Raw genomic sequence first — 57,451 nt, forward strand, 5'->3', positions numbered from 1 at the left:
GCAACAAGATCGCCCTTGCGGGCACTGCGCTGTTCGCGATCGGCGCCCTGGCGCTCGCGGGCTGCGCGAGCGGTGGAAGCGGCAATGAAGGCGACGGCGGCTCCGGTGCGAACACCGACGCCGACGCCATCATCACCACGAACGGCTCGGAGCCCGAGAACCCGCTGATCCCCACCAACACCAACGAGGTGGGCGGCGGAAAGATCCTCGACGAGATCTTCGCCGGTCTGATCTACTACGACGCCGACGGCAAGCCCGTCAACGACGTGGCTGAGGAGATCACCACGGAGGACCCGCAGAACCTCACCGTCAAGATCAAGGAAGGCCTGACCTTCACCGACGGTGAAGAAGTCACCGCCGACAACTTCATCAAGGCGTGGAACGAGGGCGCCAAGGCGTCGAACGCTCACCTCTCCAGCTACTTCTTCGAGGACATCGAGGGCTTCAGCTACGACACCGACTCCGAGCTCACGGGTCTCAAGCAGGTCGATGACTACACCTTCACGATCGCGCTGAACAAGCCGGCATCCGACTTCGCTCTGCGTCTCGGCTACTCGGCCTTCTACCCGCTCCCCGACGTCGCGTTCGAGGACATGGAAGCGTTCGGTCAGAACCCGATCGGCAACGGTCCGTACATGATCGACGGCGAAGACGCGTGGCAGCACGACGTCCAGATCGACCTCGTCCGCAACGACGACTACGACGGTGGCCGTCAGGCCGCCAACGGCGGTCTGACCATCAAGTTCTACGCCACGCAGGAGGCCGCATACGCCGACCTGCTGTCGAACGAGGTCGACGTCATCGACGCGATCCCGACGAACTCGCTCCCGGTCTTCACCGACGAGCTCGGCGACCGTGCTGTGAACCAGCCCTCCGCTGTGTTCCAGTCCTTCACCATCGGCCAGTTCCTCCCGCACTTCAGCGGCGAAGAGGGCCAGCTGCGTCGTCAGGCGCTGTCGATGGCGATCAACCGCGAGGAGATCACCGAGACGATCTTCTCGGGCACCCGCACCCCGGCATCCGACTTCACCTCTCCGGTCATCGACGGCTGGTCCGACTCGGTTCCCGGCAGCGAGGTCCTCGACTTCGACCCCGAGAAGGCGAAGGAGCTGTGGGCTGAGGCCGACGCCATCGCACCGTGGGACGGCGAGTTCAAGATCGCGTACAACTCCGACGGCGGCCACGACGCCTGGGTCGACGCGGTGAGCAACAGCATCAAGAACACGCTCGGCATCGAGGCATCGGGTGACCCGTACCCGACCTTCCAGGACCTTCGCACGAAGATCAACGACCGCACCATCACCACGGCTGCGCGCTCGGGCTGGCAGGCCGACTACCCGGGTCTGTACAACTTCCTCGGACCGCTCTACGCCACCGGCGCAGGCTCCAACGACGGTGACTACACGAACCCCGAGTTCGACGAGCTCATCTCCGCCGGCATCAGCAACCCCGACGCCGAGGCTCAGATCGAGGACTTCACCAAGGCGCAGGAGGTCCTGTTCCAGGACCTTCCCGCGATCCCGCTGTGGTACTCGAACGTGACCGGTGGCTTCAGCGAGAACGTCGACAACGTCACGTTCGGCTGGAACTCGGTTCCGCTGTACTACGAGATCACGAAGGCCGGCGAGTAAGTCTGACGGCACTTCACCTGTGAGGCGGTGACGATTCTTCGTCACCGCCTCACAGGCTTGTGTTCACGTAGCTTTCTTTCCCCTCAAGAAGGGACAAGCGGATGCTCGGTTACATTCTGAGACGTCTCCTGCAGGTGATCCCGGTCTTCTTCGGAGCCACCCTGCTCATTTACTTCCTCGTGTTCGCCATGCCCGGCGACCCGATCCTCGCCCTGTTCGGCGACAAGACGCCCAACCCGGCGGTCGTCGAGCAGCTGCGCGCGCAGTACCACCTGGACCAGCCGTTCATCGTGCAGTACTGGTACTACATCACCGGCGTCTTCCAGGGCGACCTGGGCACGACCTACTCGGGCCGCCCGGTCTCGGCTGTGCTCGCCGCCACGCTTCCGGTCACCGGCCGACTCGCAGTCATGGCCATCGCCATCGAGTTCGTGCTCGCCATCGTCATCGGCACCATCTCGGCGCTGCGCAAGGGCAAGCTGTTCGACAACGTCTCGCTCGTCGTGGCGCTGGTCGCGATCGCGATCCCGATCTTCGTGGTGGCGTTCCTCGCGCAGTACTTCCTCGCGATCCAGCTCGGCTGGTTCAAACCCACGGTGGGTGCGGACAACGACTGGGGCGGGTTGTGGCTGCCGGCGATCGTGCTCGGTTTCAGCCTCTATGCGGTGAGCATGCGTCTCATGCGCAGCTCGGTCATCGAGACCCTGAACCAGGACTGGGTGCGCACGGCGTACAGCAAGGGCCTCTCGCGCAACCGCGTGCTGCCCGTGCACGTGCTGCGCAACTCCCTGATCCCGGTGATCACGAACTCCGCCACGAACTTCGGCGTGCTGCTCGTGGGCGCCACCGTCACCGAGGGCATCTTCAACGTCCCCGGTGTGGGAAACACGCTCTTCCAGGCGATCCAGCGCGGCGAGGGACCCACGGTCGTCTCGTTCGTGACCGTGTTCGTCATCCTGTACGTGTTGGTGAACCTTCTCATCGACCTGCTCTACGGTCTGCTCGACCCGAGGATTCGCTATGCCTGATCCCACATCTCAGAAGCACTACGTCGCTCCGATCGAGACGGAGTCGATCGCGGTCGACGCCGTTCGGATCTCGGACAAGCCCAGCAACCTCTGGCGTGACGCCTGGTTCGACCTGCGTCGTCGTCCGCTGTTCTGGTTCTCGGTCGTCCTCGCGCTGTTCTTCCTCGTGATGGCGCTGTGGCCGACTCTGTTCACCGCGACGCCGCCGAACAACGACTGCCAGCTGTCGAACAGCAACGGCGGTCCGACGGACGGACACCCGCTCGGGTTCACGTTCCAGGGCTGCGACATCTATGCGCGCATCGTCTGGGGCGCGCAGACGTCGCTGGCCGTCGGCCTCATCGCGACGCTGATCTCGTCCGTTCTCGGCCTGATCATGGGAGCTCTCGCGGGCTTCTACGGCGGATGGCTCGACTCGGTGCTCTCGCGCATCGGCGACATCTTCTTCGCCATCCCGTACATCCTCGCGGCCGTCGTCGTGATGACCGTGTTCCGGGATTCCCGTTCGGTGTGGACGCTCGCGTTCGCCATCGGAGCGTTCGCCTGGGCGTCCACGGCTCGCGTCGTGCGGGCCGAGGTGCTCCGTGTGCGGCAGGCGGACTTCGTGATGGCGTCGCAGGCGCTCGGTCAGTCGAAGTTCAAGATCCTCCTGAACCACGTGGTCCCGAACGCCATCGCTCCGCTGCTCGTCGTCTCGACGCTCGGCCTCGCCGCCGCGATCGTCGCGGAAGCGACGCTCTCGTTCCTCGGGGTGGGTCTCGGCAGCGACGTGATGTCGTGGGGAAATGACATCGCGAAGGCTCAGGCATCGCTGCGTGTCGCGCCGATGGCGCTCATCTATCCGTCGATCGCCCTCACCCTCGCGGTGCTGGCGTTCGTCACCCTGGGCGAGCTCATCCGAGACGCCCTCGACCCGAAGGCGAGGGCACGCCGATGAGCGAGCGAATCACCGAACAGGTCCCGCTGCTGAGCATCCGCGACCTGAGCGTCGCGTTCCGCACGCAGGAGGGTCTGCGCGAAGTGCTCCACGGAGTGAGCTTCGACGTCATGCCCGGAGAGACCGTCGCGATCGTGGGCGAGTCGGGCTCGGGCAAGTCCACGACGGCCACGGCCATCGTGAACCTGCTGCCCGGCACCGGCCAGGTCACCGCGGGATCGATCACCCTCGAGGGGCGCGAGCTCACGACGCTCAACCGTCGCGAGATCGAGGCCGTCCGAGGCCGGGACATCGGCTTCGTGCCGCAGGACCCGATGTCGAACCTCAACCCCGTCTGGAGCATCGGCTTCCAGGTGAAAGAGGCGATCCGTGCGAACGGCATCGCCCAGGGGCGCGATGCGGCCAAGGCGCGCACCGTCGAGGTGCTGCAGCAGGCCGGACTCGCCGACGCCGAGAAGCGTCTGCACCAGTTCCCGCACCAGTTCTCGGGAGGCATGCGCCAGCGCGCGCTCATCGGGATGGGCCTCGCGGCCGACCCCAAGCTGCTCATCGCCGACGAGCCGACCTCGGCTCTCGACGTCACCGTGCAGCGCGTGATCCTCGACCACATGGCGTCGCTCACCCGTGACAAGGGCACCTCGGTGCTCCTGATCACACACGATCTCGGTCTCGCAGCCGAGCGGGCGGACAAGATCATCGTGATGAACGGCGGCAACATCGTCGAGTCCGGTCCCAGCCGCGAGATCCTCGAGAACCCGCAGCACCCGTACACGAAGCGACTGGTCGCCGCGGCGCCCAGCGTCGCATCGCAGCGCATCCAGGCGGTGGTGGAGGACCGGGGGATCGAGACGCTCGACGACCTCGCCGACATCCCGCCGACGGTGCGCGTCGCCGGACTCACGAAGGACTACCGGATCCGCCAGGGGAACTTCCGCAGTGAAGCGTTCCGCGCTGTCGACGACGTGTCCTTCGAGATCCCTCGCGGCAAGACGCTCGCGCTCGTGGGCGAGTCGGGCTCTGGCAAGTCCACGGTCGCCAAGATGGTGCTGAAGCTCGAAGAGCCGACCAGCGGAACCATCGAGATCGACGGGCAGGATGTGTCGAGGCTGTCGAATGCGCAGGCGTTCGGTCTGCGTCGGCGCATGCAGCCGGTCTTCCAGGACCCGTACGGCTCGCTCGATCCACTGCGCAACATCGGCAACACCATCGCCGAGCCGATGCAGATCCACGGCGTCGGCGATCGCGCCTCGCAGCGCGAGCGGGTCGAGGAGCTGCTCGACCAGGTCTCGCTTCCGCGCGTCCTCGCGACCCGGTATCCGAACGAGCTCTCGGGCGGTCAGCGTCAGCGTGTCGCGATCGCACGCGCTCTCGCGCTCAAGCCCGACATCATCGTCCTCGACGAGGCGGTGTCGGCGCTCGACGTGCTGGTGCAGGATCAGGTGCTGCAGCTGCTGGCCGAGCTCCAGTCGGAGCTCGGGCTCACCTACCTGTTCATCACTCACGACCTCGCGGTCGTCCGAGTGTCGAGCGATCTGGTGTGCGTCATGGAGAAGGGCAAGATCGTCGAGCAGGGCACTGTCGACGAGATCTTCGCGAATCCCCAGCAGGAGTACACCGATCGTCTGCTCAAGGCGATCCCCGGGGCGACCATCACCCTCGGCGGTCACTGAGAGTGAGCATCGACCCTCGACCGGAGGCCGCACGGACTTTCCGTGCGGCCTCCGGGCCTGTCTCCCTCGTGCTGTGCTCGCTGCTCGCGATCTTCCTGCTCGGTGACGCCGTCGTACGCGCCGGCTGGGGCCAGATGCTCCTGCTCGCACCCTGGGTGCTGCTCGGACTCTGGGTGGTCTACGAGATCGCTTTCGTCTCGGTCGTCCGCATCGACGACCAGGGAGCGATGGTGCAGAACATGCTGCGTCGCACCTCGTTCGGCTGGAGCCGCGTGCGCGACGTCGACCTGCGCTGGCAGCTTGTCTTCTCGCTCGACGACGGCACCGACCTGTCGAGCTACGGAGGGCCGGCTCGAGCGCGGCCCGTGCGACGCGCGACCGGCGACGACGAGGCCAAGGCCCCCGTCGCGCTCCGCGACCTCACCGACGTCCGTGACCGCTGGCAGGCTGCTCTCTCCGGTGCGGAAGCGCCGATCCGCCGCACGTGGGACTATCGGGCGCTCATCGCCCTCGGTGTCATCGTGCTCTGGGCCGTGGCGTCGATCCTGATCGCGAACGGCTGACCCCGCCTCGGCTCTCAGCCGGGCAGCCCGAACAGCGCCGGCCAGGTCGCCGCAGCCCACGGGTAGCCGACGAACACGGTCGCGTCGATCAGGAAGTGCGCGACGAGGAACGGCATGAGCCGTCCGCTGCGCTGGAACAGCCATCCGAAGAGCAGCCCCATCGCCAGGTTCCCGATGAAGGCTCCCGGCCCCTGATAGAGGTGGTAGCTCGCGCGCAGCAGCGATGTGGCGACGATGATGGCCCACGGACCCCAGCCGAGCTGCCTGAGCCGGGCGAAGAGATATCCGAGCACGACGAACTCCTCCTGCAGCGATGCGCGCGCTGCAGCGAGGAGAAGCACCGGGATGGTCCACCAGTGGCTGTCGAGCCCCGCGGGATTCACCGCGACGAACAGCCCGAGTGCGCGGCCGGCGAGATACAGCCCGATGCCCGGGATGCCGATGGCTGCCACCAGGAGGATCCCGCGACCGACGTCCGGACCCACCCGGGTGCCGTCGAGACCCAGGCGCGCGAGGTGCGGCCTCGAGGATTGCCAGAGAAGGAAGCACACCAGCAGCACCGGGACGAGGGAGAAGCCGATCGACAGGATCTGGTAGATCAGGTCGAAGATCTCCCGATCGCTCCGGGAGGGGTTCAGGGTCGCGGTCTGGTCGGCGAGCGGCGTCTCGTCGGTGAGGCGGTACGCCAGCTGAACGACCGCATACACCGCTGACTGACCGAGGCCGAGCGCGAGGACGATCGCCACCTCCCACCACAGACGACTGCGTGAGGGAGCGGGGGAGAGGTCGGCGACGGTCACGATCACGATGCTACTTCGAGAGCGCTCAGGAACGACTCGCCCGAATACGATAGTCTGGAACGTCGGCTTCTCGGCAAAACCCCACACTCTTTAGGACATCTGCATGGCGCACGCCCTTCGCTCTGACCTCCGCAACGTCGCAATCGTCGCGCACGTCGACCACGGCAAGACCACTCTCGTCGACGCCATGCTGCGTCAGACCGGCTCGTTCGGCGAACACGCCCACGTCGATGAGCGCGCGATGGACTCGAACGACCTCGAGCGCGAGAAGGGCATCACGATCCTCGCCAAGAACACGGCGATCACCTACAAGGGCAAGCATGCTCAGGGCAAGGAGATCACGATCAACGTGATCGACACCCCCGGCCACGCCGACTTCGGTGGTGAGGTCGAGCGCGGCCTGTCGATGGTCGACGGCGTCGTGCTGCTCGTCGACGCCAGCGAGGGCCCGCTCCCGCAGACCCGTTTCGTGCTGCGCAAGGCTCTCGAGGCCAAGCTGCCCGTCATCCTCCTGGTCAACAAGACCGACCGTCCCGACGCTCGTATCGCCGAGGTCGAGGAAGAGGCCCACGACCTGCTGCTCGGCCTCGCGTCCGACCTCGTCGACGACGTGCCCGACCTCGATGTCGACGCCCTGCTCGACGTTCCCGTCGTCTACGCGTCCGGCCGTGCCGGCGCGGCCTCGCAGAACCGCCCCGCCGACGGATCGCTGCCCGACAACGACGACCTCGAGCCGCTGTTCGAGGCGATCCTCGAGCACGTCCCCGCTCCCGCCTACGACGACGAGCACCCGCTGCAGGCCTGGGTCACCAACCTCGACTCCAGCCCCTTCCTCGGTCGTCTCGCTCTGCTGCGCGTCTTCAACGGCACGCTGAAGAAGGGCCAGACGGTCGCCTGGGTCCGCGCTGACGGCACGCACCAGAACGCACGCATCACCGAGCTGCTCAAGACGCGGGCGCTCGAGCGCTACCCGGCCGATTCGGCGGGCCCGGGCGACATCGTCGCCATCGCCGGCTTCGAGAACATCACGATCGGCGAGACGATCGCCGACCCCGAGGATGTCCGGCCGCTTCCCGCGATCACCGTCGACGACCCGGCCATCTCGATGACGATCGGCACCAACACCTCGCCGCTCATGGGCAAGGTCAAGGGTCACAAGCTCACCGCTCGCATGGTCAAGGACCGTCTCGACAAGGAGCTGATCGGCAACGTCTCGCTCAAGGTCGTCGACATCGGACGCCCGGACGCCTGGGAGGTGCAGGGCCGCGGAGAGCTGGCGCTGGCCATCCTCGTCGAGAACATGCGCCGTGAGGGCTTCGAGCTCACCGTCGGCAAGCCGCAGGTGGTCACGAAGAAGATCGACGGCAAGACGTACGAGCCGTTCGAGCACCTCACGATCGACACGCCGGAGGAGCACCTCGGCGCGATCACGCAGCTCCTGGCGAACCGCAAGGGCCGCATGGAGAACATGACGAACCACGGCACCGGCTGGGTGCGCATGGAGTTCATCGTCCCGTCGCGCGGTCTCATCGGGTTCCGCAGCGAGTTCCTCACGACGACCCGAGGCACCGGCATCGCGAACGCGATCTCGCACGGCTACGAGCCGTGGGCCGGTTCCATCACGACCCGTCAGAACGGCTCGATCGTGGCCGACCGTCAGGGCGTCGTGACTCCGTTCGCGATGATCGCCCTGCAGGAGCGCATGTCGTTCTTCGTGCAGCCCACGCAGGAGGTCTACGAGGGCATGGTCATCGGCGAGAACTCCCGCGCCGACGACATGGACGTCAACATCACGAAGGAGAAGAAGCTCACCAACATGCGTGCGGCGAGCTCCGACACCTTCGAGTCGATGACGCCCCCGCGCCAGCTGACGCTCGAGGAGAGCCTCGAGTTCGCCCGTGACGACGAATGCGTCGAGGTCACGCCCGAGGTCGTCCGCATCCGCAAGGTGAACCTCGACGCGAACACTCGTGCGCGTGAGACCGCTCGCCTGAAGCGCCAGGACGCGAACGTCTGAGAATCGTCTGAGAGAAGGGGCCCTGTACCGCCGGAAACGGCGGTACAGGGCCCCTTTCTCACGAAACGTCCAGGAGTGCCGTTGCAGAATCGTTACCTTGCGCCTGGGGCGATCTCCCGATGAGTGTCCTGTGACGGGCGTACGACGACCCGAAAGTCGAACCCAATGCTTCACACCACCCGTGCGCTTCGGCGCGCCCACGCGGCGGCGACAGCTCGTAACGCCATCACGGCGCGTCGCCCGAAACTGATTCTCGGAACGATCACCGGAGGCGTGCTCGGCCTCGCTCTGACGGTCGGCATCGTGTCCGCCCCCGCGGCCGGCGCCGAGCTGCCGGACGCCGTCGCAGGCGTCACCTCGTTCGTCACCGGCGAGCCGGACGCCCCGGCCAAGAGCGCGGATGACTCGGCGCTCACGATGGTCGCCGCTCAGGATGCCGTCGCGGCAGCGGAGGCGCTGAACGCAGAGGTCGCGGCATCGGGCCTCGATCTGGGCGCCGCACCCTCGAGCGTCGACACCGCTGACGTGACCACGTGGGTCGATCAGCTGGCGGACCGTGATGACTTCTCGAACAGGGAGCTCTCGAGCCTGACCGCGTACGCAGTCACCGGAACGGACGAGATCGTCGCGGAGACCGCTGCGCTGCAGGCGTCCTATGTCGCAGCCCAGGAGGCGAAGGCCGCTGCGGACGCGGCTGCGGCCCAGGCGGCGGCTGAAGCCGCGGCGCTCGCTCAGACGAACACCGTCGACGGCGCGAAGGCCGCGGCTCGCGACATCGCGTCGAGCGAGTACGGCTGGGGCGAGGACCAGTTCTCCTGCCTGAACTCGCTGTGGACCAAGGAGTCCGGCTGGAACTACAAGGCGTACAACGCCTCGGGTGGCGCGACGGGGATCCCGCAGGCTCTGCCCGGAAGCAAGATGGCGTCAGCCGGTTCCGACTGGCAGACCAACGCGGCCACTCAGATCCGCTGGGGCCTCGGATACATCTCGTCGGTCTACGGCACCCCCTGCAGTGCGTGGGGCCACTCCCAGTCGGTGAACTGGTACTGAGTCGCAGCTCCGCACACCCTCCCTCCGAGACCCACCCCGCCTGCGTGCGGCGGTGGGTCTCGGTGTCTCCGGACATGTGTCGCAACAGGGCACTGCCTGCCCTAGGCAGCGCGACGCATTGGCACTACGGTGAGCGATGACGGCTGGGGGGTCGTGGACTCGAAGGAGAACGCATGGACGTCGCGGCGCTGGCAGGCATCCCGCAGCAGGTCTCGACGGGTGGGCTGCCCGGGTGGGACAGGGTCGACCAGCTCGTGCGTGAGGCTCATCGCCTGTATGCGCAGGACCACGGCGGCGCGGTCGCCGACTACATCCCGGTGCTCGCCGACGCCGACCCCGAGCTGTTCGGTCTCGCGGTCATCGAGGTCGACGGCGGCCTGCATGACGCCGGGGATGCGCAGCATCCGTTCTCGATCCAGTCGATCTCGAAGATGTTCGTCTACGCCCTGGCGATCCAGGAGCACGGCCATGAGCGGGTGCGCGACATCGTCGGCGTCAACAACACCGGCCTCGCCTTCAACTCCCTGATGGCGCTCGAGCTCAACGGCGGACACCCCATGAATCCGATGGTCAACGCCGGTGCGATCGCGACGACGGCACTGATGCCGGGGCAGACGGCTGTCGAGCAGTGGGAGCGCGTGCGCGAGGGGCTCTCTGCTTTCGCCGGCCGCGCGCTGAGCCTCGACGGCGTGGTGTACGCCTCGGAAGCCGCGACCAACGAGCGCAACCGGGCGATGGGCTGGCTGCTCCGCAGCTACGGACGGCTGGTCGGCGACCCCGACGAGGTCGTCGACGTCTACACGCGTCAGTGCGCTCTCAGCGTCACGGCCCACGACCTCGCGGTGATGGGGGCGACGCTCGCCGACGGCGGCGTGAATCCGATCACGGGCGAGCGGGTGGTCTCTGCGGACGTCTGCCGCGACACTCTCGCAGTGGTGGCATCCACGGGCCTCTACGAGGCCTCGGGTGAGTGGCTGTTCGAGATCGGGCTGCCCGCCAAGTCGGGTGTGGCAGGAGGGATCGTCGCCGTCGCGCCGGGCAAGGGTGCCGTCGCCGGATTCTCACCGCGCCTCGACGCGGCGGGAAACTCCGTGCGATCGCAGCTCGCCATCGGTCACCTCTCCCGCGCTCTCGGACTGAACCTGTTCGCCTCCGCGCCCGCGCCGACCGCTCGGTCGACGGACTGACCTCCTTCCCCGCTCAGAGGACCCTGCCATGACACTCACTGCTCCGGCATCCACGAAGACCTCCTGGATGCCGCTCGTCAGTCTCTTCCTCGCCCAGGTGCTCATGTCGTTCAACGTGGCAGCCCTGCCGATATCCCTCGGTGGCATGGTCAGTGAGTTCGGCGTGCCGCCGACGGTCGCCAGCACCACCATCGTGATGTACGGCCTCGCCGTGGCCGCCCTCGTGATGACCGGCGCGAAGCTCGGGCAGCGGGTCGGCTGGGTCCTCATCTTCCGGATCGTGATCGGCTTGTTCGCCGCGTCGTCGGTGCTGATGATCGTGTCCCCGAGTGTGGGCTGGGCCATCGCGGGGCAGGCGGTCGCCGGCGCCGCCGCAGCGATCATCGTCCCCTCGATCGTGGCGCTGATCGCCGAGAACTATCGGGGCGCGCAGCAGGCGACGGCGATCGGTGCGATCGGGTCCGCCCGAGCCATTTCGGGAGTCACCGCGTTCCTCATCGGCGGCACGCTCGGCACCCTGGTCGGATGGCGGCCGATGTTCTTCATCGTGTTCGGCATCGCCGTGGTCGTCTTCGCGTTCAGCTTCACGCTGCGAGGTGATGGGGGAGACGCGTCGATCCGCATCGACCTCGTGGCGTCGCTCCTCATCGGCGCGGCCATCGTGCTTCTGACCCTGGGTTTCAACAACCTCAACGGGTGGGGTGCCGTCGCTGCGACCGAGGCCGCACCGTTCAACATCCTCGGGCTCTCGCCTGCGCCCGCCTTCGTCGTCGTCGGGATCGTGCTCGGTCAATGCTTCTTCGTCTGGACTCGCCGTCGGATGGCCGAGGGCAAGGTGCCGCTGATCGACCTCAGCATCCTCGACTCGTCGAAGGAGCGCGCTGCCGTGTACGCGATGTTCATCGTCGTGGCGCTCGAGGCGTGCGTGAACTTCACCATCCCCCTGTACATCCAGATCGTGCAGGGAAGGACGCCCTTCGACACGTCGCTCGCGATGATGCCTTTCAACCTGACCGTGTTCATCACCGCCACACTCGTCGTCCGGTTCTACAAGCGCTACCCGCCGCGGGTCATCGGCGTCTTCGGCTTCATCCTCACCACGGTCGCGCTCGTCTGGCTGTCCTTCGTGGTGAACAACAACTGGGAGACGCTTCCGACGATCCTCGGGCTGGTCGTGTTCGGCATCGGTCAGGGTGCGCTCGTGACCCTCGTCTTCAACGTGCTCGTCACCGCGGCGCCGGCTGAGCTCGCGGGTGATGTCGGCTCGTTGCGCGGCACCACGCAGAATCTCGCCTCGGCGGTCGGGACCGCTCTGGCCGGCGCACTCCTCGTCTCGCTCCTCGGGGTGAGCATCGGCCGCGCGGTCGTCGAGCACCCCGAGCTGCCGCCGTCGCTCGTCGCGCAGGTCGACATGGACAACCTGAACTTCGTCAGCAACGACGACCTGCGCGCAGCACTCGAGCAGACGGATGCGACGCCCGAGCAGGTCGACGCGGCGGTGGCCGTCAACGAGGAGTCGCGTCTGGGGACGCTGCGACTCGGCCTGCTGCTGCTCGCGGGACTCAGTGCCGTGGCGATCCTGCCTGCATCCCGGCTGCCGAAGTACAAGCCGGACGAGATCCCGGACCCGTCACCGGTCTCGGGCTCCGCGCCGAAGTGATGCTCAGCGCAGCTCCGAGATGAGCACCGCACTGGTCGAGGCGACGGTCGCCTCGAACACGTGGGGCGCGTCTCCGGCGTACGAGAGATAGTCGCCCGGGTTCAGCAGCACGGGGGCGTCCGACGGACCGATCCGAGCCTGGCCGGAGAGGAGGATCACGTGTTCGGTCGTTCCCACGTGATGCGGATCGGAGCGGCGTGGATCCCCGGGATCCGCGTGGATCAGGTACACATCCCGCCTCGCACCCGGCGGGCTCGCTGAGAGCAGGGTCGCGCTGTACGCGGCGACCGACGACGGGACGCCCGTGAGGTCATCGGCGCGGATGAGCGTCGGCGCGTTGCTCTGCTGATCGACGAGGACGGCGAACGGCACCCCGAGCGCGACGCCGAGCGCCCAGAGCGTCTCGACGCTGGGGTTGCCGGCACCGGACTCCAGCTGGGAGACGGTCGCCTTCGAGATTCCCGCTCGACGCGCCAACTCCGACACGGACAGTCCGGCTCTCTCCCTCTCTCTGCGCAGAGTGCGGGCGATGCGCGTTCGGAGTTCCTCCATGTGTTCATCATGTCAAACGATCGTTCGCTTGACTATCCCGGACACCGCGTTCAGAATGATGGTCATGTGTTCACCGCAGCGAACGATCGTGCGATGAGCGCCGACCGCGAGGTCTGGCGTGAAGCGCTGGGAGTCGTGCTCGCCACCAGCGCCTATGGCATCTCGTTCGGCGCGCTGGCCGTGGCATCCGGACTCGACGTCTGGCAGGCGTGCGTGCTGAGCCTGCTGATGTTCACGGGCGGGTCGCAGTTCGCCTTCGTCGGAGTCTTCGCCGCCGGAGGAGTGTCCGCACTGCCGTCGGCGATCGCGTCGGCCGCGCTGCTGGGAGTGCGCAATGTCGCATACGGCATGCGGATGTCACCCGTCGTCGGCACGACCACCGGACGGCGGATAGCGGCGGCGCACTTCACGATCGACGAGTCGACCGCCGTGGCCATCTCGCAGACTGATCCGCGGCTGAGGCAGGTCGGCTTCTGGGTCACCGGGATCGGCATCTTCATCGGCTGGAACATCACGACCCTGATCGGGGCACTCGTCGGCGACGTGCTCGGTGACCCCAAGACCTGGGGGCTGGATGCTGCGGCGGCCGCGGCGTTCCTGGCTCTGCTCTGGCCGCGCCTGAAGGAACGTCAGGCCATAGCGGTCGGGGTGGCTGCGGCGGTGGTGGCGGCCGCCCTCACGCCGTTCATCATGCCCGGGCTGCCCGTGCTCGTGGCAGCCGTCGTCGCGATCATCGTGGGCTGGTTCAACTGGCTCGGTCGAGTCGATGCCTCCGCACTCGACGGTGGGGAGGCCGCCGCGTGAGCATCTGGAGTGCGATCCTTCTCGCTGCGGTGATCTGCCTCGCTCTGAAGGCCGCCGGGTACCTCGTGCCGCCCTCGGTGCTCGAGGCACCGCGACCGGCGCGCATCTCCGATCTGCTCACCGTGGCCCTGCTCGCCGCGCTCGTGGCCGTGCAGACCCTCGGAGCCGGGCAGGCCGTCGTCGTCGATGCACGGGTTCCCGCTGTGCTCGTCGCGGCCGGGCTTCTCTGGCTGCGTCAGTCGTTCCTCGTCGTGGTGGTCGCGGCCGCCCTCGTCGCGGCTCTCCTGCGCCTGTTCGGGCTCGCTGTCTGAGCGCCCCTTCGCGGCGGCGCGCGTAGGATCGACTCGTGCGTATCGGATGGATCTCCCGGGTGTTCTCCTGGATCGCCGCGGCTCTCGTCGGCGGCGTGTTCGGCGTCGCAGGGACGATCGGTCACAGCCTCATGTGGGGGCCCGTGCCCGTCGGACTCATCGTCGGAGCGATCGCGTGCGGCGCGATCCTCGTCGCGATCCGCGCGCTCACCCACGACCGAGGCGCGACTCTCGCCGCGGGGCTCGGCATGCTCGGCATGCTGGTGCTCATCTCCGGCGTCGGGCCCGGGGGATCGGTGGTGGTCGAAGACACGCTCAGCGGTCGCATCTGGACCTATCTCGTCGCGGGGCTCGTGCTCCTCGCTGTCGCATGGCCCTCGTTCTCGCGGCTTCCGACTCGCACCGAGGCGCAGGCGTCGACGGCCGCGGCATCCGGCACGGCGCCCGGCGCAGACGAGGCGACCGCCCCTCGTGCCCCCGTCCTGGGCGATCGGACCGGCGGCGAGTCGTAGACTGGAGGGGTGACGTATGTGATCGCCCTCCCGTGCGTCGATGTCAAGGATCGCGCCTGCATCGACGAGTGCCCTGTTGACTGTATCTATGAGGGCGAACGCTCGCTGTACATCCACCCCGACGAATGCGTCGACTGCGGCGCGTGCGAACCCGTCTGCCCCGTCGAGGCGATCTACTACGAAGACGACCTGCCCGACGAGTGGCAGGACTACTACAAGGCCAACGTCGAGTTCTTCGACGAGGTGGGCTCCCCGGGCGGTGCGGCCAAGGTCGGCGTCATCGCACACGATCACCCGATCATCGCCGCTCTCCCGCCGCAGGGCGAGTAGTCCGTGAGTGTTCGCGATCTCGCCGACTACCCGTGGGATGCGGTCGTTCCCTACCGCGAACGCGCCGCGCGTCATCCGGACGGAATCGTCGACCTGTCGGTCGGTTCGCCCGTCGACCCGACGCCCGAGCTGATCCGCCGGGCACTGTCGGAGGCGACCGATGCGCACGCCTACCCTCAGACCGTCGGCACTCCCGCCCTTCGTGGGGCGATCGTCGAGTGGTACGCGCGGCGCAGGGGAGTGAGCGACCTGACCGTCGACAACGTCCTGCCCACCATCGGCTCGAAGGAGCTGGTGGCTCTGCTGCCGACTCTTCTGGGTCTGGGGGAGAGCGACATCGTGGTGCATCCCCGAATCGCCTACCCGACCTATGAGGTGGGTGCTCGCGTCGTGGGAGCGACCCCGCTGCCGTCCGACGATCCGACGGAGTGGCCTGACGGCACCAAGCTCATCTGGATTAACACGCCCGGGAATCCGGACGGCCGTACCTGGACCGTGGAGGAACTGGCTGCTGCGGTCGAGCGGGCTCGAGAGCTGGGAGCCGTGCTCGCGAGCGACGAGTGCTACGCCGAGCTCGGCTGGGACGGCCGCTGGGCGACTGAGCCGATTCCGTCGATCCTCGATCCTCGCGTGACCGGTGGCAGCAGGGCGAATCTGCTCAGCGTCTACTCGCTCAGCAAGCAGTCGAATCTCGCCGGCTATCGTGCGGCATTCGTCGCAGGGTGTGCGCGCATCGTCGGCGAACTGCTCACCGCCCGCAAGCACCTGGGCCTGATGCCGCCAGAGCCGGTGCAGCACGCCATGGCAGTGGCGCTGGGCGATGACGAGCACGTCGCCGCTCAGAAGGCGCTCTACCGAGCGCGACGCGACATGCTGCGGCCTGCGCTCGAGGCGGCGGGGTTCCGGATCGACGGCTCGGAGGCCGGGCTCTACCTGTGGGCGACGGAGGGGCAGGACGCGTGGGCGAGCATCGAGCGGCTCGCCGATCTCGGCATCCTGGCGGGTCCCGGTCCGTTCTACGGTGAGTTCTCGACCCAGCACGTGCGACTGGCTCTGACGGCTCCCTCCGACAGGATCGCTGAGGGCGCGCGGCGTCTGCACGCACAGGCCGTGTAGGTTCTGGCCTCAGATCAGTGGTTCTTTTGTCGGTTGTCACAGTAGGCCTGTGTGCCTACTAGGCTGTAAAGGCGATTCGGTCGTGTATCGACGATCTCGAACTGACCTGGTGCACAGCGCCGTGACATCGCCACATCCGACTTGATGAAGATCCATGAGGAGGCCCGCGTGAGCGCAGCGGCAGAGCAGCAGGCGACGGCGAAGCTGACGATCGGCGAGACGACCGCTGAATTCCCACTCGTGCGCGGCACGGCCGGCAACGACAGCATCGACTTCTCGACGCTGACGCGGCAGACGGGTTACACGGGACTCGACTACGGGTTCGTCAACACGGCGTCGACGAAGTCCGCGATCACGTTCATCGACGGAGACAAGGGCATCCTGCGCTACCGCGGGTATCCGATCGAGCAGCTTGCCGGTTCGACGAGCTACCTCGAGGTCGCCTGGCTCCTCATCTACGGCGAGCTTCCCTCCGCCGCCGAGCTCGCCGAGTTCGACGAGAAGATCCGTCGGCACACACTGCTGCATGAAGACCTCAAGCGCTTCTTCTCGGCGCTTCCGCACACCGCGCACCCCATGTCGGTGCTGTCGTCTGCCGTCGCAGCCCTCTCGACCTACTACGAGGGTCAGACCGACCCGCACAACCCCGAGCACGTCGAGCTGAACATGATCCGGATGCTGGCCAAGCTGCCGGTCATCGCGGCGTATGCACACAAGAAGAGCATCGGCCAGGCGTTCCTGTACCCCGACAACTCGCTCGGCTTCGTCGAGAACTTCCTGAAGCTCAACTTCGGCGTGCATTCCGAGGAGTATCAGGTCAACCCCGTGATGTCGAAGGCCCTCGAGCTGCTGCTGATCCTGCACGAGGACCACGAGCAGAACGCGTCGACCTCGACTGTGCGTCTCGTCGGCTCGACGGGCGCGAACCAGTTCGCCTCGATCTCCGCCGGCATCCAGGCTCTCTCCGGCCCGCTGCACGGCGGTGCGAACGAAGCCGTGCTCACCATGCTCGGGCAGATCCGCGATTCCGGTCAGAGCGTCTCGCGCTTCGTCGAGCGGGTGAAGAACAAGGAAGAGGGCGTGAAGCTGATGGGCTTCGGGCACCGGGTCTACAAGAACTACGACCCGCGCGCCAAGCTCGTCAAGGAGGCGGCGGGCGAGGTGCTCGCCGAGCTCGGCGTCACGGATCCGCTGCTCGACCTCGCTCAGGAGCTCGAGGAGCTGGCTCTCGCCGACGATTACTTCAAGGAGCGTCGTCTCTACCCGAACGTCGACTTCTACACCGGCGTGATCTACAAGGCGATGGGCTTCCCGACGCGCATGTTCACCGTGCTGTTCGCGATCGGCCGTCTGCCCGGTTGGCTCGCACAGTGGCGCGAGCTGCAGCTCGACCCGCAGACCAAGATCGGTCGCCCGCAGCAGCTCTACACAGGATCTCCCGAGCGCACCTTCCAGACCCGCTGAATCGACTCGCGATGCCTGTCGTGAGCGCGGAGGCCGTCGTGCCGGTGGATCCGGCGACGGCCTTCGCCGTCTCACAGACGACGGGTGCGATCCGACGCCGGTGGGATCCGTTCATCAGTGAGCAGCACTTCCTCGATGGCGCCGATGTCGCGGCCAAGGATGTGCGGACGTTCACCAGGCAGCGCTTCGGCTTGTCGATGGTGAGCCGGTATGTGTCCTACGCCCCGCCGAGGAACGTCGGGATGGTCATGGAGACCGGGCCGTGGTTCTTCACGAAGCTCGGCGGAGGCTGGCGGTTCACCGAGGTGCCTGAGGGCACGCTCGCCGTCTGGAAGTACAACTTCTCGTGTCAGCCGACCTGGCTCGCGCCGATCGCCGAGTGGATCGGCGCGCGGGTGCTCGGGTTCGAGATCCGTCGGCGCATCGCCGGTTTCGCCCGAGGGTGCTCAGATCCGCAGGTGCTGGCCGCCGTTCGCGGCTGACCTCGCGCAGGCGGGACGAAGAAGGCGGGTGCCCCGACGCTGAGCGTCGGCGCACCCGCCTGTATGTCTCTCGGGTCAGCGGCCCTGCGAACCGCGACCACGGCCGCCCTGGCCGCCGGAGCGGGATCCGCCCTGGCCACCCTGACGGCTGCCGGCCGTGGCGCCCTGGCCGCCCTGGCCCGAGCGCGGACGACGGCTGCGGCGCGACGGCGGGTTGGCCGCTGAATTGCGCTCGCCACCGGCGGGGCGCTGCTTCGACGACTGACGCTGCTGCTGCTGGGGCTGAACCGGAGCCGGACGAACGTGCGGCGCACGCTCGGGGACGAGCTCGGTGACGGCGTTCGACGTGACGGGCTCGAGCGCGGCGGTGATCGACGCCTTGCGCAGGAGGTCCTTCACATCACGACGCTGCTCGGGGAGGACCACCGTGACGACGGTTCCCGCGGCTCCCGCACGGGCGGTGCGGCCGGAGCGGTGCAGGTATGCCTTGTGCTCCATGGGCGGGTCGACGTGGACGACGAGGTCGACGTTGTCGACGTGCACGCCACGGGCGGCGACGTCGGTCGCGACGAGGACGCGCACGCCTCCGTCGGCGGGATCTGACGAGAAGGCGCCGAGGTTGCGCTCACGCGCGTTCTGCGAGAGGTTTCCGTGCAGATCGACAGCGGGGATGCCCGCCGCGGTCAGCTGCTTCGCGAGCTTCTTCGCCTGGTGCTTCGTGCGGGTGAAGAGGATGCGGCGACCGGTGCCCGAGGCGAGCTCGCGCACGAGAGTGGTCTTGTTGTCGGTGGAATCGACGACGAGCACGCGGTGCGTCATCTCGCCGACGGGCACGCTCTCCTCGTCCACCTCGTGGCTCACGGCGTTCGAGAGGAACCGGCGGGCGAGGGTGTCGATGCCGCGGTCCAGCGTGGCGCTGAACAGCAGGCGCTGTCCGCCGGCGGGCGTGGCGGTGAGGATGCGGGTGACACCCGGCAGGAAGCCGAGGTCGGCCATGTGATCGGCCTCGTCGAGCACAGTCACCTCGACGGAGTCGAGCTGCACGACCCGCTGCTTCATCAGGTCTTCGAGGCGGCCGGGGCACGCGACGACGATGTCGACGCCGTTGCGCATGGCCTGTTCCTGGGGACGCTGGCTGACGCCGCCGAACACGGTGGTGACGCGCAGGCCCTTCGCCTCGGCGAGGGGCGCGATGGTCGCGGCGATCTGGGTCGCGAGCTCACGGGTCGGAGCGAGGACGAGTCCTCGGGGGTGCCCGGGGCGGCTCTTGCGCGACGAGGCGGCGAGGCGGGCGACGAGGGGGAGCGCGAAGGCGATCGTCTTGCCGCTGCCGGTGCGGCCGCGGCCGAGGAGGTCGCGTCCGCCGAGCGAGTCGGGAAGCGTGTCGCGCTGAATCGCGAACGCCTCGGTCTTGCCGTCCTTCGCGAGGACGGCGGCGAGGTCGGCGGGCACGCCGAGATCGAGGAAGGAAGTCATGAAGTATCTCCGAGAAATGCACGCACGAGCCGAGGGGCCGGGTGCGGAAGGTGGGCGACGGCGCGGGATCGCGCATCGTTTCGCCGTTCGAAATGGCCAGAACCAGGCAAGTGGCGCGGGAGCGTGTCGACGACGCAGACGTCTCGCAGTGCGAGTGGCGTCACCGCGACACTATCACGGCAGTCCCGGAGAAGGCTGAGACGGCCCGCTCTCAGCGAGTCGTGCGATCAGGCGTGGAGTGCGTCGTTGAGGGTCACACCGACGCCGGCGCGCTGCACGGCTTCGACCGCGCCGCTCAGCGAGTTGCGGCGGAACAGCAGTCCGTCGCGTCCGGACAGCTCGGAACCCTTGGCGGTCTTCCTGCCGCCGTCAGGCGTCGCCGGGCCGTCGACCAGCACGACCTTCGTGCCGGCCGTCACGTACAGTCCGGCCTCGACGACGCAGTCATCGCCGAGCGAGATGCCGATGCCCGCGTTGGCTCCCAGCAGCGTGCGTGCCCCGATGGAGACGCGGTGTGCGCCGCCGCCCGAGAGCGTGCCCATGATCGACGAGCCGCCGCCGATGTCGCTGCCGTCGCCCACCACGACGCCCTGGGAGATACGTCCTTCGACCATCGACGCACCGAGGGTGCCTGCGTTGAAGTTCACGAAGCCCTCGTGCATGACGGTCGTGCCGGGGGAGAGGTGCGCGCCCAGGCGGACGCGCGACGCATCTGCGATGCGCACACCGGCAGGCTGCACGTAGTCGGTGAGCCGGGGGAACTTGTCGAGCCCCTGAACCTGGATCCCTGAGCGCTGGAGCACGGGTCGAAGCCGCGCGGCATCCACGGGGTGCATGGGGCCGGCATTCGTCCACGCCACGTTCGGCAGATGCGCGAAGATGCCGTCGAGGTTGAGTTCGTTCGGTCGCACCAGGAGGTGCGACAGTGTGTGCAGCCGCAGATAGGCGTCAGCGGTCGAGGTCGGCGCCGCATCGAGATCGATCTGCAGCTGTACCGTCTGCACCGAGACGTTGCGACGTTCGTCCGGACCGGTGAACTCCTCGAGCGCCGCGAGCGCGGTGCCCGCGTCGTCGGCACCGGGCTCGACGGCCGTAACCTCGGGGAACCAGGCATCCAGTACGGTGCCGTCACCGGCGATCGTCGACAGTCCAGTACCCCACACGGTGCGCGCCTCAGTCATACCTCCACGGTATCGCGACAGGCGACGAGGGATGGTCCAGATGTCGGGGTAAGTAGGCTGGGGGCATGATGCTCGATCTGACCGCGTCCTCCGTCGACCTGACCCGTGCGATCTGCGACATCCCGAGCGTGTCGGGTGACGAGAAGGTGCTTGCGGATGCCATCGAGCAGGCGATCTCCGCGTACCCCCATCTCGAGGTGATCCGCCACGGCAACACGATCGTCGCGCGCACCGATCTCGGGCGAGCGCAGCGGGTCGCGATCGCCGGACACATAGACACCGTGCCGATCAACGGCAACGTGCCGACGAAGGACGTCGAGATCGACGGCGTCGAGTACATCTGGGGCCGGGGAACCGTCGACATGAAGAGCGGCACCGCTGTGCAGCTGAAGCTCGCCGCCGAGCTCACCGAGCCCTCGGTCGACATCACCTGGATGTGGTACGACAACGAAGAGGTGGAGGCCTCGAAGAACGGGCTGGCGCTCCTCGCCGCGGTGCGGCCGGATCTCTTCCAGGCCGACTTCGCGATCCTCGGCGAGCCGTCCAACGGCGAGGTCGAGGGTGGCTGCAACGGCACGATGCGCGCGATCGTGCGCACCACCGGCGTGCGTGCGCACGCGGCACGTGCGTGGATCGGTGAGAACGCCATCCATCGGGCAGCCCCGATCCTCGCGCGCCTGGCCGAGTACCGTGCACGAGAGATCGCGGTCGACGGACTCCTGTATCGGGAGAGCATGAGCGCCGTGCGCATCACAGGCGGGGTCGCAGGCAACGTGATCCCCGATGCCTGCGAGGTCGAGGTGAACTACCGGTTCGCTCCGAGCAAGTCGGCAGCAGATGCAGAAGCGCACATCCGCAACCTCCTCGCCGGCTTCGACGTGGAGATCACGGACGCCGCAGAAGGCGCGCGGCCGGGCCTCGACGCGCCGATCGCCCAAGACTTCGTGGCCGCCGTCGGCGCCGAGCCTCGCCCGAAGTACGGCTGGACCGATGTCGCTCGGTTCTCCGCCCTCGGCATCCCCGCCGTGAACTACGGACCGGGAGACCCGCACCTCGCGCACCATGACGAGGAGCGCGTGCCGCTCGCGCAGATCGACGCCGTCGAGCGAGGACTGCGCGCATGGCTCAGCTCGCGCTGACCGCGACCCGCCGGTGGGCCGCAGCGCCACTGGCGCTGCGCGTGGCCCTGATCTACCTCGCCGCTCGCGCGGTGACGACCGCGATGATGATCGCGGCGGCGACGCAGTCGACATCGCTGTCGAGGTTCGGCGCAGAACCGGGCCTCGCCGATTTCATCGTCGGGTGGGACGCGCAGTGGTACTGGCTCGTCGCCGAAGAGGGATACCCCTCGGATCTGCCGCTCACCGAATCGGGTGACGTCGCTGAGAACGCCTGGGCGTTCATGCCGGTGTTCGCCTTCGCCGCCAAGGCGATCGGCTTCGTGTTCGGGTCCTGGGGGATGGGCGCCTTCCTGCTGTCATTCGTGGCCGGCTACCTCGCCTGTCTCGCGCTGCACCGATTGCTGCGCGATCGGATCGGCGCGCGTGCGGCGATGTGGGCGGTGGTGTTCTTCGCCTCCGGACCGATCGCGGCGATGTTCCAGGTGGGGTACGCCGAGACCCTGTTCCTGCTGCTGCTCTTCCTGGCTCTCGATGCCACGGTGCGACGGAACTACGCATGGCTGTATCTCCTCATCCCCGTGATGGCGTTCACCAGACCGGGGATTCTCGCGTTCGCGCTGTACCTGGGTCTGCACGGCATCCTCCGCTGGTGGCATCGCAGGGATGATCCGCTCGCCCCGCGGGAGATCGTGCACATCGTGGCGCTCGGCGCACTCGCCACGGTCGCGGGCTTCTCGTGGCAGGTCATCGCCGGCGTCGTGACCGGCGATCCCGGTGCGTACCTGGCGACCGAGCTCTCCTGGCGTCGCAACTGGCTCGTGGGCGGTGTCGACGGGTTCGTGCCTTTCGAAGGGTGGGTCCAGGCATCCCAGTTCTGGTTCGGTCAGTGGGGACTCCCCGGCTCGTGGGGGCCGGTCGCCGTCGCGCTCCTGGTGGTGGCAGCGGGTGCCGCCCTGCTCTACGTGCCGCAGGTGCGTGCGATGGGTCCCGACCTGCGGCTGTGGAGCGCGAGTTACCTCCTCTACCTGCTCGCGGTGTTCTTCCCTCAGTCGAGCACCTTCCGGCTGCTGCTGCCCGTGAGCCCGATCTGGGGAGCACTCGCGGTGCCGCGCTCGCGCGTCTGGCGGCTCGGGGTCCTGGCCGTCTGCCTGCTGGGGCAGTGGCTGTGGATATTCCACATCTACGCCCTGGGGAACACCTTCTGGCAGGTGCCGTGAATGTTAAGGCTTGATGCATTTCTTCATAGGGGACATCCAGGTTCCGGTAACACCCGATAAACTGATCGCATACCACCGGAGGAAAAGGAGCCCACGATGGCAGCGATGAAGCCGAGGACCGGAGACGGACCCATGGAGGCCGTGAAAGAAGGGCGACTCATCATCGTGCGCGTCCCGCTCGAAGGCGGCGGCCGTTTGGTCGTCTCCGTGAACGACGCAGAGGCGAAGGAGCTTCACGACGTGCTGGCAGCCGTCGTGACGCCCGCCTGATCGAACTCGAATTCGCGCACGCGGATTCACGAAGAGGGCGACGGATCGATGATCCGTCGCCCTCTTCCGTCCGTTCACGACGGTGTTCGGCTCAGCTCTCGCCGACGCTGATCAGCTGCAGCAGCCCCTCGCCGGAGGCAGAGACGGTCGCGAGCACGGCTGATGACTCCTGAGTCTCCTGCACGAGCGAGCGGTAGGCGGAGGTCACCTCGTCGCGCTGCACCGGATCGGCGACACGGCCGCCTCCGAGAATGCGGGGGACGAGAACCATTCCGCCTCGACGCACCAGCCGCAGGCCATGCTCGACGTAGTCGATGACGTTCTCGGGGTCGGCATCGACCAGCACGATGTCGTATGACGCCTCGTTCATGCGGGGCAGCACGTCGGCCGCGCGACCTGTGATGAAACGCGCCTTCGTCGCGGGGACGCGTGCGTCGGAGAAGGCCTGACGGGCGGCGGCGAGGTGCTCGGGCTCGTTGTCGATCGAGGTCAGCACCGCCTGCGGCGCGCCGCGCAGCAGCCAGAGCCCCGAGACTCCGGCGCCCGTGCCGATCTCGACGATCGATCTGGCACCGGTCGCGGCGGCCAGCACGGCGATCTGCGAGCCGACGGCCGCGCTGATCGGCGACGCGCCGAGTTCGATGGCGTGCGCACGCGCGCGGGCGATCGGCGACGGCTCCGCGATGGACTCGCGGATGAAACGTGCATTCGCATCGTTCTCGCTCATTGCCTGATTCTCCCGACTGAGATATGTGTTCTCCCAGGGTATGCGCTCGGTGCGCGGCACAACGGCAGGCGCGGCGGTAGCCTGGACAGATGCAGTTCGGGATCACCTTCGAGAAGCTGCTGCTCATCGGTCTGATCGCTGTGCTTCTCATCGGACCGGAGCGGCTGCCCCGCTACGCCGAGAGCGTCGCCAAGCTCGCTCGGCGCGCCGGCGAGTTCCTCCGCGACACCAAATCGCGTGTCCGCGACGAGATGGGGCCCGAGATCGACGACGTCGACTGGCGCAAACTCGATCCACGGCAGTACGACCCCCGGCGCATCATCCGCGACGCGCTCTTCGAAGACGACGCTGCGCCCGGTCCCGCCCGTGCGGAGGCAGTCGTTGCGGAGCCGACGGTGAAACCGGTGCGGACGGCGAGGGTGCGACCGGAGTTCTCGGTCGCGAGTCCTCCGCCGTACGATTCCGAAGCGACATAGCCCGAGTCTCCGCCCGGCGGAGCTCCGCTGCGAAGGCTCAGCCGATGCGCGCGCGCAGCGTGGCGAGGTCGTCGTCCGTCACCAGTGACCGGGGGATGGCGGTGATCGCCGATGCGCCACGCAGCTTGAGCAGTACCGCGTCAGCGCCTGCTCGCACGCTCTGGAAGGTGCTGTAGTCGATGTCGGACGAGCGATGCCCCGCGCCGATGTGCAGGGCAGTGTCGCCCAGTCGCACCCAGACGACGGTGCCTGGCGGGGTCGCCGAATGCACGGCACGCCGTGCTCCGACGATCGTCATCACGACGGCATAGACCATCAGACCGATGCTCGCGACGGGGAGCAGACCCGACAGCCCCGGGTTGCCTCCGGTCGCGCTCAGATTCAGGATGCTCAGCGCGAGCGCTGCAGCGAGGGCGATCCACATCACGATCGCCGCAGGACGAGTGAGCGCGTAGACCGCGGCATCTCGAGCCATTCCCCGAAGCAACCGCTCATCGACGGTGACAGTCATGGTCGGGCCTATCCGACATTCATGGGAAGCGACCGGCCGGCGAGTCCGCGCCCCTGTCCGGCGAGAGTGCGGGCCAGATCACGGATCGCCGTCGCCGCCGCATCGGCGCCGTCGCTCAGGACGACCGGCACACCGTCGTCGCCTCCGGAGCGCAGCGCGGGGCTGAGCGGGATCGACGCCAGCAGTGGGACGGACTGCGTCTCGGACAGCGCCTCTGCGACGGCGGCACCTCCACCCGAGCCGAACAGGTCTATCACGGTGCCGTCCGGCAGGGTGAGCGCGCCCATGTTCTCGACCACGCCGATCACCCGCTGACCGGTCTGACGCGCCACCAGCCCGCTGCGGATCGCCACGTCGGATGCGGCCGCCTGCGGGGTCGTCACGACGAGCACCTCGGCGTGCGGCAACAGCTGCCCGATCGAGATCGCGATGTCGCCGGTGCCGGGGGGCATGTCGATCAGCAGGATGTCGAGGTCGCCGAAGAACACGTCCGTCAGGAACTGCTGCACTGTGCGGTGCAGCATCGGACCGCGCCAGGCCACCACGGCCTCGCCGTCGCGCAGGAACATGCCGATGGAGATCGTCTTCACTCCGTGGGCGACGGGCGGGAGCATGAGGTCGTCGATGCGCGTGGGCTGTGTCCCCGCGGGGATGCCGAGGAGCCCGGGGATCGAGAAGCCGTGCACATCGGCGTCGACGAGACCGACTGCGAGACCCTGCGCGGCGAGTGCGACCGCGAGGTTCGCCGTCACCGTGGACTTGCCGACCCCGCCCTTGCCGCTGGAGACGAGGATCACCCGCGTGAGCGAGTCCGGGCCGAAGGGCATCTGGCGCGGCGGCCGGCCGTCGCGCAGCTTCTCGGTGAGCGCCTTGCGCTCGGTGGGCGTCATGACACCGACCTCGACGTCCACCTCGGTGATCCCGGGCACGGAGGCGGCGGCCGCGCGGACGTCCGATTCGATGCGGGCGGCAGCCGGGCAGCCGACGATCGTGAGGACGATCGCGACGTGCGCGCGCGGACCGTCGACGTCGATCTCCCTGACCATGTCGAGATCGCCGATGGGGCGTCGCAGCTCGGGATCTGTGACCGCGGCTACGGCCGCCCGCACGGAATCAGCGGTGCTCATGATGATGCGGCGCGGCCGCGGGGGCGTCGCTCGACCGGCTCGTCGTCATGGTCTCCGAGCTCGGCGAGCAGCGACTTGAGCTCCTGCCGCAGCACATCGCGGGTCACGACCTGGTTGTTGCGCTCCTCGAGCGACATCCGCAGCGCGACGATCTCACGGGCGAGGTACTCGGTGTCGGCGAGGTTGCGCTCGGCCCGCTGACGATCCTGTTCGATCTGCACCCGGTCACGGTCGTCCTGGCGGTTCTGCGCGAGAAGGATCAGAGGGGCCGCGTACGACGCCTGCAGCGAGAGCATGAGGGTGAGGGCCGTGAAACCGAGCGCCGCGTCATCGAAGCGCAGGTGGTCGGGCAGCAGTGTGTTCCAGCAGATCCAGAGCACACAGAACAGAGTGAGGATCAGCAGGAACGCGGGGGTGCCCATGGCGCGGGCGACCCACTCGGTGAAACGGCCGAAGCGATCACGAGACGTCGAGCGCTGGCGGGAGGTGCCGCGGCCCAGGGGGGCGTCGAGCCGAGGCGAGCGCGAGCGGGAGCGGGGCATCAGCGCACCTCCTTGGAGACCGTCGGCTCGTCGCTGTCGTGCGTGCGCCAGTCATCGGGCAGCAGGTAGTCGAGGACGTCGTCGATGCTGATCGCGCCGACCAGTCGGTGGGCGGCATCGATCACGGGGAGCGAGACGAGGTCGTAGCTCGCCAGCATCCTGGCGACCTCAGCGGCGGACGCGGTGACCCGCACCGGCTCGAGGCTGTCGTCCATGATGGCCCCGAGACGTTCGTGCGGCGGGTAGCGCAGCATCCGCTGGAAGTGCACCATGCCGAGCAGCCGACCGGTCGGCGTCTCGAACGGCGGCAGGGTCACGAAGACCGCGGCTGCAAGGGCGGGGTGCAGCTCGTGGCGCCGGATGAGGGCGAGCGCCTCGGCCACTGTCGCGTCGGCCGACAGGATGATCGGCTCGGGCGTCATGAGTCCACCGGCCGTGTCGGGGCCGTAACGGAGCAGCATCCTGACGTCCTCGGCCTCTTCGGGCTCCATCAGCTCGAGCAGCTGCTCGAGACGATTCGGCGGAAGCTGCGCGAGGAGGTCCGCGGCGTCGTCCGGTTCCATCTGGTCGAGGATGTCGGCGGCGCGCTCGTCGCCGAGTCGATCGAGGATATGCACCTGCTCGTCTTCGGGCATCTCCTCCAGGGCATCGGCCAGGCGGTCGTCCGAGAGCTCCTCGGCCACCTCGATCATGCGCTGCTGGGGGAGGTCGAGCAGGGTGTTCGCGAGGTCGGCTGCGTGGAGCTCCGAGTACGACGCGACGAGCTGCTCGGCCGACTGGGACTCGCCGGGGGAGTGCTGCTCGGCGACCTCGCTCCAGGCTGCGAACGTGGTCGGTCCCTTCGCGAACGGAGAGGCGCTGGTCTTCGGTCGACGCAGGAAGAGCTGACTGATCGCCCATTCCCCGATGCGGTTCGGCTCGATGGCGACGTCTTCGATCACGGCGGTGCCGCTGCCGTCGACGAGGCTCACCCGACGCCCGAGGAGCTCGGCGAGAACGCGCACCTCGCCGGCGCGCGGTGAGAATCGGCGCACATTGATGAGACCGGTGCTGATCACCTGGCCCGCGCGGATCGACGTCACCCGTCCGATGGAGAGGAAGACCTGTCTGCGCCCGGGGATCTCGACGACGAGGCCGATGACGCGGGGAGCACCCGTACTTCGGTACACGATGACGACATCACGGACTTTGCCGAGCCGGTCGCCCACGGGGTCGAAGACGGCGCAGCCAGCCAGGCGCGCGGCGAATACCCGTTGTGTGCTCACTCGTCCAGCGTAGTCGCCGGTGTCGCAGGGGTGGTCCCCGGCGGCACCGCTGCACGACACACTCCCGGCCCTGTCACCACAAGGCATGGAACAATGGCGGGATGAGCATGCTGAACCGTCCAGCCGACAGCCGCGATGAGGGCGAGATCGTCGCCTCCACACGCGATTACGAAGGCGCCCAGAAGACGGTGTCGAAACTGATCGCCCAGGAGGTGCCCGCCCGGGACATCGCGATCATCGGACAGAGCGTCCGGACGGTCGAGCGCATCACCGGGCGTCTGGGCTATGCAGCAGCCGCCCGATCGGGAGCGATCAACGGCGTGCTCATCGGTCTCTTCCTCTCTGCGATCCTCGTGATCGGCAACCCGGAGGTTCCGATCCAGTTGTTCGTCGGATTCGTCTTCATCGGCGTCGCACTCGGGATGCTTCTGAGCCTCGTCACGTATGCGATCGTGCGGCGACGCCGCGACTTCGCGAGCGTCACGCAGTTCGCGGCCGATCACTACGAGGTCCGCGTCCAGGCCGCTTCGCTCGCGAAGGCCCGTCTCGCCCTGGGTGCGGCCACGCCGGCACCGGCGCGGGCACCGGTGAACCTCGACGAGCCGCCGCGGTACGGCGAGCGCATCACCCCCGGCGCGCACGAACCGGCCGGACAGCCGACGACCACGACACAGCCGACGCCCGAAGAGCCGACGCCCGGAGCCGATCCGACTCCCGGCAGCGAGCCGACACCGCCGCTGGGCGGCGGTGAGACTCCGCCTGCAGAGCCGGCCGTCCCGCCGAGGCCCGCGGATCCGGAGCCGCCGTCTCCCGCGGCGCCCGGGACCGGTGGCGCGGGGGTTCCTCCGAAGTCTGCGGAGCCCGCCTGATGTCAGACGCACCCCGCGATCCGTCGACCCCGTCCGAGCGATCGGCGCAGCCCGCACCGCCGCCCGTGCCTCCCGTTCCGCCCTTCCCTGACGGGCAGCAGCCCGCGGCGCCGGCCCGTCCGGTGAACCCGTACGCCCCGCCGCCGGCGCCCGGCTCAGCCCCGCAGCAGTCGCACGGCTACGCACCGCCCCAGGGCTCCGCGTACGCACCGCCGCAGGCCCCGGGGTATGCGGCACCCCAGGCCCCGGGGTATGCGCCGCCTCAGGCGCCGGGCTACGCGCCGCAGCAATCGGCACCGGGCTACGCGCCGCCGGCCTACCCCGTACAGGGGTACCCCGTCGGCGCCTACCCTGCGGCCGTCCCCCCGCGGGGTCTGCTTCCGTGGGCACTGGGCCTGCTGATCCTCATCCCGTTCCCGTTCGTCGGCGGACTCGCGTCCGGACTCGCCATGGCCGTGAGCGGCGGGGCGTCCCGTCGATACGGCGGGGTCGCGCGTGAGAACGCTCGCGCTGCGCTGAACTGGGGGCTGACGTACCTTCTGGTCTCCACGGTGCTCCTGGTCACGCACTTCGTGCTGCTGTTCGCGCTGACCTCCGATTCGCCGACCACCGGCTTCTACCCGCTCGGCATCCCCATCACGCTCTATTTCGCGCTCTCGGTGCTGCACGTCGTGCTCGTGATCGTGGGCATGGTGCGTGCGTCGAGCGGCAAGGTCATGCGCGTGCCGTTCGCCATCCCGTACCTGCGGGCCTGATGCTCGAGATCCCTGTCGAGCTGCCCTCCGGGGTGACGACGGTCTCTGCCGACTGGGCGCCCGGCGACAACGGCGCGACAGTCCTGATCGCCCACGGCGCCGGTGCGGGCAAGGACCATCCATTCCTCGTGGGATTCTCGGATGCGCTCTCGGACCGGGGATTCTCCACCCTGCGGTTCAACTTCCCCTACGTGGAGCAGGGGCGCAGGATGCCGGGGCCTGCGGCGCACGCGATCGCGACGTGGAACGCGGCGGTGGCCTTCGCGCGCGATCTCGACGCGGAGGCCGCCATCTGGGCCACAGGCAAGTCCTACGGCGGACGCATGGCATCGATGGCCGTGGCCGAGGGACTGGCGGTCGACGGTCTCGTCTACCTCGGCTACCCGCTGCACGCTCCGGGCAGACCGGAGAAGCCGAGAGCTGAGCACCTGCCGGCGGTCGCTGCGCCGCAGCTGTTCGTCGAGGGCACGAACGACCCCTTCATCCAACCTCTGACACAGTTCGATGACGTCGTCTCCACGTGTCAGGACGCCCGCGTCGTCTGGATCGAGGGTGGCGGTCACACCTTCGAGGTGAAGGGGCGCAAGCGTGCGGCATCCGACATCGGCGCGTCGCTCGCGCCGATCGTCGCGGAGTTCGTCCGGCCCTGACAGCATGGCAGGGTGAGTCTCGAACGCGTCGCCCTGATCTCCGATGTCCACGGAAACCTGACCGCTCTCGAGGCGGTGCTCGCCGACATCCATCGCAGGGGCATCGCCCGCATCGTCAACCTCGGAGACACGGCGGGCAAGGGGCCACGAGGCGAGGACGCCGTGCGGCGCTGCCGCGACGTGTGCGAGGTGAACGTCCGCGGCAACTGGGACGACTTCCTGCCGACCATCCCCGACGACGGGCCGTCCGAGATGCTGTGGTGGCGAGATGAGCTGTCGGCGTCGAGCAGGGCGTGGCTCCGGTCGCTTCCGCTGAGTGTCGATCTGGTCCTCAGCGGTCATCGGATCCGCCTGTTCCACGCGTCGGCGCAGAGCCCGCACGTCCGCGTGCACTTCGCCCACACGCCCGAGCAGTTCTCCGCGATGTTCGAGGCGACGGAGATGACCGGCGACGGCCCGCTGCCCGATGTGGTGGGCTACGCCGACATCCACGACGCCTACATCGAATCGAACGACGGACGTACGCTGTTCAACGTCGGAAGCGTCGGGAACCCGCTCGACACACCCGTTCCGTCCTACGTGATCCTCGAAGGAGGACAGTCGGCGGACGATCCCTTCGGGATCCAGTTCGTGCGCGTGCCCTACGACGTCGAGGCTGAGATCGCCGTCGCCGAATCGCTCGACATGCCGACCGCCGATGTCTGGGCCGTCGAGCTCCGCACCGCCGTATATCGAGGGCGGCAGGCATCGCAGACGGCGACGCCATGATCGCTCAGAGGTTCGCGAGGTCCGGATCGTCGAGCAGACGCCTCATCGTCGACCGTCCCAGACCGCTCATGGCAGGGTTCGAGGACTCGTAGTACCAGACGAGGCCCATCGCCTGCTGCAGCGCCCAGGCTGCTCCTCGCTGCCACTCGCTGTCGGAGACGCGCAGACGGTCACGCACGACGGACCGCCCCCGAGCGTCGAACAGATGCCACGCGGCGACGAGATCGAGCGCAGGGTCGGCAGGGCCGAAGCCCCCGCCGTCGAGGACACCGACGAGACGACCGTCCGCCACCAGCAGGTTGAACGGCGTGAGGTCCCGGTGGCTCATGACGTCCGCACCCTCGCGGGGCGCGTCGCGCAGCGAGCTCCAGAGTCGATCCACGCGATCAGGATCGATCTGGTGCGCGCTGCGCTCGATGCAGAGCGCGACCCACTCGTCGTGGTCGCGGAGAACACCACCGCGGCCGCGCCCGTCGAACTTCCGTCCGCGGGTCTCGGTCGACCGCAGCGCAGTGATCAGCCCGGAGACGTCCGAGATGAGCGACTCCGACGATGCGTGGCCGGCGGGGGTCGCGGCGACACCCGCCAACCAGGTCTGGATCGACCAGGCAGACGGATGCTCCTCGGTCGCCGCGGCGAGTCCGACAGGCCGCGTCGCCGGCACGACGCAGACGTCGGCGAGCTCAGCCATCGCCGCGGCCTCGGCGCCGAGGACATCGCGCGATTCTGCGACGAGCGGGAACCGTGCCGCGAGGTCGTCGCCGATCCGGAAGATCGTGTTCACCGTGCCCGTCGAGCGGACGCGCTCGATCGGCAGGTGGGCGAGCTCGGGGAACGTCTGCGCGATCAGCCGCGCAGCGCGATCGTCCGTGAGTGCGAGCTCGCCCTCGTGCATCCGTGAGGTCAGTGCTGGACTCGTGCGATCCAGGCTTCGACCTCGTCCGCCGTGCGCGGGATGTCCGCCGAGAGGTTCACCGGGCCGTCCTCGGTCATCAGGATGTCGTCCTCGATTCGCACACCGATACCCCGGTACTCCTCGGGAACGGTGAGGTCGTCGATCTGGAAGTAGAGGCCGGGTTCGATCGTGAAGACCATTCCCGGGGCGAGGATGCCGTCGTAGTACATCTCCCGCCGGGCCTGCGCGCAGTCATGGACGTCGATGCCGAGGTGGTGCGATGTGCCGTGCACCATGTAGCGGCGGTGCTGCCCGCCGGTGTCGCCGTCCAGCGCCTCCTGCGCGGTCACGGGGAGCATTCCCCACTCGGCGACGCGCGCGGCGATGACGCGCATGGCCGCCTCGTGGACCTCGCGGAAGCGCACCCCGATGCGAGCCGCGGCGAACGCGGCATCAGCGGCCTCGCGCACCGTCTCGTACACCCGGCGCTGCACCTCGGTGAAGGTTCCGGAGACGGGGAGCGTGCGGGTGATGTCCGCGGTGTACAGGCTGTCCGCTTCGACGCCCGCGTCGACGAGGATGAGGTCTCCCGGCACAACCGTGCCGTCGTTGCGGGTCCAGTGCAGGTAGCAGGCATGGGGACCTGATGCGGCGATCGTGTCGTAGCCCTCGCCGTTGCCGTCCTCGCGCGCGCGGCGGTGGAAGACGCCCTCGACGACGCGCTCGCCGCGAGCATGAGCGATCGCGTCGGGAAGCGAACGGATGACGTCCTCGAATCCCTGCGCGGTGATGTCCACCGCTCGGCGCATCTCGGCGATCTCGTACTCGTCCTTCACGAGCCGCAGCTCCGAGACGAAGCGGGTGAGGTCGTCGTCCTCGTCGAGCACGAGCTCTCCCTCGGCGGCCGAGAACCTCTCGAGGTGGTCGGTCGCGATGTCGAGGTCTGCCGCGACGCCGGCGAGAGACGGGCGAGGGCCGATCCAGAATTCACCGACCGTGGCGTCCGCATAGAACTCCGTGGTGGTGCGATCGGCGCGCTCCCGGAAGTACAGCGTCACATCGTGGCCGGACTCGGCCGGCTCGAACACGAGGATCGAGTCGGGCTCGGCATCCGAAGCCCATCCCGTGAGGTGTGCGAAGGCCGAATGCGCACGGTACGGGTAGTCGGTGTCGTTGCTGCGCTGCTTGAGCGAACCGGCAGGGATGACGAGTCGCTTGCCGGGGAAGGCAGCGGACAGGGCGGCGCGACGCACGGCGGCGAACGGCGCCTGCGCTCGCGGCGCGGGGATCGACTCGGGGCGCTCCGCCCATCCGGTCGAGATCGTGTCGAGGAATCCGCGGGGGAAGGGCTGCTTCCGATTCGTGGTGGTCGTCTCGGCGGGAGTCTCGGTCGTGGGCTCTGCGATCGTGTCGCGCTCAGCGGTGCTCATCCCTCCAGTCTGTCACCTGAGCGACGGCCACGGCATGTCAGCCTGCGGGTTCGAGCTGCACCACGAGACCGCGGTGGTCGCTTCCCGAGCCGCCGATCACGACGGAACCCGTCGTGGACCAGCTCGGCGACGCCATGACGTGGTCGATCGGGGTGCTCAGCAGCGCAGGCAGCGAGCTCGGCCATGTGCCGCTGTATCCGTTGCCGGAGCGGCTCGCGCCGTCGCGGCAGTACCCCATGTCGCCGCCGTCGACGCCGAGCCCCGCCATGTGGTCGATCGTCGCGTTGAAGTCACCCGCGAGGATGAAGTTCCCCTCGGGGCACTGGTCGGCGATCCAGCGCAGGTCGCTCTGCCACTGCGCCATGTCCTCCATCCGGGGCGCGACGGCGTGCACCGCGACGATCGTCGGACCCTCGCCATCGACCGGCATCAGCACCGCGCTGGGCACCGAGCCGGTGTTGTTGGAGCCGTCCTCGGACGACTCGATCACGGAGTACTCGCCGAGGTCGGGGGAGACGAGGACGGTCGTGTGCCAGGACTTGGGGCCGTCGACGACGTCGGGCTTGAACTGCACATGGTGCACCCACATGGGGTGATCCTGATCGCGCAGCAGCACGGCGATCTGCTCGCCCACCTCTTCGGTGGTCTCGGGCAATGCGACGACGTCAGCGCCACGCTCGAGGATCTCCCGCGCGATCTCCTCGGCGGACACCTCGTCGCCGGCCGTGTTCCAGGTGAGCACCCGGATGCTCGAATCGGTGGCGGCGGGGAGCGTGTCCGCGCCGAACCCGCGCATGAAGCCGATGGCTCCCGTCGCACCGGCGCCGAGCAGGGCGACGATCAGCACGGATGCCGCGAAGCCGCGCAACGGCTTCGCGAACAGGAGCAGCATCGAAACGGCCGCGACGAGGAGGAATGCCGCCAGGACCACGCCGCGGGCGGCGACGATCTGCGCGAACGGATAGGTCTGCTCGAGATGGAAGAACTGCGGCCAGACGACGACGGCCGTCGCGATCGCGAGCAGCACGGTGACGAGGATCCCCAGTAGTCGAAACATCCTCTTCAGCCTAGAAGTCCTCTCTGTGAAGTCCCTAGAGCGACAGGCGTGCGCGGCCGACGTCCACGGTCGTCGGTACGCTCGGAGCATGGCCACCGCTCGATCCCGCCGTTTCGCCGGTCCGTCCGACCTGCACATGCACTCGAACCACTCGGACGGAACGGAGTCGCCCGGCGATGTCGTGCGCCAGGCACACCGGTTCGGGGTGCGCACGATGGCGCTGACCGATCACGATCGCACGACGGGGTGGGACGAGGCGGCAGCGGCGACGGCCGAGCTCGGGATGACGTTCATCCCCGGCATGGAACTCTCCGCGAAACACGAGTGGCGCAGTGTGCACGTGCTGGGCTACCTCTTCGATCCGCTCGACGAGGCGCTCGGATCCGAGACCGATCGCATCAGAGGCGACCGGATCGGTCGTGCCGAGCGGATCGTCCGCAGCATCGGTCGTGACTACGACCTCGACTGGGACGATGTCCTCGCCCAGACCACTCTCGACGCGACGGTCGGCCGTCCGCACATCGCCGATGCCCTTGTGGCCCGCGGAATCGTGCGCGACCGCACCGAGGCGTTCGACGGGATTCTGCACCCCAGAGAGGGTTACTACGAGCCCCACTACGCGCCCGACCCGCTCAAGGCAGTGCGTCTGATCACCGAGGCCGGAGGGGTGGCGATCATCGCGCACCCTGCCACGATCGGCCGCGACCACATGATGCCGGTGCCGTTCATCGAGCAGCTCATCGCCGCAGGCCTGGGCGGTTTCGAGATCGATCATCGGGAGAACACCGCGGCAGGCCGGAAGACGCTGCACGCGATCGCCGCGAAGCACGATCTCATCGTCACCGGCTCGAGCGACTATCACGGCACCGGGAAACCCAATCTGCCGGGCGAGAACACCACATCCGACGAGATGGTGGAGCGACTGATCGAGCGCGCGACCGGCTCCGCGCCCCGCTACGCGTGACGCCGGGACGGCAGAGGGGCGGGTGCCGCAGCTGCAGCATCCGCCCCTCTGTGAGTCCCTGAGGTGGAGTCGATCAGGCTCCGACGACCGGAGCCGCTCCCGCGCCGCCCGAACCCCCGCGGCGACGACGGCGACGACGGGCCGGGGCCGGCTTGCCGTCGTGGTGCTCCTTGCCTGCGCCGTCGTGGGTGCCGGCGCCCTCGGCGCCGCGGTCCGCTGACGGCGAGGACTGAGAGTCTCCGGGTGATGCGTCGGCAGCGCCCTCGGCGAACGTCGAGCCCACCGGGGTCGAGCCGCCCCGACGACGCCGACGACGGCGGGTGCCGCCCTCATCCGTGCCCTCGGCCGCGGCATCGGCCGCACGCTCGGGGCGCGGTGCGCGCTCGGTCTTCACCGACTGGGTCTTGGGAGCCGACACGAGACGGCCCTTGGTGCCTGCGGGGATGTCGAGGTCACTGAACAGGTGCGGGCTCGAGGAGTAGGTCTCGACCGGGTCGGGCTGCCCGAACTCGAGGGCGCGGTTGATCAGCGCCCACTTGTGCAGGTCCTCCCAGTCGACGAAGGTCACGGCGATGCCGGTCTTGCCCGCACGGCCGGTGCGACCGGCGCGGTGCAGGTACGTCTTGTCCTCGTCGGGGATGGTGTGGTTGATGACGTGCGTGACATCGTCGACGTCGATGCCGCGGGCGGCGACATCGGTCGCGACGAGGACGTCGCGCTTGCCGGCCTTGAACGCGGCCATCGACCGCTCGCGCTGGTCCTGTCCCATGTCGCCGTGCACGCCGCCGACGTTGAAGCCGCGGTCGCTGAGCTCGTCGACGAGGCGCTGCGCGGCGCGCTTGGTACGGGTGAAGATCACCGTCTTGCCGCGACCCTCCGCCTGGAGGATGCGGGCGATGATCTCGTCCTTGTCGAGCGAGTGGGCGCGGTACACCAGGTGCTTGATGTTCGCCTGCGTGAGACCCTCGTCGGGGTCGGTCGCGCGGATGTGGATCGGGTTCGTCATGAACCGACGAGCCAGCGCGACGATCGGTCCGGGCATGGTCGCGGAGAACAGCTGGGTGTGACGGACGGCCGGGACCTTCTGGAAGATCTTCTCGATGTCCGCGAGGAATCCGAGGTCGAGCATCTTGTCGGCCTCGTCGAGCACGACCTCGGTCGCGTTGGAGAGGTCGAGCAGACGCTGGCCGGCGAGGTCGATCAGGCGACCGGGCGTGCCGACGACGATCTGGGCGCCCGCCTTGAGCTGGTCGATCTGGCCCTCGTATGCCTTGCCGCCGTAGATCGCGACGACGCTGGTGGAGCGGTTGCTCGTCAGCAGGTCGATGTCCTCGTACACCTGCACCGCGAGCTCGCGCGTCGGCACCACGATGAGCGCCTTGACGCCGTGCTCGGGGTCGAGGCCGAGCCGCTGCACCACGGGGATGCCGAAGCCGAAGGTCTTGCCTGTTCCGGTCTTGGCCTGGCCGATGATGTCCTGGCCCGGAAGGCCGAGGGGGATGGTCTGCTCCTGGATCGGGAATGCGTCGACGATGCCCTTGGAGGCGAGAGCGTCGATGATGTCCTGATCGATTCCGAGATCAGCGAAGGTTGTCAATGTTCAGATGCCTGTCCGGCGACCTGCGAGGATCGCCATGTTCACGGATCCACGCCGTCTCTTGTGCCACAGGCGCGGGCCCCGCTCCGACGGCGGGGACAGGGACAGCCTACCCGAGGGGGTGGCGACGCCCGGGAATATCGCGTCCCCCGGGTAGTGTGAACCCCGTGGTGAACTGGTTCTGGAAGCGTAGGACGCCCCGGCGCACGATGACGTTGCGCAGTCGGGGCGATCAAGGAGCGGCGACGCGGGTCGACTTCGCCGAACTCGCGCCGGAGCTGCCGCGATTCCTGGGACAGGCGGCGTACCTCCAGCTGGGGTACTTCGAGACGCTCACGCGGCTGATCAGGGCGACTCCGGAGCTCTCCGAGAAGGAGGCGCTCTCCCGGGCAGCCGGTGCTGCGCTCACCAAGCATCGGGCGATCGTCGAACTCATCGCGGAGCGTGGAGACGATCCGACGCAGCTCATGCTCCCGTTCCGGGAGAACCTCGACGCCTTCCGGCGCAAGACCATCGGCGCGCGTCCGCGGGAGACTCTCCTCGCCGTCTACATCACGGCAGGGATGCTCGACGACTTCTACTTCGCACTCGCCTCGAGCTACGGCGACACGGGGGAGAGGGTCGCGGAGATCCTCTCCGAGGACGACGCGCGACACGAGATCGTCGCCATCATCCAGGAGACGATCGACGGCGACGGCGAGTGGCGGTCGCTGCTCTCGATGTGGGCGCGCCGGCTCGTGGGGGACACGATCCTGGTGTGCCGGTCCGCGCTGCGTCAGCCCGAGCTCGCCGCGATGAGCGAGGACCGCGTCGAATTGGTCTACACCGAGCTGATGGGCGCGCACGCACGCCGCATGGATGCGATGGGTCTCGCCTCCTAGCCGACGGACCCGGCCGACGGCATCAGATGCCGAGCGCCGCCTTGGCCGCGGCATCGCTGCGTCGGCGCGACGCAACGATCGCGACGGTGACGACTGCCGCGATGCCGACGGAGCCCACGACGCTCGCGAGCCATAGCCAGATGCTGTCCTCGCCGACGCCGAGCCACTGCAGGCCGGTGTAGATGACGGCCGCGAGGGCCGTGGCGACAGCGGGGGTGAGAGCGACCCCGCGCAACTCCCGCCCACCGATCATGTAGTGGGCCGCGATGCCGAGCGCGCACGCCCCGACGAGAGCGAGGAGGATGTACATCGTGGGGTCAGGCGAAGAAGCCGACGCGACGAGACTCCTCGGTGCCGAGCTCGATGTACGCGAGGTTCGCGGTCGGAACCAGGTAGGAGTTGCCCTTGACATCGGCGAAGCTCAGGTGAGAAGTGTTCTGCTCGAGAGCCGAGGAGACCTGCGTGCGGACCTCGTCCGCGCTCGATGCGGTCTCGAAGCTGAGCTCGCGGCCGGTGTTGATGATGCCGATGCGGATTTCCACGCGTACTCCTGTTTTCCAGTCGACGATGCTGTGGTCGAGTCGACCTCGGAGGTCGACGACTGAGCCCAACTCTACCGGGCGGCGAGGTGACGGGATCCGCGGATCGGGCCGGTTTCGCCCTGAGCGCACACCGTCGCGAGACGCCGACGCCCGGCGATGTCGGCGCGCCGCAGTAGCGTGGAGGACATGACAGAGGATGCCGCGCAGAACGCCGTGATCGGTGCAGACGCCTCGGCATCCGGCGTCATCATCGGGGCGCCCGGCACGGGCAAGACCCGCACTCTCACCGAGCGCGTCGTCCATCTGCTCGACACAGCGGGGATGCGTCCGGAGCAGGTCCTCGTCCTCACTCCCAGCAGGCAGGCGGCGACCGCGCTGCGGGACCGCATCGGGGTCAGGATCGGTCAGGCCACTCCCGGGCCGCTGGCCAGGTCGCTCGGGTCGTTCGCATTCCAGGTGGTGCGCGGAGCGATGGTTCGCGAAGGGGCGGAGCCACCGGCTCTGCTGACCGGCGCAGACCAGGACCGCCTGATCGCCGAGCTCCTCGCCGGCGATGCGGAGGACGAGCGCATCGACTGGCCGCAGGCGCTGAGCCCCGCCGTACGCGCCTCCAAGGGGTTCCGCTCCGAGCTCCGTGCCTTCCTCGCGGAATGCGTCGAACTGGGGGCGCAGCCCGACGAGCTGCGCACGTCCGATGTCCCCGCCTGGTCGTCCGTCGCCGAGTTCCTCGTCGAATACCGCGCCGTGCTCGACCTGGCACGGGCATCCCACCGCGACGCGGCAGACCTGCTCGCCGAGGCGTGCACGATCCTGCGCACCGCGGAGCCGAGTGCGCTCGGCCCTCTCGCCGACCTCAGGGTGGTGCTCATCGACGACGCGCAGGAGCTGACGCGCGGTGGCATCGCGGTGGTCGAGGCGCTCCGTGCGCGAGGCACGGCAGTGCTCGCCTTCGGCGATCCTGACATCTCCTCCGGAGCTTTCCGCGGCGCGAGCCCCGAGTTGTTCGCGCAGCTCGCCACGGCGCTGGGCGAGGTCCACGTGCTCGATGTCCCTCATCGTCAGGCGCCGGCGCTCACCGCGCTGACCCGCACCGTCACGCAGGCGATCGGCGTGTCGGGTCGCGTCGACCACAGGCGCGCGCCCGAGCCCGTCGCCGCGCACAGCCCGGGCGCCCCCGGCGACGTGAGCACCTTCATCGCCCCGTCACCGCATGAAGAGCTCGACCGCATCGCGGGTGTCATGCGCGAATGGCATCTCGTGGATGACGTCCCGTGGGATCGCATCGCGGTCATCGCACACGACACCAGGCAGGTCACGCAGCTCGACGCAGAGCTCGCCGCGCGGGAGATCCCGACGAGAGCCGCGGGCGTGCAACGTCCTCTCGGCTCCGAGCCGATCGTGCGCGACATCGTCGGCATCGTGCGCCTGGCCCTCACGCCGGCCGAGGCGCGGACTCCCCAGGACTGGGAGGAGGCGCTCCGCACGCCCTTCGGAGGCATGGATGCGATCGGGCTCCGACGCCTTCGCGCTCGTCTGCGCCATATCGAGCTCGACCTGGGGGGCTCGACGCCCGCACGGGAACTGCTGCGCCAGGCGCTGGCATCGCCCGACCACTTCACGCTCATCGACGCCCAGGAATCGCGCCTGGCCGCGCGCTTCGCCGCGACGATCGCAGATGTGGCCGCCGCGGCTGCCGACGGCGAGACGATCCACGATCTCCTGTGGCGGGTCTGGGACCAGGCCAGAGCGGTCGACGGGCGCAAGCTCCAGATCGCCTGGCGTGAGATGTCGTTGCAGACCAGCGGCGCGGAGACGGCGCGAGCCCTCGATGCGCTCGTCTCCCTGTTCGGTGCGGCCAAGCGATTCGTCGAGCGCACCCCGAACGAGAAGCCGGAGGTCTTCGTGCGCGACATCCTCGACAGCGAGGTGCCCGAAGACTCCCTCTCGAGTCCCGACCGGCCGGGCCGTGTGACCCTGCTCACACCGGCGACCGCACTCGGAACGGAGTTCGACGCGGTCGTGGTGGCCGGAGTGCAGGACGGAATCTGGCCGAATGTGCGGCTGCGCGGCGGGATGCTCCAGTCCTGGCGTCTCGCCGACGCACTGCTCGCATCCCGCACCGGAACCGCCGAGCACCCGCCCGAGGCACTCGACAGGCGCCGCGCCGCTCTGCACGATGAGCTGCGGCTGTTCGTCCGCGCCATCTCTCGTTCGCGGAGCAGACTCCTCATCACCGCGGTCGATGACGACGACATGACACCCAGTGCGTTCTTCGGCTTCCTCCCGCCGCCCGACCCGCCCGAGCTGCATGCCTCGGCCGAGCACCCGCTCACGCTGCGCGGTCTCGTCGCGCGTCATCGTCGGGTACTGACGACCTCGAGCGTCCGTGCCGCCCGAGACCACGCCTCCGCCCAGCTGGCGGTGCTCGCGCGGGAGGGAGTGCCGGGTGCCGATCCGGACGAGTGGTACGGAGTGACGCCGCCGACGACCGATGCACCGCTGCACGACCTCGCCGTCGACGCCGCCCGGGTCTCGCCGTCGCGGATGGAGTCCTTCGAGGAGTGCGAGCTGAACTGGGCGGTGTCCGCCCTGGGCGGCGACACCGTGATGCCGCCGTCGGCCGGAATCGGCACGATCATCCACGAGGCGATGGAGCAGGTGCCCGACGGCGAACTGGACCGTCTGCGTGACGTCCTGGCCGAGCATTGGCCGGAGCTCGATTTCGAGACGGCCTGGATAGGTCGCAAGGAGAGGCGCCGCGCCGATCTGTACATCGATCGACTGCACAGCTACCTGTCGGACGTGTCGGACGAAGGCGGTCGAGTGATCGCCGGCGAGGTGGAGTTCCGGTTCGCGGTCGAGGTGCCCGAGCAGGAGGGCATCGCGCCGGGCGTGCGTGTGGCGAGCGTCGACGGCGACCCCCATCCGCACCATGCGATCGTGCACGGCTTCATCGACCGGGTCGAGGCGTACACGGCGGGTGGTGGAGAGCATGCGAAGGCGCGGGGACAGAAGTGGACGCGCATGGCCGATGCGCAGAGCGGGGAGCGCGTCGTGGTCGTGGACTTGAAGACCGGCAAGTACGAGCCGGAGAGCGAGCAGAAGGTGGCGGACCACGCCCAGCTCGCCGCATACCAGGTGGCGGTGCAGGAAGGACTCGTGGCGGGAGCGGATCCTGCGGCCCTCGCCGGCGCGCGCCTGGTCCTGGTCGCCAAGACCCTGGCCGGCAGCGATTTCCGCGTCGCGCACCAGCACACGCTCGCCGGTGAAGAGCGTGTCCAGTTCCTCGGGCGGATCGCGGAAGCCGCCCGAGGGATGTCGGCGGCGAGCTTCACGGCCCATGTCGAGGCTCACTGCGCGGATACGCAATGGCGAGTCCAGCCGTGCCGCATCCACACCGTCGCCGCGGTGAGCGCGTGACGGCGTGGACGGGAGCGGGGAACGGGATCTCTGCTCTGGACGTCGCCGCCGCGCTCGGTCTCCCCGCACCGACGGAGGCCCAGCAGCGGGTGATCGAGTCGCCACCGGCACCGGCTTTGGTGGTCGCGGGCGCGGGCAGCGGAAAGACCGAGACGATGGCCGGCCGCGTCGTCTGGCTGGTCGCGAACGGGCATGTGCGACGCGATCAGATCCTCGGCCTGACCTTCACGCGCAAGGCCGCGGGTGAGCTCGCGGAACGCATCGGCGTCCGTCTGGCGCTCATCGACGAATACGGGAGACGAGGACTGCTGCCGCACCTGCCCGAGATCGTGGCGAGCGGTGCCCTCGATCGGGTGTCGAGAGCCGCGAACGCCAGACAGCGCGAGGTCGTCCGATCGCAGGTGCTCGACGAGCTCGCCGCACGTTTCGGCACCGGGGCGGTCTCGACCCCCCGTTCGGCCGAGGATCTGTTGATCCGTCCGAAGGTCTCGACCTACAACGCGTTCGCGGATGGCATCGTGCGCGAGCACGCGGCGCGCATCGGCCGCGACTCCGACGTCGCCATGCTCAGCCAGGCCGCATCCTGGATGCTCGTGCGCGACGTGGTGCTGCGCGCCGACCTGCCGGAGCTGGAGGAGATCGACCGGTCGGTGGCGGGGGTGGTCGACGCGGTTCAGAGATTGGCCGGCGACTCGCTCGATCACCGGGTCGATCTCGACCGCGCCGATCGCATCGCGCTGCGCCAGGCCGAGGCGTTCGAGCCGTACCTCAGCAACGCGGAGGTCGCGACCGCGGCTGCGAACCTGCGCGCTCTTCCCGCTCTGTCCGTCCTGGTGCGCGATTACATCGCCGAGAAGGAGCGCCGCGGAGTGCTGGACTTCGCCGACCAGGTCAGCGGCGCCTACGACATCGTGGAGTCGTCTCCCGACGTGCGCGAGGACCTGCGGCAGCAGCATCAGGTGGTGCTGCTGGACGAATACCAGGACACCTCGGTGATCCAGACGCAGTTCCTCGCCCGACTCTTCCGCGACACCGCGGTGATGGCGGTCGGGGATCCGCACCAGTCGATCTACGGATGGCGAGGCGCCAGCGCGGACAATCTGCACGCCTTCGCGCGCACCTTCTCCGAACACGAGAGCGTCGGCAACTACAGTCTGATGACGAGCTGGCGCAACGACCGGAGCATCCTCGGTGTCGCCAACCGCATCCTCGGTCCGCTGCGCAGGCCCGGATTGGATGTGCCACCGCTCGAGTCTCGTCCCGGCGCCGGCCCCGGAGCGGTCGAGATGAGCTTCCCGCTCACCGTCGATGACGAGGCTCGCGCGGTCGCCGAATGGTTCGCGGCGCGTCGCGCGGAGCACGACGACCTCGCGAAGCCGCATACCGGAGCGGTGCTGTTCCGGTCGAAGCGGCACATGCAGACGTTCGCGGCGGCCCTTGCCGCAGAAGGGATTCCGCACCGCATCCTGGGGCTCGGGGGACTCCTGGCGACCCCCGAGGTCGTCGATGTCGTGTCGACGCTGCGCGTGCTGCACGATCCGACGGCGGGCTCTGCGTTGATCAGGCTCCTCGTCGGTCCTCGATTCTCCGTCGGTGTCGCCGACATGGCGGCGTTGCAGCAGCTCGCGGCGGAGCTCTCCCGTCGGGACAGCGGGCTGCTGCCGCTGGACGACGAGCTCCGCAAACGCATCCGCGCGTCACGGGGGGCGGACGAGGCGCTGTCGATCATCGACGCCGTCGACGTGCTCCGCGGTCTCAGCGACGACTACCGCCTTCTCGCCGGGATCACGCCGGACGGGCGTTCTCGCATCCGTGCCGCGGGCGAGATGCTCGAACGCCTCCGACGGGCGTCGTCGCTTCCGCTTCCCGATCTGCTGAGGCTGATCGAGCTCGAGCTGCGTTTGGACATCGAGCTCGCAGCGAACGAGACCAGAGGGCCGGCGCGTATCGCGGCGACGCAGCTGCGCGCGTTCACTGACGAGGTCCGGTCGTTCCTCGCCGCAGACGAACGGGGGACCATCTCGAGTCTCCTCGCCTGGTTGGAGAAGGCCGAGAGCACGGACGAGCTGGTGCCGCGGCCCGAGCCGCCCGAACCCGGGGTCGTCCAGCTTCTGACGATCCACGGATCCAAGGGGCTGGAGTGGGATGCGGTCGCCGTCGTCCGCATGGTCGAGGGCGAACTGCCGTCGCGCCCGACGGACACCTCAGGATGGTTCGGCTTCGGAGTGCTGCCGTTCGCTCTGCGAGGCGACAGCGCGGCCCTGCCGACCTTCAGTTGGATAGCGCCCTCGGACGAAGAGCTCGATGCGGCGAAGCGGCAGAAGGCAGGTATCGCATCGCTGACCAGCAGGAGCAAGACAGCGCCGGGCGCGATCACGGTCTTCAAGGACGCCTACCGCGAGTATCAGCAGGAGGAGGAGCGTCGACTCGCCTACGTCGCCGTCACCAGGGCGCGCAGTCATCTGCTTCTGACCGGGGCCCACTGGGCGGGGCAGAAGCAGCCGAAGAAGCCGAGCCCCTATCTGACCGAGGCGATGGAGATTCTCGGAATCGCTCCGATCGAGCCCGTGGATCCGGACGAGAACCCCTACGACGGCCCCGGCGCAACGCTCACCTGGCCTCTCGACCCGCTCGGCGCTCGGCGTGGAGTCGTCGAGGCAGCCGCCGCTGCCGTGCGCGCGGCAGCCGACGGGGAGCCGGAGGCCGCTCCCGAACTGGCGCGTCTGCTCGCCGAGCGCGCCGCCCGATTGCGTGGCACCGACGCATCACCGCCCACCCGGGTGCCGGCCTCCCGCTTCAAGGACTACGTCACCGATTTCACCGGCACCGTGTCTTCCATCGTCCGTCCGATGCCTGAGCGGCCGTATCGGCAGACCCGGCTGGGCACGCTGTTCCACGCATGGGTCGAGCGGCGGAGCGAACTCGTCGGCGTCGGTCAGCGCGTCGACGAGGCGCTGTGGGAGGTCGACGAGGATGATCTCTCGTTCGTCGAGACCGTCGGCGGAGCGGAGGTCTCGTCCGCCGACGCCGCCGACCTCGAGACCCTGCAGTCGATCTTCGAGGCCAGCGAGTGGGGAGCGCTCAAGCCCATCGCGGTCGAGATCGAGATCGACTTCGCGCTGGGTGGCGCTGTGCCGGGTGACGAACGCCATATCGTCATCTGCAAACTCGACGCGGTCTATCGACGCGAAGATCGCGGCGGGCGCATCGAGATCGTCGACTGGAAGACGGGCAAGGCCCCACGCACACCTCGGGAACGGGAGGAGCGGATGCTGCAGCTCGCGCTCTACCGTCTCGCCTACCACCGTCGTTTCGGAGTGCCCCTGGAGGAGATCGACGTGGCGCTGTACTACGTCGCGGACGACCTCGTCATCCGCGGTGCTCGCGTCTACTCCGAGTCGGAGCTCTTCCAGCGCTGGAGCGCTGCTCGGGCAGCCCGCTGAGCCTCGTCCTCCGGCGATCCCTCGTCTGAGCCGTCCGCTCGCTCAGTCCGCGCCGGGTCATCGACCGGGCGTCGCTCCGCGGTGGGCTCCTGCGCGGTGTGCCTGCGCACGCCTGAAAGATCTTCCGTCTCGAGACCACCGACCTCGAGACGACGAGCGGCGTCCGCGGCGGCGTCGCTGAGATCGCTCGTCGCCTGATCGTCGGCATCGCCATCAGGACCGTCGGCGTCGTCGTCGCGCCACAGCTCGTTCGGGTTGTACGCGTCGGTCTGCATCGACGTGTCGGCCCCCGCCGAGGCGCGTGCCGGCACTCTGTCGAGCGCGTCCAGGGCGGACTCGACGCCCTCGTTGCGCGACGCGATCACGCCGAGATCGTCGCTGTGCAATCCTTCGGCGAGTGCCTCGAGAAGGGCGGCGGCGTCGTCGACGATGTCGGGTCGGTGCAAGGAGTCGCCGTGGACGAGCCATCGGGCGAATTCGAGCTCGGCGAGCAGGCGTGCGCGCACCTCGAGAGCGCCGTCCGGCCCGCGGTCGGCGGCCCGAGCGTACGCGGCATGGACGTCGTGCGCCGCATCAGGGGCGGTGGACAGCCACGACAGATCGATCGCCGGATCTCCGACGGAGAGCGAATGCCAGCCGATGAGTCCGGTGACCTCGGGACCGAGATCCGGGTCGTCCCGGAAGATGAAGGAGGTCGACTGCACGCCGCCCAGCACGACCGTCGATTCGAACCGCCAGAGATCGTCGTCGGCGACGGCGTCGCGCCATCGCACCGTGAGCCGCGCGGGGACGCGCCCGGTCGATGCCGCGGAGTCGATCAGTCGAGCGAGTTCGTCGCGGCTCTCCTGCGCAGACCGCGTCGTCAACCCGGCGCCTCTCACGACCGAGGTGGGCAGGGAGTGCACTGCCGCGATCGCCGCACCCATCGATTCGGCGGCGCCACGGCCGGCCGGCACCATCGCCGCCTCGATCTGGAATCCGGGCAGCAGCTCCGTCACGAGCGCGCGGGCGTCTGCGAGTCGCGTCTCGCCGATGTATTCCGGGGCTCGGAAGGGGAGCATTGCCCGCGCACCGGCCGTCAGAGCCCGCAGCGCGAGGGCCTCGGCGGCCAGCTCGCGTGAGGTCTCGTCGTCATCGGCGACACGGATCGCGAGCTCGCGCCCGTCTGCGAGAGTGGCGACCGCGGAGTCGAAGCGTCCGTCACCGTCGGCGCTGAGCGTGCGGGCCCCGATCACCTCGGCGCCGGGCAGTGCGGCAGTCACCGCCGCGGCTAGAGTGAATGGAGAGCGTCCCATGCCTCCAGGGTAGGTGGACGTGGGGGTGGTCCAGCTTCCGCCACGCCCGTGAGAGAGGGAGACCGATGATCGCCGGCAGCAGCACATCCCTCGATCGCGCAGCGGATCTGCGGGTCGAACCCGGAGTCCTCGATCGTCTGCGCGCCGACGAGGCGACGCGGGTCATCGCCGTACGAGACGGCCGCGTGCGCATTTCGGGCGCCGACCTCGAATCGGCCACGCTGCTGCGGGTTCCCGCCGGCGAGATCGTCGATGCGACCTGGGCGCTCCTCGGGCGCGAAGGTGACGGTACCGCCGTGCTTCTCGCCGTTCTGCAGCCCGAGGGCGACACCGTCGACACCGCACCCGACGAGGTGTGGCTGGGACTCCGCGACCTCGGCGCGCGTCTCGGCTCGGGTGACACGGAGCTGCTCATCGAGGCGCTCGCGCTGGGAGGCTGGCTGCGGGACGCACCGTTCTGCCCCCGATGCGGCGGAGGGACGGAGCTGCGCCAGGCCGGATGGTCGCGCCGCTGCCTCGTCTGCGGTCGCGAGCACTTCCCTCGGACGGACCCAGCCGTCATCGTCGCGGTGGAGAGCTCTGACGGCGAACGGCTCCTGCTCGGGGCGAACGCCAACTGGGGCGGCCGGATGTACTCCTGCTTCGCCGGATTCACCGAGGCGGGCGAGTCGTTGGAGTCGACCGTGCATCGTGAGCTCGAGGAGGAATCCGGCGTTCGGCTGGCCTCGCTGCGTTACGTCTCGTCTCAGCCGTGGCCCTTCCCTCGCTCGCTCATGCTCGGCTTCCGTGCCGTCGCTCTGGATGAGCACGAGCTGCGGCCCGACGGGGAGGAGATCATCGACGTCCGCTGGTTCACCCGTGACGAGATCAGGTCCGCTCTCGCCGGTGACGGACCCGTCGGCCTCCCGGGACCCGCGTCCATCGCCCGCGCACTGATCCTCGACTGGTTCGAGGAGCGCGCGTGAGCGCGCTCGAAGCCCTCGACGATCGACAGCGGGAGGCGGCATCCGTGCTGCGCGGTCCCGTCGCCGTGCTCGCAGGTGCGGGAACCGGGAAGACCCGAGTGATCACCCACCGGATCGCCCATGGCGTCGACACCGGTGCATACTCGCCGTCGCGCGTCATGGCGGTGACCTTCACGGCCAAGGCCGCGGGCGAGCTCAGGGGTCGTCTGCGCGCGCTCGGCGTCGAGGGCGTGGCCGCGCGGACGTTCCATGCCGCCGCCCTCGCCCAGCTGAACTTCTTCTGGCCCACACTGGCCGGATCACCCGCTCCGTCGATCATCGACAACAAGGTGAGGCTGCTCGGCCAGGCTGCCGACGCGATGCGACTGCGGCCGAGCACCGCGACGCTTCGCGACCTCGCCTCGGAGATCGAATGGCGCAAGGTGTCGATGTTGTCGATCGAACAGCACGCGTCGCTCGGCCGCACGTTGAGCGGCGTCGACTCCGCTCAGTTCGTCGAACTGCAGCAGCGCTATGAGGCGCTGAAGGACGAGCGGCGCCAACTCGATTTCGAGGACGTGCTGCTGGCCTGCGCCGGGATGCTCGAGGCCGAACCTCGCGTCGCAGCGTCCGTGCACGAGCAGTATCGGCATTTCACGGTCGACGAGTACCAGGACGTCTCTCCGCTCCAGAACCGCCTGCTCGAACTCTGGTTGGGCGATCGCAAGGACATCTGCGTCGTCGGTGACGCGAGTCAGACCATCTACTCGTTCGCCGGCGCCGAACAGCGATTCCTCCTCGAGTTCGAGCGGCGGCATCCCGATGCCACGGTCGTGCGTCTCGAGACCAACTACCGTTCGCAGGCCCCGATCCTCGAAGCGGCGAACGCCCTGATGAAGGGGCGGCCGGGCGCCCTCGAACTCGTCCCGGCGAGAGAGACGTTCAACGCGGATTCGCCCACGGTCACGGCGTACGACTCCGAGCGCGACGAGGCAGAGGGGATCGCCGCCGCCGTGGCGGCGCGGATCGAGTCAGGGGCGTCGCCCTCAGAGATCGCCGTGCTCTACCGGGCTCATGCGCAGTCCGCGGTGCTGCAGCAGGCGCTCGCCGCCGAGGGCATCGCGACATCGGTGCTGGGTGGAACCCGGTTCTTCGCGATGCCCGAGGTGCGACAGGCGATCCTGGCCCTGCGGGCCGCCGCGGTCGCGCCGACCGAGCACGGTTTCCTGCCCGGGGTCCAGAGGGTCCTCCGCGAGCTCGGTCTCTCCGACGAGCCACCGGCGGCCGGGGGAGCTCAGCGCGACGGCTGGGAGGCTCGGCGGGCGATTCTGCGTCTCGCCGAAGACGCCGGACCCGATGAGACCCTGCGCACCTTCAGTGACGCGCTCATGGCGCGCGCGAAGGACCAGCACGAGCCCACCATGCGCACCGTGACTCTGTCGACGTTGCACGCCGCCAAGGGTCTCGAATGGCCGCATGTCTACCTCGCGGGGTGGGCGGAGGGCGCACTTCCGATCTCCTACGCCACCGGCTTCGAGGCGATCGACGAAGAGCGCCGCCTCGCTTACGTCGGCGTCACGCGGGCCGCGCGTACTCTCTCGCTGTCGTGGTCGCGCTCAGCGGGACGCGGGGAACGCGCCCCGTCGCGGTTCCTGGCAGAGATGGGAACGACTGCTCGCGGCACCGGCATTCTTCGTGAAACGTCACCGAGCGCCAGTCGCGGCGCCCCTCGCCGCTGACCTCCACGAACGAGCCCGGGGCCGCGCTCTCTGCGAGCAGCCGCGCGACGAGCATCGCCGCCTCCGTGATCCGCGCGGCACTGATCGGACCCGCGCCGCGCCCGATGAGTTGGGCGTGCATGCGGGGCCAGGCATCGTCGCGCTCGCGTTCATGCTCGTCGCGGCAGGTCAGGCAGGCCGATTCGCCGGGCACCACCAGGGGTCCGACCGTGATCCGTCCTCGCTCGAGCGCGACCGGCAGGTGCGACGTGTCGTCGCGAAGGTAGCGTGCGAAGTGCAGCGCGGCCGCCGCACCTTCGACCAGCACGATGCCGATGTCGCGGGGATTCTCCCGCTCGCCGACGGCGATGCCCTCGTCGAGGAGCGCCTCGCGCATGCGGAACTCGCATCGCGCGTCGGCGACGTCGATACTCTCCACCCACGCAGCCGGGGGAGCGGGAGAATCGTCGACAAGCAGCGGCTCGAGCCGCGACAACAGCATCCGCGCCTCTGCGCGCGGGGCGCCGGCGGCATGTGCCACGACATCGAAGCCCCCGCGCCGGAATCCGGCGGCCATCCGAGCGATCAGACGCTCGACCCACGGTTCCGAGGCGGCGATGCGCAGCGTCCCCTCGATGCCGATCTGCAGTGTCTCACCGTCGCGCCAGAGCAGTGGAACCGCGGGGTCCAGGCGAGTGATGGTCTTGGGTGTCAGCGGAGACATCCCTCGATTCTGCGCAAAGCCGAGCTCCCGGTGGGGGAGTCGCGGGCATCCGTGGAAAAGTCCTCGCGCCTCTGCCGCCCCGTCGGTCACACGGGTCGGTCGCCTCCCGGGCCGTCGTCACCGTCGGTGTCCTGCTCGCCTTCGGGCGTCTCCGGCTGCTCTTGCGAGAAGTCGTCGCCATCCAGCAGACGTGCCAGCGCCTCGTCGAACTCATCGGCGACCGGCTGCTCTCCCCGCGCGCTCGCCTGCAGTCGCGCCACGAGCGCCGACGGGTCGTCGATGTCGTCCGACGTCGGCATGAGGTCGGGGTAGTCCCACAGCGAGTCGCGCCCGGCGATGCCCACGGCGTCTGTCACCGCCTGCCACATGGCCGACGCCTCGCGCAGACGACGGGGCCGCAGCTTGAGTCCGACGAGAGCGCCGAGTGCGTCCTCGGCGGGACCGCCCACCGCGCGGCGGCGGCGAGCGGCTTCGGCGATGCGGGCACCGTCGGGAAGACGGGAGGTGGCCTGCGCGGTCACGACGTCGACCCAGCCGTCGATCGTCGCGACGAGGTTCTCGAGTCGGGCCAGTGCCTCGCGCTGCGCGTCGGTCTGCGTGGGAAGCAGCGCACCGCCTTCGATGGCCGCGCGGAGCTCTTCGGGGTTGGACGGGTCGAGACGGCTTGCGACGTCCTCGAGTGCATCCACGTCGACCGTGACCCCGCGGGCGAAATCGGTGATCTGCGCCATGACGTGCAGGTGCAGCCACTTCGAGTGGCGATACAGCCGGGCGTATGCGAGTTCGCGGGTCGCGAGATAGAGGGTGATCTGGTCTTCGGGGATCTCGAGACCCTCGCCGAACGCTGTCAGGTTCTGGGGGATGACAGCGGCAGTGCCGGCCGGAAGCACCGGGATGCCGACGTCTCCGCCCGACACCACTTCGAGTGCGAGGTTGCCGAGGACCTGGCCGAACTGCGCCGCGAAGACCGAGCCGCCGAGACCGCGCATGAGCTTGCCCGCGCCCTGCACGACGTCGCGCATCTCTTCGGGCACCTGCGTGTCGAGCGCGCTGGTGAGCGCATCGGCGATGCTCGTCGACACGGGGCCGGCGATCTCCTTCCACACGGGCAGGGTCGCTTCGACCCATTCGCCGCGCGTCATGGCCTTCGGCGACTCGCCGAGTTCGGAGATCGTGGTCGCCTCGCCGAGCCAGAGGTCCGCGAGGGCGAAGGAGTCGACGAGCGAGGTTCGCGAGCCGTCGGTGATGCCGAGACCGTCGCGGTTGGCGATGTGCAGCGCCTGCCGCAGCGCGTTCTCCCAGGGATCGCCGCCGAACGCACCCTGCAGCTGCGACATGATCGTCTGCATCATCGCCGGGTCGATCTGGATCCCATCCATGCCCGCGAAGGCGTTCTGCAGCGCCTCGGGGTCGATGTCTCCGGCACCCTGGCCGGACATCATGCGTCGGAGGAACTCTTGGAAGTCCTCGGGGGTGGGGTCGTTGTCTGACATGTCGCTCGCCTCTCAGCACGCCTAAAGCCGTGGCATCTACGCTAGTCACAGGATCGGCCGCGAGACCCCGAAGCGGGCAGATCGCTGTACGCCGCCCGCGAACGACGGAGGAACCCTGTGGATCGAACCCGGTCTGTCAAGCTCGGACTGGGAGTCTGGGCGCTGGTCGTCGCGTTGATCGCGCTCGTCGTGCTGACCTTCCTGCCGACGCCTTACGTGATCCAGCGCCCGGGCCCGGTCTACGACACCCTCGGCACCGCGGCAGGAGCCGACGGCGAGCAGGTTCCGCTCATCCAGGTCGACGGCGCCGAGACGTTCGAGACCGGAGGCACTCTCGACCTCACGACCGTGCAGGTCGTCGGAAACCGTGAGCGCACCCCGAGCTGGTTCGAGCTCGCTCTCGCGTGGATGGACTCCTCACGAGCGGTGGTGCCTCTCGACTCCGTGTTCCCCGAGGGGGTCACGACGGAGCAGCGTGACGAACGCAACGCGACACTCATGGTGGACTCGCAGCACGAGGCGACCGCGGCAGCGCTCAACGAGCTGGGCTACGACACCGGAGCCGAGGTCGTCGTCCAGGAGGTCGTCGAGGATGCACCGGCCGAGGGAGCGCTCGAGGCGGAGGACGTCATCACCGCCGTGGACGGCGCCGCGGTGACCTCCGCGAAGCAGCTGCGTCAGGCGATCCAGGATGGGGAGGGCGCGCCGGTCGCGCTCACCGTGCAGCGCTCCGGCGAGGAACAGGTGGTCGAGGTGACGCCCGTCGAGCAGACCGACGGTGACGTGACGACGTGGCTGATCGGTGTCACGTTGCGCACGGACTACGATTTCGAGATCGATGTGACGCTCCAGCTCGACAATGTCGGTGGACCCAGCGCCGGGATGATGTTCGCGCTCGGCATCATCGACACCCTCACCGAAGGGGAGTTGAACGGCGGCGAGAACGTCGCCGGCACCGGCACGATCGAGGCCGATGGGACGGTCGGGCCGATCGGCGGCATCCGTCAGAAGCTCTACGGTGCCCGTGATGCGGGGGCGGAGTACTTCCTCGCTCCGTCGACGAACTGCGACGAGGTCACCGGCCACGTGCCGGACGGACTGACCGTGATCAGCACCTCGACGCTGGAGGAATCGCTCGACGCGCTCGAGGTGATCGCGAACGGCGGCGACGTGGGATCGCTCCCGACCTGCGACGTCGTGACCTCCCCGTGACAGGTATGACAGCCGCAGCACAGTAAGGCGTGCCTAGGATGGGAGGGTGACCTCGACTTCTGCACCGAACCCGGCCACTCCCCGAACCTCGCGAAGAATCTTCGGTATCTCGCTGGCGATCATCGCCGCGCTGATCGCCGCCTTCTTCGTCTTCGCGTCGCTCTACACCGAATTCCTCTGGTTCGACCAGGTGGGCTTCGCGGGAGTGCTCACCACCCAATGGTTCGCCACGGCGGTGATGTTCGTCGTCGGATTCCTCGGCATGGCCGTGCCGCTGTTCGTCGCCATCCAGCTCGCGTACCGACTGCGCCCCGTCTACGTGCGGCTCAGCTCGCAGCTCGACAGGTACCAGGAGGTCATCGAGCCGCTCCGCCGCCTCGCGATGTGGGGCATGCCGATCTTCTTCGGCCTCTTCGCCGGCTTCTCGGCGGCCAGCCAGTGGAAGACCGTCTGGCTCTGGGCCAACGGCGTCGCGACCGACGCCACCGACCCGCAGTTCGGCGTCGACACCGGCTTCTACATGTTCGCGATGCCGTTCTACTCGATCCTGCTTGCTTTCGTGTCTGCGGTCCTGCTGCTCACCCTCATCGTCACCGCGCTGGTGTCGTACCTCTACGGGTCGGTCCGCATCGGTCAGGGCGAGCTGCGCATCTCGAAGCCCGCACGCATCCAGCTCGCTGTGATCGCGGGTCTGTACCTTCTGGTTCAGGCGGCGAGTCTGTGGCTCGACCGCTACAAGACCCTCGTCGCACAGGACGACCGCATCGTCGGCCCGGCCTACACGGGCGTCAACGCCACGATCCCCGGCCTTGCGATCCTCGCGATCATCGCCGCGCTCGTCGCCATCCTCTTCTTCGTCACGGCCGTCATCGGCCGCTGGCGGTTCCCTCTCGCCGCGACCGCGCTGCTCATCGTCGCCTCGCTCGTCGTCGGCGTCGGATTCCCGTGGGCCGTCACCACGTTCCAGGTCCGCCCGAACCAGAACGCCTACCAGGCGGAGTTCTACCAGCGGAACATCGACGGCACCAAGGAGGCGTACGGGGTCGCCGACCTCGAGACCACCCCGTTCGAAGCCGAGACCGACGCCGAGGCCGGCCAGCTGCGTGAAGACGCCGAGACCACCGCATCGATCCGCATCGTCGACCCCAACGTGATCAGCCCCGCCGTGCGACAGCTCGAGCAGTACCGCGGCTACTACCAGTTCCAGGAGAAGCTCGACGTCGACCGCTACGAGATCGGCGGTGAGATGCAGGACACGGTCGTCTCCGTCCGCGACCTCGACATGAACGGCGTCGACGTCACGAACTGGAACAACCGCGCCGCTGTCTACACGCACGGCTACGGCTTGGTCGTCGCAGCGGGCAACCAGCGCACGCCCGACGGCGAGCCGGTCTTCCTCGAGCGTGGCATCCCGTCCGACGGCTTCCTCACCCAGCAGGAGGAGTTCGAGCCGCGCGTGTACTTCGGCGAGAACTCGCCGGAGTACTCGATCGTCGGCTCTCCCGATGGAACCGATCCTGTCGAGATCGACTATCCGCGAGGCAAGGACGGCGCCAGCGAGACCAAGACGACGTTCGAGGGCGACGGCGGACCGAAGATCGGGAGCAGCTTCACGAAGCTGCTGTACGCGCTGAAGTTCCAGTCGGAGCAGATCCTGTTCTCGAACCTCGTGAACGACGACTCGCAGATCCTGTACGACCGCGATCCCAAGACGCGCGTGCAGAAGGTCGCCCCGTACCTCGAGCTCGACAGCGACCCGTACCCGAGCGTCGTGGACGGCAGGATCGTCTGGATCGTCGACGGATACACCACGAGCTCGACCTACCCCTACTCGACGAACGTGAGCCTGTCGGATGCGATCGCCGACTCGAACCTCCCGTCGCCGACGCTCGCGATCGACGAGATCAACTACATCCGCAACTCGGTCAAGGCCACGGTCGACGCCTACGACGGTTCGGTCACCCTGTACGCATGGGACGACCAGGATCCCGTGCTGCAGACCTGGCAGAACATCTACCCGTCGACGCTCAAGCCCGTGAGCGACATGTCGGCCGATCTGATGAGCCACGTCCGTTACCCGACCGACCTGTTCAAGGTGCAGCGCGACATCCTCGGCACCTACCACATCGACACCGCCGGCTCCTTCGCGCAGCAGGACAACCGCTGGCAGACGCCGAACGACCCGCGCAGCGAGCAGGTCCTGCAGCCGCCGTACTACCTGACGATGCAGATGCCGGGTCAGGATTCCCCGCGCTTCTCGATGTTCTCGACGTTCATTCCTTCGGCGCAGGGCGGCAGCAACCGCGACGTGCTGATGGGCTATCTCGCGGTCGACTCGGATGCCGGATCGGAGGCCGGCGTGAAGGCGGAGGGCTACGGCCAGCTTCGGATGCTCGAGATCGACACCGATACGACCGTCCCAGGCCCCGGCCAGGTGCAGAACACCTACAACTCGGACACGGCCGTGGTGCCGCAGCTCAACCTGCTGCAGCAGGGCGAGTCCGAGGTGCTGTACGGAAACCTCCTCACTCTGCCCGTGGGCGGCGGTCTGCTCTACGTGCAGCCGGTGTACGTGCAGTCCTCGGAGGGCACCAAGCTGCCGCGTCTGCAGAAGGTCCTCGTGGCCTTCGGCGACAAGGTCGCGTTCGAAGACACGCTGACCGCCGCGCTCGACACCCTCTTCGGCGGTGATGCCGGTGCGACCGGTGGAGACGATGAGGTCGAGCCGACCGAGCCCGACCCGGACACCGGTGAGGTCCCGACCGAGCCGACGGTGCCGACCGACGCCGAGGCCGAGGCTCTTGCAGCCGCGCAGCAGGCGCTGACCGACCGAGAGGCCGCATTGAAGGCAGGCGACCTGACCAAGTTCGCCGAGGCCGACAAGCGCCTCACGGATGCCGTGAACACGCTGCTCGGACTGGAAGCCGCCTCGGGGGAGTAACACCCCGGCCCCGTCTGCACACGATGCCGTCCCTCGTTCGCGAGGGGCGGCATCGTCCGTTTCTGCCGACGCCCGCGGAGGCAGGCGACGGGCGCGACGAGCAGTCCGCTGACGCCGCCGCGATCCGTCCGCGCCGATCAGTCCGGTCGGTCAGTCCGCGTCGTAACGGCAGGTCACGGAGCCCGTGCCGCTCTGCTCGACGACCAGCTCGTCGTTCCACAGAATCTGACAGCTCACGGTCGCGTCCGTGTCGTCGTCCGGGGCGGTGACGACGATCTCCGCCGAATCGCCGGTCGTCGTGTACTGCTTCCAGCCGCTGGAGGCCCACTCCTCGTCGTACGCCTGTGTGTCATCGGCGAAGGAGACCGTGAATGTGGGTCCGCCCGTGGCACGCACCTCGACGTGGTTGAGGCCGTTGCCGGCGAGGACGCCGACTGCCATCACGACGACGAGAATGAGATCGACGATGAGGGCGACCGCTGCGACGACGACGGCCGCCGTTCCCGTGCGAGCGACCGCGGAGCGTCTCGCTCGACCGGCCAGCAGGAGAGCGACGATCGCCAGCAGCGCGGCGGCTGCTGCGACCGGGAGCAGGGCCGGTACGGGCACGAGGAGCACGATCAGTGCGACGGAGATCAGCAGAGCCACGGCGCCGATCCAGAGGCTGACGATCGCGCGCCGCGATGAGCCTGATGCGAGCGCGGGACGGTTCCCCGCGGCGCTGTCGGGAGTCTGCGTCATCATGGACCTCCGGGTCATTGTTTCCACCGACCGCGCCGCCGTCGACGGTCGCGCCGTTCGGTGGGACAGTCTAACGAGTGGATCCGAGGGCGATGCGGGTGTCGTCCTGTCGCGAGCGAAGGAGTCCGGGAATCGATTAGTCTCTCGGTGGAGCCGCCCCGACGCGTCGAGAGATGTCCGGGCGGCACTTCACGGAAATCGAGACTGGAGGGGATCGAGATATGCCTGACTATTCGGAGTTGCCGGACATCATCGGCAAGATGAAGCGCGCCGCGATCGACTGTTTCATGGCGGACCAGGGCTTTCACCCGAACTGGGGAAATGACCAGATCTACGCGAAGTGGGGCTTCATGCTCAACTTCTACAACCGGCCGAATGCGGCAGGCGAGGGCGGGGGCGACGGCAACGGCGTGAACCACTCGGTCGCACCGGCTTTCGACGACATCCGGGCCGCGATCGATGCCCGCGTGTCGAAGTGGCTTGATCTGCCGGACGGCGGCGACGCCTGCGAGGCACCGGCGAGTGCGACCTCGGCGGCAGCCGCGATCCTCGGCACCTCGGGCGCGGGTGCGTCGGTGCAGAACACCGGTGCGATCGGCACAGCCAACGACTCGGTGCACGAGATGATGGCGAACAAGATCGAGGGCAGCTTCAAGCCCGCGTTCATCGACAAGTACTACATCCAGTTCCAGTCCGTCACCCACGGCCTGGGGGACGCATGCGTGATCCTCCAGCTCAACTACAGCGCTCAGGCCGCCATGTGGCCCGCCGCGCGACAGGACGTCGTGTCGATCTGCGACAGCGCTCGCGCCGCCTGGGACCAGAAGGCGGGGAACGCCGCTGCGGCCAACGGGACGCTCGTGCTGACCGTCGTCGGAGCGGTGGCGGGAGTCGTATCCGCGATCGTGACGGCCGGCACGGGCACGGTGGCCGCAGCGGCCGTGCTCTCGGGAATCGCCGGCGCGGCGAGCAGCGCCGTGCAGGGGATCGCCCGCAACGTCGTCATCGAGGGCAACACCTATTCCGACATCCTGTCGTCTCTCGACGAGGCGCTCGGCAATCTCGACAAGGCGCTCGAGAAGCAG

The 57,451-nt window shown here is 68.5% G+C and carries 51 protein-coding genes (2 of these 51 cut by a window edge); 33 read left to right on the top strand and 18 right to left on the bottom strand.

Going from position 1 to position 57,451, the window contains the following annotated elements; genetic code table 11:
* From BMW26_RS05580 to BMW26_RS05600, 5 genes are all read left to right on the top strand, one after another.
* Positions 1–1,631, top strand: partial view of a peptide ABC transporter substrate-binding protein gene (locus BMW26_RS05580; RefSeq protein WP_150115049.1) — the 3' portion only. The gene continues 7 nt to the left of window position 1, outside the view; 1,631 of the gene's 1,638 nt are visible here — the last part of the coding sequence; its start codon lies off the left edge, out of view; the stop codon is at positions 1,629–1,631.
* Positions 1,632–1,732: 101 nt separating this feature from the next.
* The gene (locus BMW26_RS05585) at positions 1,733–2,659 is read left to right on the top strand and encodes an ABC transporter permease (protein ID WP_053095564.1); all 927 of its coding nucleotides are present in this window, start codon (positions 1,733–1,735) and stop codon (positions 2,657–2,659) included.
* A complete protein-coding gene (locus BMW26_RS05590; protein WP_053095565.1) occupies positions 2,652–3,596 on the top strand; it encodes an ABC transporter permease in 945 nt (314 codons plus the stop codon). The genes BMW26_RS05585 and BMW26_RS05590 overlap by 8 nt, the downstream gene beginning before the upstream one ends.
* Positions 3,593–5,266: a dipeptide ABC transporter ATP-binding protein gene (locus tag BMW26_RS05595; protein ID WP_053095566.1), complete on the top strand. Its 1,674-nt coding sequence runs from the start codon at positions 3,593–3,595 to the stop codon at positions 5,264–5,266. Before BMW26_RS05590 ends, BMW26_RS05595 begins: the two co-directional genes overlap by 4 nt.
* Before the next feature lie 2 nt (positions 5,267–5,268).
* The gene (locus tag BMW26_RS05600; RefSeq protein ID WP_072590997.1) at positions 5,269–5,829 is read left to right on the top strand and encodes a hypothetical protein; all 561 of its coding nucleotides are present in this window, start codon (positions 5,269–5,271) and stop codon (positions 5,827–5,829) included.
* A gap of 14 nt (positions 5,830–5,843) precedes the next feature.
* On the opposite strand, the gene BMW26_RS05605 is transcribed toward BMW26_RS05600, so the two are convergent.
* A complete protein-coding gene (locus BMW26_RS05605; protein WP_232224531.1) occupies positions 5,844–6,629 on the bottom strand; it encodes a CPBP family intramembrane glutamic endopeptidase in 786 nt (261 codons plus the stop codon).
* A 103-nt stretch (positions 6,630–6,732) separates the two neighbouring features.
* Here BMW26_RS05605 and typA point away from each other — a divergent pair, with 103 nt between their 5' ends.
* The 4 genes from typA (at position 6,733) to BMW26_RS05625 (ending at position 12,543) form a co-directional block, all read left to right on the top strand.
* The gene (gene typA, locus BMW26_RS05610; RefSeq protein WP_053095568.1) at positions 6,733–8,646 is read left to right on the top strand and encodes a translational GTPase TypA; all 1,914 of its coding nucleotides are present in this window, start codon (positions 6,733–6,735) and stop codon (positions 8,644–8,646) included.
* 165 nt (positions 8,647–8,811) lie between these two features.
* Entirely contained in the window at positions 8,812–9,696 is an 885-nt protein-coding gene (locus BMW26_RS05615; protein WP_187249386.1) for a phospholipase, read from the top strand.
* Positions 9,697–9,869: 173 nt separating this feature from the next.
* Entirely contained in the window at positions 9,870–10,883 is a 1,014-nt protein-coding gene (glsA, locus tag BMW26_RS05620) for a glutaminase A (protein ID WP_072590998.1), read from the top strand.
* A gap of 28 nt (positions 10,884–10,911) precedes the next feature.
* Positions 10,912–12,543, top strand: coding sequence for an MFS transporter (locus BMW26_RS05625; RefSeq protein WP_072590999.1), 1,632 nt, complete (start codon positions 10,912–10,914; stop codon positions 12,541–12,543).
* A 3-nt stretch (positions 12,544–12,546) separates the two neighbouring features.
* Here BMW26_RS05625 and BMW26_RS05630 read toward each other — a convergent pair whose 3' ends face one another.
* On the bottom strand, positions 12,547–13,095 hold the full coding sequence (locus BMW26_RS05630; RefSeq protein WP_072591000.1) for a helix-turn-helix domain-containing protein: 549 nt from the start codon (positions 13,093–13,095) through the stop codon (positions 12,547–12,549).
* A 93-nt stretch (positions 13,096–13,188) separates the two neighbouring features.
* Here BMW26_RS05630 and BMW26_RS05635 point away from each other — a divergent pair, with 93 nt between their 5' ends.
* The 7 genes from BMW26_RS05635 (at position 13,189) to BMW26_RS05665 (ending at position 18,114) form a co-directional block, all read left to right on the top strand.
* Positions 13,189–13,899 carry an AzlC family ABC transporter permease gene (locus BMW26_RS05635; RefSeq protein ID WP_056279009.1) on the top strand — a complete coding sequence of 237 codons (711 nt, stop codon included), beginning with the start codon at positions 13,189–13,191 and terminating at the stop codon, positions 13,897–13,899.
* Positions 13,896–14,210, top strand: coding sequence for an AzlD domain-containing protein (locus tag BMW26_RS05640; protein WP_072591001.1), 315 nt, complete (start codon positions 13,896–13,898; stop codon positions 14,208–14,210). The genes BMW26_RS05635 and BMW26_RS05640 overlap by 4 nt, the downstream gene beginning before the upstream one ends.
* A gap of 35 nt (positions 14,211–14,245) precedes the next feature.
* Positions 14,246–14,722 carry a histidinol dehydrogenase gene (locus BMW26_RS05645; protein ID WP_232224532.1) on the top strand — a complete coding sequence of 159 codons (477 nt, stop codon included), beginning with the start codon at positions 14,246–14,248 and terminating at the stop codon, positions 14,720–14,722.
* A 9-nt stretch (positions 14,723–14,731) separates the two neighbouring features.
* Complete coding sequence (gene fdxA, locus BMW26_RS05650; RefSeq protein WP_042542002.1) at positions 14,732–15,052, top strand: ferredoxin; 321 nt, start codon at positions 14,732–14,734, stop codon at positions 15,050–15,052.
* A gap of 3 nt (positions 15,053–15,055) precedes the next feature.
* Positions 15,056–16,168, top strand: a complete 1,113-nt coding sequence (gene dapC, locus BMW26_RS05655) for a succinyldiaminopimelate transaminase (RefSeq protein WP_072591002.1) — start codon at positions 15,056–15,058, stop codon at positions 16,166–16,168.
* A 144-nt stretch (positions 16,169–16,312) separates the two neighbouring features.
* Positions 16,313–17,632 (top strand): citrate synthase, encoded by a 1,320-nt coding sequence (locus BMW26_RS05660; RefSeq protein WP_150115050.1) that lies wholly within the window; start codon positions 16,313–16,315, stop codon positions 17,630–17,632.
* Between the two features lie 11 nt (positions 17,633–17,643).
* The gene (locus tag BMW26_RS05665) at positions 17,644–18,114 is read left to right on the top strand and encodes an SRPBCC family protein (protein ID WP_053095575.1); all 471 of its coding nucleotides are present in this window, start codon (positions 17,644–17,646) and stop codon (positions 18,112–18,114) included.
* 75 nt (positions 18,115–18,189) lie between these two features.
* Here BMW26_RS05665 and BMW26_RS05670 read toward each other — a convergent pair whose 3' ends face one another.
* On the bottom strand, positions 18,190–19,590 hold the full coding sequence (locus BMW26_RS05670) for a DEAD/DEAH box helicase (protein WP_053095576.1): 1,401 nt from the start codon (positions 19,588–19,590) through the stop codon (positions 18,190–18,192).
* 227 nt (positions 19,591–19,817) lie between these two features.
* Positions 19,818–20,771, bottom strand: a complete 954-nt coding sequence (gene dapD / locus BMW26_RS05675) for a 2,3,4,5-tetrahydropyridine-2,6-dicarboxylate N-succinyltransferase (protein ID WP_072591003.1) — start codon at positions 20,769–20,771, stop codon at positions 19,818–19,820.
* Positions 20,772–20,836: 65 nt separating this feature from the next.
* Here dapD and dapE point away from each other — a divergent pair, with 65 nt between their 5' ends.
* The 3 genes from dapE (at position 20,837) to BMW26_RS05690 (ending at position 23,379) form a co-directional block, all read left to right on the top strand.
* Positions 20,837–21,910 (top strand): succinyl-diaminopimelate desuccinylase, encoded by a 1,074-nt coding sequence (gene dapE, locus BMW26_RS05680; RefSeq protein ID WP_072591004.1) that lies wholly within the window; start codon positions 20,837–20,839, stop codon positions 21,908–21,910.
* Positions 21,892–23,109, top strand: a complete 1,218-nt coding sequence (locus BMW26_RS05685; RefSeq protein WP_072591005.1) for a hypothetical protein — start codon at positions 21,892–21,894, stop codon at positions 23,107–23,109. The genes dapE and BMW26_RS05685 overlap by 19 nt, the downstream gene beginning before the upstream one ends.
* A 96-nt stretch (positions 23,110–23,205) precedes the next feature.
* Positions 23,206–23,379 carry a DUF3117 domain-containing protein gene (locus BMW26_RS05690; protein WP_067122349.1) on the top strand — a complete coding sequence of 58 codons (174 nt, stop codon included), beginning with the start codon at positions 23,206–23,208 and terminating at the stop codon, positions 23,377–23,379.
* 91 nt (positions 23,380–23,470) lie between these two features.
* Here the strand turns inward: BMW26_RS05690 and BMW26_RS05695 are convergent, their stop codons facing one another.
* Positions 23,471–24,106, bottom strand: a complete 636-nt coding sequence (locus BMW26_RS05695) for an O-methyltransferase (RefSeq protein WP_053095580.1) — start codon at positions 24,104–24,106, stop codon at positions 23,471–23,473.
* Between the two features lie 89 nt (positions 24,107–24,195).
* Between BMW26_RS05695 and BMW26_RS05700 the strand changes: the two genes are divergently transcribed.
* Positions 24,196–24,582, top strand: coding sequence for a twin-arginine translocase TatA/TatE family subunit (locus BMW26_RS05700; protein ID WP_053095581.1), 387 nt, complete (start codon positions 24,196–24,198; stop codon positions 24,580–24,582).
* A gap of 37 nt (positions 24,583–24,619) precedes the next feature.
* Here the strand turns inward: BMW26_RS05700 and BMW26_RS05705 are convergent, their stop codons facing one another.
* The 4 genes from BMW26_RS05705 to BMW26_RS05720 are packed head-to-tail and all read right to left on the bottom strand — an operon-like array spanning position 24,620 to position 28,027.
* Positions 24,620–25,093 (bottom strand): hypothetical protein, encoded by a 474-nt coding sequence (locus BMW26_RS05705; RefSeq protein ID WP_082297768.1) that lies wholly within the window; start codon positions 25,091–25,093, stop codon positions 24,620–24,622.
* Between the two features lie 8 nt (positions 25,094–25,101).
* Positions 25,102–26,220 (bottom strand): Mrp/NBP35 family ATP-binding protein, encoded by a 1,119-nt coding sequence (locus BMW26_RS05710; protein ID WP_056278087.1) that lies wholly within the window; start codon positions 26,218–26,220, stop codon positions 25,102–25,104.
* Positions 26,217–26,762, bottom strand: coding sequence for a DUF1003 domain-containing protein (locus BMW26_RS05715; protein ID WP_053095584.1), 546 nt, complete (start codon positions 26,760–26,762; stop codon positions 26,217–26,219). The genes BMW26_RS05710 and BMW26_RS05715 overlap by 4 nt, the downstream gene beginning before the upstream one ends.
* Positions 26,762–28,027, bottom strand: a complete 1,266-nt coding sequence (locus BMW26_RS05720; protein WP_053095585.1) for a magnesium transporter MgtE N-terminal domain-containing protein — start codon at positions 28,025–28,027, stop codon at positions 26,762–26,764. The genes BMW26_RS05715 and BMW26_RS05720 overlap by 1 nt, the downstream gene beginning before the upstream one ends.
* A gap of 101 nt (positions 28,028–28,128) precedes the next feature.
* Here BMW26_RS05720 and BMW26_RS05725 point away from each other — a divergent pair, with 101 nt between their 5' ends.
* The 4 genes from BMW26_RS05725 to BMW26_RS05740 are packed head-to-tail and all read left to right on the top strand — an operon-like array spanning position 28,129 to position 31,069.
* The gene (locus BMW26_RS05725; RefSeq protein WP_230100666.1) at positions 28,129–28,896 is read left to right on the top strand and encodes a general stress protein; all 768 of its coding nucleotides are present in this window, start codon (positions 28,129–28,131) and stop codon (positions 28,894–28,896) included.
* Positions 28,896–29,651, top strand: coding sequence for a DUF4870 domain-containing protein (locus tag BMW26_RS17440; RefSeq protein ID WP_083569298.1), 756 nt, complete (start codon positions 28,896–28,898; stop codon positions 29,649–29,651). Before BMW26_RS05725 ends, BMW26_RS17440 begins: the two co-directional genes overlap by 1 nt.
* Positions 29,651–30,301 carry an alpha/beta hydrolase family protein gene (locus BMW26_RS05735; protein ID WP_072591006.1) on the top strand — a complete coding sequence of 217 codons (651 nt, stop codon included), beginning with the start codon at positions 29,651–29,653 and terminating at the stop codon, positions 30,299–30,301. The genes BMW26_RS17440 and BMW26_RS05735 overlap by 1 nt, the downstream gene beginning before the upstream one ends.
* Positions 30,302–30,313: 12 nt before the next feature.
* Positions 30,314–31,069, top strand: coding sequence for a metallophosphoesterase family protein (locus BMW26_RS05740; protein WP_053095588.1), 756 nt, complete (start codon positions 30,314–30,316; stop codon positions 31,067–31,069).
* A 4-nt stretch (positions 31,070–31,073) separates the two neighbouring features.
* Here BMW26_RS05740 and BMW26_RS05745 read toward each other — a convergent pair whose 3' ends face one another.
* The 3 genes from BMW26_RS05745 to BMW26_RS05755 are packed head-to-tail and all read right to left on the bottom strand — an operon-like array spanning position 31,074 to position 34,451.
* A complete protein-coding gene (locus BMW26_RS05745) occupies positions 31,074–31,964 on the bottom strand; it encodes a phosphotransferase (protein ID WP_072591007.1) in 891 nt (296 codons plus the stop codon).
* A gap of 8 nt (positions 31,965–31,972) precedes the next feature.
* Positions 31,973–33,394, bottom strand: a complete 1,422-nt coding sequence (locus BMW26_RS05750; RefSeq protein WP_072591008.1) for an aminopeptidase P family protein — start codon at positions 33,392–33,394, stop codon at positions 31,973–31,975.
* Positions 33,395–33,431: 37 nt separating this feature from the next.
* The gene (locus BMW26_RS05755; RefSeq protein WP_072591009.1) at positions 33,432–34,451 is read right to left on the bottom strand and encodes an endonuclease/exonuclease/phosphatase family protein; all 1,020 of its coding nucleotides are present in this window, start codon (positions 34,449–34,451) and stop codon (positions 33,432–33,434) included.
* Positions 34,452–34,539: 88 nt separating this feature from the next.
* On the opposite strand from BMW26_RS05755, the gene BMW26_RS05760 reads away from it, so the two are divergent.
* Positions 34,540–35,415 (top strand): PHP domain-containing protein, encoded by an 876-nt coding sequence (locus BMW26_RS05760; protein WP_072591010.1) that lies wholly within the window; start codon positions 34,540–34,542, stop codon positions 35,413–35,415.
* Between the two features lie 73 nt (positions 35,416–35,488).
* Here the strand turns inward: BMW26_RS05760 and BMW26_RS05765 are convergent, their stop codons facing one another.
* Positions 35,489–37,012 carry a DEAD/DEAH box helicase gene (locus BMW26_RS05765; protein ID WP_053095593.1) on the bottom strand — a complete coding sequence of 508 codons (1,524 nt, stop codon included), beginning with the start codon at positions 37,010–37,012 and terminating at the stop codon, positions 35,489–35,491.
* A 167-nt stretch (positions 37,013–37,179) separates the two neighbouring features.
* Between BMW26_RS05765 and BMW26_RS05770 the strand changes: the two genes are divergently transcribed.
* The gene (locus BMW26_RS05770; protein WP_053095594.1) at positions 37,180–37,893 is read left to right on the top strand and encodes a ferritin-like fold-containing protein; all 714 of its coding nucleotides are present in this window, start codon (positions 37,180–37,182) and stop codon (positions 37,891–37,893) included.
* A gap of 22 nt (positions 37,894–37,915) precedes the next feature.
* Here the strand turns inward: BMW26_RS05770 and BMW26_RS05775 are convergent, their stop codons facing one another.
* A complete protein-coding gene (locus BMW26_RS05775; protein ID WP_072591011.1) occupies positions 37,916–38,203 on the bottom strand; it encodes a hypothetical protein in 288 nt (95 codons plus the stop codon).
* Positions 38,204–38,210: 7 nt separating this feature from the next.
* Positions 38,211–38,435, bottom strand: coding sequence for a DUF3107 domain-containing protein (locus BMW26_RS05780; protein ID WP_053095596.1), 225 nt, complete (start codon positions 38,433–38,435; stop codon positions 38,211–38,213).
* Positions 38,436–38,621: 186 nt separating this feature from the next.
* On the opposite strand from BMW26_RS05780, the gene BMW26_RS05785 reads away from it, so the two are divergent.
* Positions 38,622–41,855: an ATP-dependent helicase gene (locus tag BMW26_RS05785; RefSeq protein ID WP_072591012.1), complete on the top strand. Its 3,234-nt coding sequence runs from the start codon at positions 38,622–38,624 to the stop codon at positions 41,853–41,855.
* Positions 41,804–45,298, top strand: coding sequence for an ATP-dependent DNA helicase (locus BMW26_RS05790; protein WP_083569299.1), 3,495 nt, complete (start codon positions 41,804–41,806; stop codon positions 45,296–45,298). The genes BMW26_RS05785 and BMW26_RS05790 overlap by 52 nt, the downstream gene beginning before the upstream one ends.
* Here the strand turns inward: BMW26_RS05790 and BMW26_RS05795 are convergent.
* A complete protein-coding gene (locus BMW26_RS05795) occupies positions 45,244–46,593 on the bottom strand; it encodes a phosphotransferase (protein WP_072591014.1) in 1,350 nt (449 codons plus the stop codon). The two genes, BMW26_RS05790 and BMW26_RS05795, sit on opposite strands and share 55 nt — an antisense overlap.
* A gap of 65 nt (positions 46,594–46,658) precedes the next feature.
* Between BMW26_RS05795 and nudC the strand changes: the two genes are divergently transcribed.
* Together nudC and BMW26_RS05805 are read left to right on the top strand one after the other, a co-directional pair.
* On the top strand, positions 46,659–47,558 hold the full coding sequence (nudC, locus tag BMW26_RS05800) for an NAD(+) diphosphatase (protein WP_072591015.1): 900 nt from the start codon (positions 46,659–46,661) through the stop codon (positions 47,556–47,558).
* Positions 47,555–49,276 carry an ATP-dependent helicase gene (locus BMW26_RS05805; RefSeq protein ID WP_053095601.1) on the top strand — a complete coding sequence of 574 codons (1,722 nt, stop codon included), beginning with the start codon at positions 47,555–47,557 and terminating at the stop codon, positions 49,274–49,276. The genes nudC and BMW26_RS05805 overlap by 4 nt, the downstream gene beginning before the upstream one ends.
* Before the next feature lie 789 nt (positions 49,277–50,065).
* Here BMW26_RS05805 and BMW26_RS05810 read toward each other — a convergent pair.
* Positions 50,066–51,472: a zinc-dependent metalloprotease gene (locus BMW26_RS05810; RefSeq protein ID WP_056278123.1), complete on the bottom strand. Its 1,407-nt coding sequence runs from the start codon at positions 51,470–51,472 to the stop codon at positions 50,066–50,068.
* A 117-nt stretch (positions 51,473–51,589) separates the two neighbouring features.
* On the opposite strand from BMW26_RS05810, the gene BMW26_RS05815 reads away from it, so the two are divergent.
* A complete protein-coding gene (locus BMW26_RS05815) occupies positions 51,590–52,684 on the top strand; it encodes a YlbL family protein (RefSeq protein WP_083569300.1) in 1,095 nt (364 codons plus the stop codon).
* Positions 52,685–52,730: 46 nt separating this feature from the next.
* The gene (locus BMW26_RS05820) at positions 52,731–55,625 is read left to right on the top strand and encodes a UPF0182 family membrane protein (protein ID WP_053095604.1); all 2,895 of its coding nucleotides are present in this window, start codon (positions 52,731–52,733) and stop codon (positions 55,623–55,625) included.
* Between the two features lie 150 nt (positions 55,626–55,775).
* On the opposite strand, the gene BMW26_RS05825 is transcribed toward BMW26_RS05820, so the two are convergent.
* Positions 55,776–56,369, bottom strand: coding sequence for a hypothetical protein (locus BMW26_RS05825; protein ID WP_072591017.1), 594 nt, complete (start codon positions 56,367–56,369; stop codon positions 55,776–55,778).
* Between the two features lie 218 nt (positions 56,370–56,587).
* On the opposite strand from BMW26_RS05825, the gene BMW26_RS05830 reads away from it, so the two are divergent.
* Positions 56,588–57,451, top strand: the 5' portion of a protein-coding gene (locus BMW26_RS05830; protein WP_072591018.1) for a hypothetical protein. The gene runs 456 nt beyond the window's last position; 864 of the gene's 1,320 nt are visible here — the first part of the coding sequence; its start codon is at positions 56,588–56,590; its stop codon lies off the right edge, out of view.

This window comes from Microbacterium sp. 1.5R (assembly GCF_001889265.1).
Lineage (GTDB): Bacteria > Actinomycetota > Actinomycetes > Actinomycetales > Microbacteriaceae > Microbacterium.

What these genes read in the sequence shown, in the direction of transcription:
- BMW26_RS05825 (WP_072591017.1), bottom strand. Translation starts at nt 56,369, where the DNA reads ATGATGACGCAGACTCCCGACAGCGCCGCGGGGAACCGTCCCGCGCTC.
- BMW26_RS05615 (WP_187249386.1), top strand. Translation starts at nt 8,812, where the DNA reads ATGCTTCACACCACCCGTGCGCTTCGGCGCGCCCACGCGGCGGCGACA.
- BMW26_RS05775 (WP_072591011.1), bottom strand. Translation starts at nt 38,203, where the DNA reads ATGTACATCCTCCTCGCTCTCGTCGGGGCGTGCGCGCTCGGCATCGCG.
- BMW26_RS05670 (WP_053095576.1), bottom strand. Translation starts at nt 19,590, where the DNA reads ATGACTTCCTTCCTCGATCTCGGCGTGCCCGCCGACCTCGCCGCCGTC.
- typA (WP_053095568.1), top strand. Translation starts at nt 6,733, where the DNA reads ATGGCGCACGCCCTTCGCTCTGACCTCCGCAACGTCGCAATCGTCGCG.
- BMW26_RS05625 (WP_072590999.1), top strand. Translation starts at nt 10,912, where the DNA reads ATGACACTCACTGCTCCGGCATCCACGAAGACCTCCTGGATGCCGCTC.
- BMW26_RS05745 (WP_072591007.1), bottom strand. Translation starts at nt 31,964, where the DNA reads ATGCACGAGGGCGAGCTCGCACTCACGGACGATCGCGCTGCGCGGCTG.
- dapE (WP_072591004.1), top strand. Translation starts at nt 20,837, where the DNA reads ATGATGCTCGATCTGACCGCGTCCTCCGTCGACCTGACCCGTGCGATC.
- BMW26_RS05710 (WP_056278087.1), bottom strand. Translation starts at nt 26,220, where the DNA reads ATGAGCACCGCTGATTCCGTGCGGGCGGCCGTAGCCGCGGTCACAGAT.
- BMW26_RS05635 (WP_056279009.1), top strand. Translation starts at nt 13,189, where the DNA reads ATGAGCGCCGACCGCGAGGTCTGGCGTGAAGCGCTGGGAGTCGTGCTC.
- glsA (WP_072590998.1), top strand. Translation starts at nt 9,870, where the DNA reads ATGGACGTCGCGGCGCTGGCAGGCATCCCGCAGCAGGTCTCGACGGGT.
- BMW26_RS05590 (WP_053095565.1), top strand. Translation starts at nt 2,652, where the DNA reads ATGCCTGATCCCACATCTCAGAAGCACTACGTCGCTCCGATCGAGACG.
- BMW26_RS17440 (WP_083569298.1), top strand. Translation starts at nt 28,896, where the DNA reads ATGTCAGACGCACCCCGCGATCCGTCGACCCCGTCCGAGCGATCGGCG.
- BMW26_RS05705 (WP_082297768.1), bottom strand. Translation starts at nt 25,093, where the DNA reads ATGACTGTCACCGTCGATGAGCGGTTGCTTCGGGGAATGGCTCGAGAT.
- BMW26_RS05585 (WP_053095564.1), top strand. Translation starts at nt 1,733, where the DNA reads ATGCTCGGTTACATTCTGAGACGTCTCCTGCAGGTGATCCCGGTCTTC.
- BMW26_RS05595 (WP_053095566.1), top strand. Translation starts at nt 3,593, where the DNA reads ATGAGCGAGCGAATCACCGAACAGGTCCCGCTGCTGAGCATCCGCGAC.
- BMW26_RS05795 (WP_072591014.1), bottom strand. Translation starts at nt 46,593, where the DNA reads ATGGGACGCTCTCCATTCACTCTAGCCGCGGCGGTGACTGCCGCACTG.
- BMW26_RS05735 (WP_072591006.1), top strand. Translation starts at nt 29,651, where the DNA reads ATGCTCGAGATCCCTGTCGAGCTGCCCTCCGGGGTGACGACGGTCTCT.
- BMW26_RS05665 (WP_053095575.1), top strand. Translation starts at nt 17,644, where the DNA reads ATGCCTGTCGTGAGCGCGGAGGCCGTCGTGCCGGTGGATCCGGCGACG.
- BMW26_RS05700 (WP_053095581.1), top strand. Translation starts at nt 24,196, where the DNA reads ATGCAGTTCGGGATCACCTTCGAGAAGCTGCTGCTCATCGGTCTGATC.
- BMW26_RS05750 (WP_072591008.1), bottom strand. Translation starts at nt 33,394, where the DNA reads ATGAGCACCGCTGAGCGCGACACGATCGCAGAGCCCACGACCGAGACT.
- BMW26_RS05755 (WP_072591009.1), bottom strand. Translation starts at nt 34,451, where the DNA reads ATGTTTCGACTACTGGGGATCCTCGTCACCGTGCTGCTCGCGATCGCG.
- BMW26_RS05630 (WP_072591000.1), bottom strand. Translation starts at nt 13,095, where the DNA reads ATGGAGGAACTCCGAACGCGCATCGCCCGCACTCTGCGCAGAGAGAGG.
- BMW26_RS05690 (WP_067122349.1), top strand. Translation starts at nt 23,206, where the DNA reads ATGGCAGCGATGAAGCCGAGGACCGGAGACGGACCCATGGAGGCCGTG.
- BMW26_RS05725 (WP_230100666.1), top strand. Translation starts at nt 28,129, where the DNA reads ATGAGCATGCTGAACCGTCCAGCCGACAGCCGCGATGAGGGCGAGATC.
- BMW26_RS05810 (WP_056278123.1), bottom strand. Translation starts at nt 51,472, where the DNA reads ATGTCAGACAACGACCCCACCCCCGAGGACTTCCAAGAGTTCCTCCGA.
- BMW26_RS05785 (WP_072591012.1), top strand. Translation starts at nt 38,622, where the DNA reads ATGACAGAGGATGCCGCGCAGAACGCCGTGATCGGTGCAGACGCCTCG.
- nudC (WP_072591015.1), top strand. Translation starts at nt 46,659, where the DNA reads ATGATCGCCGGCAGCAGCACATCCCTCGATCGCGCAGCGGATCTGCGG.
- BMW26_RS05685 (WP_072591005.1), top strand. Translation starts at nt 21,892, where the DNA reads ATGGCTCAGCTCGCGCTGACCGCGACCCGCCGGTGGGCCGCAGCGCCA.
- BMW26_RS05715 (WP_053095584.1), bottom strand. Translation starts at nt 26,762, where the DNA reads ATGCCCCGCTCCCGCTCGCGCTCGCCTCGGCTCGACGCCCCCCTGGGC.
- dapD (WP_072591003.1), bottom strand. Translation starts at nt 20,771, where the DNA reads ATGACTGAGGCGCGCACCGTGTGGGGTACTGGACTGTCGACGATCGCC.
- BMW26_RS05760 (WP_072591010.1), top strand. Translation starts at nt 34,540, where the DNA reads ATGGCCACCGCTCGATCCCGCCGTTTCGCCGGTCCGTCCGACCTGCAC.
- BMW26_RS05790 (WP_083569299.1), top strand. Translation starts at nt 41,804, where the DNA reads ATGGCGAGTCCAGCCGTGCCGCATCCACACCGTCGCCGCGGTGAGCGC.
- BMW26_RS05660 (WP_150115050.1), top strand. Translation starts at nt 16,313, where the DNA reads ATGAAGATCCATGAGGAGGCCCGCGTGAGCGCAGCGGCAGAGCAGCAG.
- BMW26_RS05695 (WP_053095580.1), bottom strand. Translation starts at nt 24,106, where the DNA reads ATGAGCGAGAACGATGCGAATGCACGTTTCATCCGCGAGTCCATCGCG.